54 protein-coding genes and 2 tRNA genes (1 of these 56 running past the window's edge) are annotated in these 57671 nt (G+C 66.8%); 37 read left to right on the top strand and 19 right to left on the bottom strand.

Annotation, left to right across the window (positions count from 1 at the left end):
* From gatB to WD184_09125, 7 genes are all read left to right on the top strand, one after another.
* Window positions 1-1201: the 3' portion of an Asp-tRNA(Asn)/Glu-tRNA(Gln) amidotransferase subunit GatB gene (gatB, locus tag WD184_09155; GenBank protein ID MEX0826899.1), read on the top strand. The gene continues 242 nt to the left of window position 1, outside the view; only the last 1201 of its 1443 coding nucleotides appear in the window; its start codon lies off the left edge, out of view; the stop codon is at window positions 1199-1201.
* Window positions 1198-1839: an HAD family phosphatase gene (locus WD184_09150; protein MEX0826898.1), complete on the top strand. Its 642-nt coding sequence runs from the start codon at window positions 1198-1200 to the stop codon at window positions 1837-1839. The genes gatB and WD184_09150 overlap by 4 nt, the downstream gene beginning before the upstream one ends.
* Window positions 1840-1950: 111 nt before the next feature.
* Window positions 1951-2931 carry an NAD-dependent epimerase/dehydratase family protein gene (locus tag WD184_09145; GenBank protein ID MEX0826897.1) on the top strand — a complete coding sequence of 327 codons (981 nt, stop codon included), beginning with the start codon at window positions 1951-1953 and terminating at the stop codon, window positions 2929-2931.
* A gap of 173 nt (window positions 2932-3104) precedes the next feature.
* On the top strand, window positions 3105-5615 hold the full coding sequence (gene pepN / locus WD184_09140; GenBank protein MEX0826896.1) for an aminopeptidase N: 2511 nt from the start codon (window positions 3105-3107) through the stop codon (window positions 5613-5615).
* Window positions 5616-5649: 34 nt separating this feature from the next.
* Window positions 5650-6888: a hypothetical protein gene (locus WD184_09135; GenBank protein ID MEX0826895.1), complete on the top strand. Its 1239-nt coding sequence runs from the start codon at window positions 5650-5652 to the stop codon at window positions 6886-6888.
* Window positions 6889-6897: 9 nt separating this feature from the next.
* A complete protein-coding gene (locus tag WD184_09130; GenBank protein ID MEX0826894.1) occupies window positions 6898-7875 on the top strand; it encodes a GDP-mannose 4,6-dehydratase in 978 nt (325 codons plus the stop codon).
* A gap of 3 nt (window positions 7876-7878) precedes the next feature.
* Window positions 7879-8862, top strand: a complete 984-nt coding sequence (locus WD184_09125; GenBank protein MEX0826893.1) for an MraY family glycosyltransferase — start codon at window positions 7879-7881, stop codon at window positions 8860-8862.
* Between the two features lie 43 nt (window positions 8863-8905).
* Here WD184_09125 and WD184_09120 read toward each other — a convergent pair whose 3' ends face one another.
* Window positions 8906-10441, bottom strand: a complete 1536-nt coding sequence (locus WD184_09120) for a DUF6677 family protein (protein ID MEX0826892.1) — start codon at window positions 10439-10441, stop codon at window positions 8906-8908.
* Between the two features lie 272 nt (window positions 10442-10713).
* On the opposite strand from WD184_09120, the gene WD184_09115 reads away from it, so the two are divergent.
* The 6 genes from WD184_09115 to WD184_09090 all read left to right on the top strand — a co-directional run bounded on the left by WD184_09115 (window position 10714) and on the right by WD184_09090 (window position 15433).
* Window positions 10714-10914: a hypothetical protein gene (locus tag WD184_09115; protein ID MEX0826891.1), complete on the top strand. Its 201-nt coding sequence runs from the start codon at window positions 10714-10716 to the stop codon at window positions 10912-10914.
* A gap of 3 nt (window positions 10915-10917) precedes the next feature.
* Window positions 10918-11616 (top strand): ABC transporter permease, encoded by a 699-nt coding sequence (locus tag WD184_09110; GenBank protein ID MEX0826890.1) that lies wholly within the window; start codon window positions 10918-10920, stop codon window positions 11614-11616.
* Between the two features lie 159 nt (window positions 11617-11775).
* Window positions 11776-13050: a DUF3179 domain-containing (seleno)protein gene (locus tag WD184_09105; GenBank protein ID MEX0826889.1), complete on the top strand. Its 1275-nt coding sequence runs from the start codon at window positions 11776-11778 to the stop codon at window positions 13048-13050.
* A gap of 16 nt (window positions 13051-13066) precedes the next feature.
* On the top strand, window positions 13067-14056 hold the full coding sequence (locus tag WD184_09100) for an ATP-binding cassette domain-containing protein (protein ID MEX0826888.1): 990 nt from the start codon (window positions 13067-13069) through the stop codon (window positions 14054-14056).
* Window positions 14053-14823 carry a substrate-binding domain-containing protein gene (locus WD184_09095; GenBank protein MEX0826887.1) on the top strand — a complete coding sequence of 257 codons (771 nt, stop codon included), beginning with the start codon at window positions 14053-14055 and terminating at the stop codon, window positions 14821-14823. The genes WD184_09100 and WD184_09095 overlap by 4 nt, the downstream gene beginning before the upstream one ends.
* A gap of 229 nt (window positions 14824-15052) precedes the next feature.
* On the top strand, window positions 15053-15433 hold the full coding sequence (locus WD184_09090) for a hypothetical protein (protein ID MEX0826886.1): 381 nt from the start codon (window positions 15053-15055) through the stop codon (window positions 15431-15433).
* Window positions 15434-15470: 37 nt separating this feature from the next.
* Here the strand turns inward: WD184_09090 and WD184_09085 are convergent, their stop codons facing one another.
* A complete protein-coding gene (locus WD184_09085) occupies window positions 15471-15926 on the bottom strand; it encodes a phosphatidylglycerophosphatase A (GenBank protein MEX0826885.1) in 456 nt (151 codons plus the stop codon).
* Window positions 15927-16016: 90 nt separating this feature from the next.
* Between WD184_09085 and WD184_09080 the strand changes: the two genes are divergently transcribed.
* From WD184_09080 to WD184_09025, 12 genes are all read left to right on the top strand, one after another.
* The gene (locus tag WD184_09080) at window positions 16017-17822 is read left to right on the top strand and encodes an ABC transporter ATP-binding protein (protein MEX0826884.1); all 1806 of its coding nucleotides are present in this window, start codon (window positions 16017-16019) and stop codon (window positions 17820-17822) included.
* Entirely contained in the window at window positions 17819-19588 is a 1770-nt protein-coding gene (locus WD184_09075) for an ABC transporter ATP-binding protein (GenBank protein ID MEX0826883.1), read from the top strand. Before WD184_09080 ends, WD184_09075 begins: the two co-directional genes overlap by 4 nt.
* Window positions 19589-19656: 68 nt before the next feature.
* The gene (locus WD184_09070; GenBank protein ID MEX0826882.1) at window positions 19657-21573 is read left to right on the top strand and encodes a S9 family peptidase; all 1917 of its coding nucleotides are present in this window, start codon (window positions 19657-19659) and stop codon (window positions 21571-21573) included.
* Between the two features lie 9 nt (window positions 21574-21582).
* Window positions 21583-22497, top strand: coding sequence for a branched-chain amino acid transaminase (locus WD184_09065; protein ID MEX0826881.1), 915 nt, complete (start codon window positions 21583-21585; stop codon window positions 22495-22497).
* 8 nt (window positions 22498-22505) lie between these two features.
* On the top strand, window positions 22506-22955 hold the full coding sequence (locus WD184_09060; GenBank protein MEX0826880.1) for a hypothetical protein: 450 nt from the start codon (window positions 22506-22508) through the stop codon (window positions 22953-22955).
* Entirely contained in the window at window positions 22952-23716 is a 765-nt protein-coding gene (locus WD184_09055) for a fumarylacetoacetate hydrolase family protein (GenBank protein MEX0826879.1), read from the top strand. The genes WD184_09060 and WD184_09055 overlap by 4 nt, the downstream gene beginning before the upstream one ends.
* Window positions 23713-25140, top strand: coding sequence for a glutamate--tRNA ligase (gene gltX, locus WD184_09050; GenBank protein MEX0826878.1), 1428 nt, complete (start codon window positions 23713-23715; stop codon window positions 25138-25140). The genes WD184_09055 and gltX overlap by 4 nt, the downstream gene beginning before the upstream one ends.
* Window positions 25141-25288: 148 nt before the next feature.
* Window positions 25289-25363, top strand: a tRNA-Gln gene (locus WD184_09045).
* A 21-nt stretch (window positions 25364-25384) separates the two neighbouring features.
* Window positions 25385-25460: transfer RNA gene (locus WD184_09040), tRNA-Glu, on the top strand.
* Between the two features lie 362 nt (window positions 25461-25822).
* Window positions 25823-26473, top strand: coding sequence for a hypothetical protein (locus WD184_09035; GenBank protein ID MEX0826877.1), 651 nt, complete (start codon window positions 25823-25825; stop codon window positions 26471-26473).
* Between the two features lie 44 nt (window positions 26474-26517).
* Window positions 26518-27033 carry a GNAT family N-acetyltransferase gene (locus WD184_09030; GenBank protein ID MEX0826876.1) on the top strand — a complete coding sequence of 172 codons (516 nt, stop codon included), beginning with the start codon at window positions 26518-26520 and terminating at the stop codon, window positions 27031-27033.
* Window positions 27034-27130: 97 nt separating this feature from the next.
* Window positions 27131-27358 carry a hypothetical protein gene (locus tag WD184_09025; GenBank protein MEX0826875.1) on the top strand — a complete coding sequence of 76 codons (228 nt, stop codon included), beginning with the start codon at window positions 27131-27133 and terminating at the stop codon, window positions 27356-27358.
* 74 nt (window positions 27359-27432) lie between these two features.
* Here WD184_09025 and WD184_09020 read toward each other — a convergent pair whose 3' ends face one another.
* The 7 genes from WD184_09020 to cofC all read right to left on the bottom strand — a co-directional run bounded on the left by WD184_09020 (window position 27433) and on the right by cofC (window position 32437).
* The gene (locus tag WD184_09020) at window positions 27433-28320 is read right to left on the bottom strand and encodes a fructose bisphosphate aldolase (protein MEX0826874.1); all 888 of its coding nucleotides are present in this window, start codon (window positions 28318-28320) and stop codon (window positions 27433-27435) included.
* A 116-nt stretch (window positions 28321-28436) separates the two neighbouring features.
* A complete protein-coding gene (locus WD184_09015; protein ID MEX0826873.1) occupies window positions 28437-29111 on the bottom strand; it encodes an alpha/beta fold hydrolase in 675 nt (224 codons plus the stop codon).
* Window positions 29112-29195: 84 nt separating this feature from the next.
* Window positions 29196-29414: a hypothetical protein gene (locus tag WD184_09010; protein ID MEX0826872.1), complete on the bottom strand. Its 219-nt coding sequence runs from the start codon at window positions 29412-29414 to the stop codon at window positions 29196-29198.
* A 6-nt stretch (window positions 29415-29420) separates the two neighbouring features.
* The gene (merB, locus tag WD184_09005) at window positions 29421-29864 is read right to left on the bottom strand and encodes an organomercurial lyase (protein MEX0826871.1); all 444 of its coding nucleotides are present in this window, start codon (window positions 29862-29864) and stop codon (window positions 29421-29423) included.
* A gap of 75 nt (window positions 29865-29939) precedes the next feature.
* Complete coding sequence (locus WD184_09000; GenBank protein ID MEX0826870.1) at window positions 29940-30665, bottom strand: SDR family NAD(P)-dependent oxidoreductase; 726 nt, start codon at window positions 30663-30665, stop codon at window positions 29940-29942.
* Window positions 30666-30717: 52 nt separating this feature from the next.
* Complete coding sequence (locus WD184_08995) at window positions 30718-31839, bottom strand: saccharopine dehydrogenase C-terminal domain-containing protein (GenBank protein ID MEX0826869.1); 1122 nt, start codon at window positions 31837-31839, stop codon at window positions 30718-30720.
* Window positions 31840-31843: 4 nt separating this feature from the next.
* A complete protein-coding gene (gene cofC, locus WD184_08990; protein MEX0826868.1) occupies window positions 31844-32437 on the bottom strand; it encodes a 2-phospho-L-lactate guanylyltransferase in 594 nt (197 codons plus the stop codon).
* A 118-nt stretch (window positions 32438-32555) separates the two neighbouring features.
* On the opposite strand from cofC, the gene pyk reads away from it, so the two are divergent.
* Both pyk and WD184_08980 read left to right on the top strand, forming a co-directional pair.
* Entirely contained in the window at window positions 32556-33995 is a 1440-nt protein-coding gene (gene pyk, locus WD184_08985) for a pyruvate kinase (protein MEX0826867.1), read from the top strand.
* A gap of 54 nt (window positions 33996-34049) precedes the next feature.
* Window positions 34050-34358, top strand: a complete 309-nt coding sequence (locus WD184_08980; GenBank protein MEX0826866.1) for a hypothetical protein — start codon at window positions 34050-34052, stop codon at window positions 34356-34358.
* 19 nt (window positions 34359-34377) lie between these two features.
* Here WD184_08980 and WD184_08975 read toward each other — a convergent pair whose 3' ends face one another.
* Window positions 34378-36432: a VanW family protein gene (locus WD184_08975; protein MEX0826865.1), complete on the bottom strand. Its 2055-nt coding sequence runs from the start codon at window positions 36430-36432 to the stop codon at window positions 34378-34380.
* A 158-nt stretch (window positions 36433-36590) separates the two neighbouring features.
* Between WD184_08975 and WD184_08970 the strand changes: the two genes are divergently transcribed.
* Window positions 36591-37376, top strand: coding sequence for a PD-(D/E)XK nuclease family protein (locus WD184_08970; GenBank protein ID MEX0826864.1), 786 nt, complete (start codon window positions 36591-36593; stop codon window positions 37374-37376).
* Window positions 37377-37419: 43 nt separating this feature from the next.
* Here WD184_08970 and WD184_08965 read toward each other — a convergent pair whose 3' ends face one another.
* Both WD184_08965 and WD184_08960 read right to left on the bottom strand, forming a co-directional pair.
* Window positions 37420-38118 (bottom strand): HD domain-containing phosphohydrolase, encoded by a 699-nt coding sequence (locus tag WD184_08965; protein MEX0826863.1) that lies wholly within the window; start codon window positions 38116-38118, stop codon window positions 37420-37422.
* Window positions 38119-38249: 131 nt separating this feature from the next.
* Window positions 38250-39227, bottom strand: a complete 978-nt coding sequence (locus tag WD184_08960) for a DNA recombination protein RmuC (protein ID MEX0826862.1) — start codon at window positions 39225-39227, stop codon at window positions 38250-38252.
* Between the two features lie 244 nt (window positions 39228-39471).
* On the opposite strand from WD184_08960, the gene WD184_08955 reads away from it, so the two are divergent.
* From WD184_08955 to WD184_08945, 3 genes are read left to right on the top strand one after another with little or no spacing between them, the layout of a single operon-like run.
* Complete coding sequence (locus tag WD184_08955) at window positions 39472-40917, top strand: GTPase domain-containing protein (protein ID MEX0826861.1); 1446 nt, start codon at window positions 39472-39474, stop codon at window positions 40915-40917.
* Entirely contained in the window at window positions 40914-42158 is a 1245-nt protein-coding gene (locus WD184_08950; protein MEX0826860.1) for a GTPase, read from the top strand. Before WD184_08955 ends, WD184_08950 begins: the two co-directional genes overlap by 4 nt.
* The gene (locus WD184_08945) at window positions 42155-43009 is read left to right on the top strand and encodes a hypothetical protein (GenBank protein ID MEX0826859.1); all 855 of its coding nucleotides are present in this window, start codon (window positions 42155-42157) and stop codon (window positions 43007-43009) included. Before WD184_08950 ends, WD184_08945 begins: the two co-directional genes overlap by 4 nt.
* A gap of 5 nt (window positions 43010-43014) precedes the next feature.
* On the opposite strand, the gene WD184_08940 is transcribed toward WD184_08945, so the two are convergent.
* A complete protein-coding gene (locus WD184_08940) occupies window positions 43015-43920 on the bottom strand; it encodes a diacylglycerol kinase family protein (GenBank protein MEX0826858.1) in 906 nt (301 codons plus the stop codon).
* A gap of 56 nt (window positions 43921-43976) precedes the next feature.
* On the opposite strand from WD184_08940, the gene WD184_08935 reads away from it, so the two are divergent.
* The 3 genes from WD184_08935 (at window position 43977) to pruA (ending at window position 48187) form a co-directional block, all read left to right on the top strand.
* Window positions 43977-44600: a phosphoribosyltransferase family protein gene (locus WD184_08935; protein ID MEX0826857.1), complete on the top strand. Its 624-nt coding sequence runs from the start codon at window positions 43977-43979 to the stop codon at window positions 44598-44600.
* Between the two features lie 620 nt (window positions 44601-45220).
* Window positions 45221-46522, top strand: coding sequence for an MFS transporter (locus WD184_08930; protein MEX0826856.1), 1302 nt, complete (start codon window positions 45221-45223; stop codon window positions 46520-46522).
* 111 nt (window positions 46523-46633) lie between these two features.
* Entirely contained in the window at window positions 46634-48187 is a 1554-nt protein-coding gene (gene pruA / locus WD184_08925; protein ID MEX0826855.1) for an L-glutamate gamma-semialdehyde dehydrogenase, read from the top strand.
* A gap of 187 nt (window positions 48188-48374) precedes the next feature.
* Here pruA and WD184_08920 read toward each other — a convergent pair whose 3' ends face one another.
* Window positions 48375-49412 (bottom strand): hypothetical protein, encoded by a 1038-nt coding sequence (locus WD184_08920; protein ID MEX0826854.1) that lies wholly within the window; start codon window positions 49410-49412, stop codon window positions 48375-48377.
* Window positions 49413-49536: 124 nt separating this feature from the next.
* On the opposite strand from WD184_08920, the gene WD184_08915 reads away from it, so the two are divergent.
* Window positions 49537-50439, top strand: coding sequence for an acyl-ACP desaturase (locus WD184_08915; GenBank protein ID MEX0826853.1), 903 nt, complete (start codon window positions 49537-49539; stop codon window positions 50437-50439).
* A gap of 13 nt (window positions 50440-50452) precedes the next feature.
* On the opposite strand, the gene WD184_08910 is transcribed toward WD184_08915, so the two are convergent.
* The 5 genes from WD184_08910 to WD184_08890 all read right to left on the bottom strand — a co-directional run bounded on the left by WD184_08910 (window position 50453) and on the right by WD184_08890 (window position 54947).
* Entirely contained in the window at window positions 50453-51124 is a 672-nt protein-coding gene (locus tag WD184_08910) for a hemolysin III family protein (GenBank protein ID MEX0826852.1), read from the bottom strand.
* A gap of 115 nt (window positions 51125-51239) precedes the next feature.
* Window positions 51240-52019 (bottom strand): nucleotidyl transferase AbiEii/AbiGii toxin family protein, encoded by a 780-nt coding sequence (locus WD184_08905; GenBank protein ID MEX0826851.1) that lies wholly within the window; start codon window positions 52017-52019, stop codon window positions 51240-51242.
* Window positions 52016-52834, bottom strand: a complete 819-nt coding sequence (locus WD184_08900) for a type IV toxin-antitoxin system AbiEi family antitoxin (protein ID MEX0826850.1) — start codon at window positions 52832-52834, stop codon at window positions 52016-52018. The genes WD184_08905 and WD184_08900 overlap by 4 nt, the downstream gene beginning before the upstream one ends.
* 210 nt (window positions 52835-53044) lie before the next feature.
* On the bottom strand, window positions 53045-54052 hold the full coding sequence (gene moaA / locus WD184_08895) for a GTP 3',8-cyclase MoaA (protein MEX0826849.1): 1008 nt from the start codon (window positions 54050-54052) through the stop codon (window positions 53045-53047).
* 100 nt (window positions 54053-54152) lie between these two features.
* The gene (locus WD184_08890; protein ID MEX0826848.1) at window positions 54153-54947 is read right to left on the bottom strand and encodes a lamin tail domain-containing protein; all 795 of its coding nucleotides are present in this window, start codon (window positions 54945-54947) and stop codon (window positions 54153-54155) included.
* Between the two features lie 221 nt (window positions 54948-55168).
* Here WD184_08890 and WD184_08885 point away from each other — a divergent pair, with 221 nt between their 5' ends.
* The gene (locus tag WD184_08885) at window positions 55169-56689 is read left to right on the top strand and encodes a FecR domain-containing protein (protein MEX0826847.1); all 1521 of its coding nucleotides are present in this window, start codon (window positions 55169-55171) and stop codon (window positions 56687-56689) included.
* A gap of 189 nt (window positions 56690-56878) precedes the next feature.
* A partial coding sequence (locus tag WD184_08880) for a FecR family protein (protein ID MEX0826846.1) occupies window positions 56879-57671 on the top strand: 793 nt, incomplete at its 3' end.

Here is a 57671-nt window from a genome sequence, read left to right as displayed (position 1 = left end):
CTTTTACGCCGACCTCCCCAAGAACTATCAGATCTCCCAGTTCGATCTCCCGCTCTGCGTCGGCGGCCATCTCGAAGTCGACCCCGGGTCGGGAGCGCGGCGAGTCGGGATCACCCGGGTGCACCTCGAGGAGGACACCGGCAAGAGCACCCACCTCGGCGGTGGGGGCCGAATCCACGACGCCGAGGGGGCGCTCATCGACTTCAACCGGTCGGGCATCCCGCTGATGGAGGTCGTTTCGGAGCCCGATATCAGAACGCCTGAGGAGGCCCGCGCCTATGCCCAGGAGTTGCGGGCGATCGTGCTCGCCCTCGGCATCTCCGACGCCCGGCTCGAGGAGGGAAGTTTTCGATTCGACGCGAACGTCTCGCTCAGGCCCGAGGGTGACGAGGCATTAGGGGTGAAGGTCGAGGTCAAGAACATGAACTCGATGCGGTCGCTGCAGCGTGCCCTCGCCTTCGAGATCGATCGGCAGACGGCGCTCCTCGACGACGGGGAGCCCATCGCCCAGGAGACCCGCCATTGGGACGAGGAGGCGGGCCGTACCCAGCCGGGGCGCAGCAAAGAGGAGTCGAGCGACTATCGCTACTTCCCCGAGCCTGATCTTGTCCCGCTCCAGACCAATCCGGATGTCGTCGAGCGCATTCGAAGCGGACTACCCGAGCTTCCGGCCCTGCGGAGGGCGCGCTACGTCACGCTGGGGATCGAGCCCACCGCGGCAGCGACTCTCGTCGCCGGCGACCTCGCCAACCTGTTCGACGCCACGGTTGCCGCCGGCGGCGACCCGCGGGCAGCCGCCAACTGGCTGACCGGCGAAGTCGCCGCTCACCTGAATCGCACCGGGGCCGCGCCGGCTGACATCTCGCTCGACGGGGCAAGCCTCGCCGAGTTAATCGGGATGGTCGGAGGTGGCGATCTCTCGGCGACTGCAGCGAAGGAGGTCCTGATCGGGGTGCTGGCGGGAGAAGGTTCGCCTCGGGAGATTGCGACGACCCGCGACTTGCTCCAGGTCTCGGACGAGTCGGCGCTCGGGCCCGAGGTCGACTCCGTTCTCGCCGCGCACCCCGACGAGGTGGGCAGGATTCGGGAGGGAGAGGAGCGGCTCGTCGGCTTCCTCGTCGGCCAGGTGATGAAGGCCACCGGCGGCAAAGCCGATCCCCGCCTCGTCGACCGGCTGATTCGGGAGCGGGTCGGGCTTTGAACCGCCCGGCGGCGGTCGTCTTCGACTGCGACGGGGTGCTCGTGGACTCCGAGCCGCATTCGGTGGCTGCCTGGATCGACGTTCTCACCACGCTCGACCACCCGGCGGGCGTTCCCGAGATCGAGGCCTGCACCGGGTTCGGGTTCGACCCGACGCATGACTTTCTCTCGGCGATCGCCCCGTTGCCGCCCAAGCCGGATGTGTGGCCGATGCTGTTGTCCGCCCTCGACAGGTCGTTCGACCGCGCCCTGAGCGTGTTCCCCGACGGGATCGCCACGCTGGAGGCGTGCGAGGCGGCGGGACTTCCAGTCGCGGTGGCGTCGGCCAGCCCTCGCGGTCGGCTCGATCTGACCCTCCGCGCGGCCGGGCTCGGGGGGCGCTTCGCCGTCTCGGTCTCGGGCGACGACGTGGCGCGTGGAAAGCCGGCGCCGGATTGCTACCTCGCCGCGGCCCGAAGGCTGGACGTGGAGCCTGCCGAGTGTGTGGCGATAGAAGACAGCGGCACCGGGGCGGAGGCCTCGATCGCCGCCGGCATGCGCACGATCGCCGTGGTCAGACCAATGTCGGATCGAGCCGCGCTGATAGCCTCAGGAGCGGAAGTGGTGGACCTCTTGACCCCCGACCTGCTGGGGCTGTAACAGGCCTCCCGCCTCCCGCAAGATCCTGCTTCCTGCTTCCTGCCCCCGGCCGCGCCCTCGGCGCGGCGCGCATTGCTCATCGCGCATTGCGTCTTTTCCTACTCTTCCCTCATGCACTACCTGGTAACGGATGCCTCCGGATTCCTCGGCGCGTACATCGCTGGATATCTCCTCGCCGGTGGTCATCAAGTGACGGCGCTGGTGCGCACCCGGGAGGAGGGCGTCGAGATGGTGGCGGCCGGGGTACGGCCTTTCCTCGGGTCGGTGGTCGACAAGGAAGTCTTGCGGCCGGCGGTTCGTAGCGTCGACGGCGTCTTCCACGTGGCCGGGCACCGGGTCGCCATCGGCGATCGTCGCCTGGCCGAGGCCGTCCATGTCCAGGGCACCCGCAACGTGCTCGAACTGGTCAAGGAGCTGAGAGTGCCCCGGGTGGTTCATACCAGCACGCTGTCGGTGTTCTCGAATACCCACGGCGAGCTGCCCGACGAGTCATACCGGTTCACCGGCAAGCATCTCACCCGGTACGACGCGCTTCGGTGGCGGGCTCACTATGAAGTGGCCGCCCCGATGATGGCCTCCGGCCTTCCGGGGGTCATCGTCATGCCAGGGGCTACTTATGGGGCGGGCGACGCCAGCGGGATGGCCGGTCTCCTCGCCAGGTACCTGCGAGGCCGGGTTCGACTCGTGTCAGACACCACGGCCTACTGCTGGGCACATGTCGAAGACGTTGCCCAGGCCCACGTCCTCGCCATGGAGTTCGGCCGCATCGGTGAGACGTACATCGTTGGGGGACAGCCCCACAGCGTGCGCGCGGTACTCTCGGCGGCGGGAGAGTTGGCGGGAAAGGCCCATCCGCCGCTGCCGTTGCCCCGGTGGGCGGTCCACCCACCGGCGGTCGTGCTGGGTGGTCTGGCGGCGGTGCTGCGATCATTGCGCTCCACCGTGGAGCGGCTGCGGGTGGCCGCTGGGGTCACCTACCTCGGCACCGACGCCAAGGCCCGCGCCGAGCTCGGATTCGATCCCCGCACCCTCGAAGAGGGCCTCCCCGAGACCGTCGAGTGGATCCTGCGCGATTCGTTCGAGACGGTGTGAGGAAGGCTCTCGGCCTTCCGCCTTCCGCCTTCCGCCTTCCGCCTTCCGCCCCCGGCAAGACACCGCCCGAGGTCGACGTCACCAAGTCTTTCTTGCGGGAAGCGGGTGGCGGGAGGCGGGCAGCGGTTGACCTCTCCAAATCGACTAGAAACTGTTCGGAAGGGAGATCGAGAATGACCGAACAGCGGGATCGTCTGACTCTCGACGAGGCGGTGACGCGATCCGAGCGGGTCTCGGATGTCGCCTACGTGCTCGACCTCGACCTCGAGGCGGGCGCCAAGACCTTCCGGGGGGATGTCACGATTTCGTTCAAGCACCGGGGTGGTGACACCTTCCTCGAGTGGCTGGGGGGAACGATCCAGCGGTTCGAGATCAACGGCGCCGCGGTCGAGCCCAACTGGGACGGCTTTCGCATCGACCTGCCCGCTGCGGCCCTCAAGGAGACGAACGAGGTTCGGGTGGCCTATGAGCGGGCGTACGACCACACCGGCGAAGGCTTCCACCAGTTCGTCGACCCGGAGGATGGGTCGGAGTACCTCTACACCCAGTTCGAGCCCTATTCGGCCCATCGCCTCATGCCGTGTTTCGACCAGCCCGACCTCAAGGCGACCTACTCGTTGACCGTCGACGCGCCGGGCGCATGGGCGGTGGTCACCGCCGGCGGGGAGGTCTCGCGTGAGGACACCGCCGACGGGCGGTCGCGCCGGGTGTTCGACACCACCGTGCCGTTCTCCACCTACCTGCTCTCGGTGGTCGCCGGGGCTTACGCCTCGGTCCACGACGAGCACAACGGCATCCCCCTCGGCCTCTATGCCCGCGAGTCGCTGATGCCGCATCTCGACTCGGGTCCGCTGTTCGAGCTGACCAAGCGGAGCATCGATTACTTCGGGGAGCTCTTCTCGGAGCCGTATCCATTCGGGAAGTACGACCAGGTGTTCGTGCCGGAGTTCAACTGGGGCGGGATGGAGAACGTCGCCAACGTCACCTACACCGACACGGTCATCTTCCGTGATCCCCCGACCGAGGATCAACTGTTGCGTCGGGCCGAGTACTTCACTCACGAGCTCGCCCACATGTGGTTCGGCGACCTGGTGACGATGAAGTGGTGGAACGACCTGTGGTTGAACGAGTCGTTCGCCTCGTATGCCGGATATCTTGCCCTGTCCGCCATGGGCGATTGGCCGGGGATCTGGCAGGACTTCAACTTCCGGATGAAGCTCTGGGCGTACCGGGAGGATCAGCAGCCCACCACCCATCCGATCGCCGACGAGGTTCCCTCGACCGACGAGGTGTTCCTGAACTTCGACGGCATCTCCTACGGCAAGGGTGCTTCGGTGCTCAAGCAGTTGGTGCACGCGATCGGAGAGGATGCGTTTCGCGACGGCCTTCGAACCTACTTCCGGCGCCACCGGTTCGGAAATGCGAACCTCGCCGACTTCCTGGCCGCTCTCCAGGAGGGAAGCGGCACCGACCTCGTCTCCTGGTCGGCCCGATGGCTGCGCACTGCCTCGCTGAACACGCTCGCCGCCTCCTACAAGACGGCCGAAGGCAAGGTGACCGACCTGGAGCTCCGCCAAACCGCTCTCGAAGACCATCCGGTTCTGCGATCCCACCACGTCGAGGTGGCCCTCATCGACCCATCCGGGAAGTTGTCGGTGGTGCCGGGTGTGATCGACGACCTATCCGCTCCGGTGGCCGGGGCCGAGGGTTTGCCCGCTCCCGCCTTCGTGTTCCCCAATCACGGCGACCATGGGTACGCCAAAGTGGCTCTCGACGAGGCCTCCATCGCCTATGCCCACGAGAACCTCGGTGGCCTCGGCGACCCGCTGCTCCGCCAGCTGGTGTGGGAGGCGTTGTGGGAGATGGTGCGCGATCGAACCCTCAAGTCGACGACCTACCTCGACCTGGTGGCCCGGCATCTACTCAGCGAACAGTCGCTCCCGATCATCCACATGGTCACGGCCACGGTGGGGGCGACCGTTACCAGGTACATCCCCGAGGACCGGATCGACGCCGAGGCGACCCGGTTCGTCGACGGCGCACTCGCCGCTATCAGCAAGGCTCCTCCCGGCGACCACCGGGTTCTCTGGGCGCGAGCTCTCATCGGCCTGGCCTTGTCGCCGGCGGACGCCAAGAAGGCCGCCGCCCTGGTGGACGACCCCCCGTCGGGGCTGACCGTGGACCAGGACATGCGGTGGAGCGTGGCAATCCGCTGGGCCGCGCTCGGTATCGACGGGGCGGACGAGCGGCTGGCTACGGAGCGCGAGCGCGACAAGTCGGACCGCGGCGACCGTGCCATGACGACTGCGGCGGTGGCCCGCCCCGACCCGATGGCCAAGAAGGAGGCCTGGGAACGCCTCCACGCCGATGGCTATCCCTCGCTGCGAGTCGCGATCGCTGCCGCCGGAGGCTTCTGGCAGCGCAGCCAGGCCGATCTGCTCGAGCCCTTCCTCGCCCCATTCTTCGAGGGGCTGACCGGGGTGTTCGAAGAGCGCGAAGCCGAAGCCGCCAAGGCCTACTTCCAATCGCTGTTCCCCCGTCATGTGGTCGAGGAGACGATCAGGGCGCGGGTAACCGGGGTCTTCGACGGCGGCGAGATCCGCCCGATGCTGCGGCGCCTGCTGATCGAGGCCGACGACGACGTGCGCCGGGCCATCGAGTGTCGGGAGTTGGCGTCGGCCTGAGATCCGTCGGTCCGGCTGTACAGTCGGGCGCCGAATGATCCCGGACTCGGTTCGCAGCGATCTAAAGCGATACGCCACCGACGGAACCCCGTACATCCTCGCGGGCACGATCGTGGCCTCGCTCGGCGCGTACGTGTTCCAGGTGGTGGGGGGACGGGCGCTGGGCGCCGCCGACTTCGACCCGATCACCGCGCTGCTGACGGTCCACTTTCTCGTCTTCACGGTGCTGCTCCTGCCCATCGAGCAGTTCGAGATTCGGCGGGTCACGCTCGACCGACGCGGGGGTGGCGCCGCGGTCGCCTGGGTCATTTTCGCCGGGGCCACGGGGGCGACGGCATTCACCTACTTCGCTCGCGATCAGTTCTTCGACGGCGAGGCGACCTACGCCCTGATCGGGCTGGTGACGGTCGCCGGCAACGCCCTCCTTGCCTTGGGCCGGGGGCACCTGGCCGGCATGCGGCGGTTCCGCGCGTATGGCCTCGTCAGCGGAGTGGTAGCGGCTTTCCGGGTAGTGCTGGCGTTGGTCTTCCTCAGGATCGCTTCGACCGGTTTGAGTGTGGGCTGGGCGTTGGCGTTGGCGCCCTTCATCGTCGTCCTGTGGCGCCCGTTCCGCAGCGGACGTCCCAAGGATCGGGTGCGCGACCCCGAAGCCGGCGGCCGCTTCCTCACCGGATTCGTGCTGGCCAGCGCGGCCTCGCAGGTCCTGCTGCTGCTCGCCCCGATGGCGGTCGGCATTCTCACCGACGAGCCCGGGGTGATGAGCGTCGTCTTTGTGACCTTCCAACTGTTCCGAGCACCGATCGTGATGACCCAGAACATGCTGGCCCGGTTGCTCCCTCCGCTCACCGGGCTGGCGCGGGTCGGCCGCGACGATGACCTGAGAAAGTGGGCGCTGCGTTTCGGACTCGCCGGACTCGCCCTGGCGCCGATCGCAGCCGTTGGCGGCGGACTCCTCGGACCGGCCGTGGTGAGGGCTCTGTTCGGCCCCGAATTCGAGCCCGCCTGGGAAGTGGCGGCCCTCGCCGCCGCCGGGATGATCATCGCCGCCGCCTCGCTGTTCGCCGGTCAGGTGCTGGTCGCCCGGGGGCGGACGATGCTTCTCGCCGTCGCCTGGGTCCTCGGCTTCGCCGTCGCGATCGCTGCGTTGATCCCGTCGATTGGAGACCCGGGGCTGCGGGTTTCGGTGGCTTTTGTCGCCGGCGAGACCGGCGCGCTGATCGCGATCTGCGCTGCCGCCGTCGGCCGCCGCCAAGCCGCTGTGGGCAATAGTTAGGGTTCGATCATGCGAACGATCCTGGTGACGGGTGGCGCGGGGTTCATCGGGTCCCACCTCGCCGAGGCGGTGGTAGCGGCCGGCGACCGGGTGGTGGCGGTGGACGATCTCTCCACCGGCTCCTTCCGCAATGTCGCCCATCTCTCCGCAGGCCCGTCGTTCGAGCTGGTGGTGGCCGGCGTCGAGGACGACCAGACCCTCGAGGGACTCGTACGCCAGGCCGACGTCGTCTACCACCTGGCAGCAGCCGTCGGGGTGAAGCTCATCGTCGACGACCCCGTCCACACCATCGAGACCAACATTCGGGGAACCGAGGTGGTCCTGCGGCTGGCCAACAAGTGGCGGCGGCCGGTGGTCATCGCATCGACCTCCGAGGTATACGGCAAGTCGGAGCGGGTGCCATACGCCGAGGACCACGACATGGTGCTCGGACCCACCACCAATTCGCGTTGGGCCTACGCCGCTTCGAAGGCGATTGATGAGTTCCTCGCGGTGGCCTATCACCGGCGTGACGGCCTTCCCGTCGTGATTGCCCGGCTGTTCAACACCGTGGGCCCGCGCCAGACCGGTCGCTACGGAATGGTGATCCCCACATTCGTGCGTCAGGCCCTGCGGGGTGAGGCGATCACGGTCTACGGGGACGGAAGCCAGAGCCGGGCATTCACCTACGTCGGAGATGCGGTGAGGGCGCTCCTCGATCTGCCGACCCGGACCGAAGCATTCGGCGAGGTCTTCAACATCGGCGGGGGCCGCGAGATCACGATCATGGACCTGGCGAAACTGGTGCGGGAGCGGACCGGTTCGGCCTCCGAGATAGTCACCATCCCATACGACGAGGCTTACGCCCCCGGCTTCGAGGATATGCAGCGCCGGGTGCCCGACATCTCGAAGCTTCGCCGGATCACCGGATTCGAGCCGCAGGTGGACCTCGAGGAGATCATCGACCGGGTCGCCGAGCACGGTCGCCAGAACCCCGAATTCATCTAGGCGATGGCTGCCGCACTCGTCGCGTTCGCGGTGGCATTGATGGTGTGCGCGGTGTTCGTCCGAGTCCCCTCGATCAGTCGGTTCGTCACTCGGGCTGCAACGCAACCCCGGTGGCGGACGGACTCGGTACCTCTCGCCGGTGGGATCGCCATGGGAGCCGGCTTCGGTATCGCGGTGCTGGTCTGGGGGCGAGATGAGCCGGGAGCGGGCGCCGTGGCGGCGGCCGCCTTCGTGGGCCTCGCCGTGGGCCTCTGGGACGACCTTCGCTCGCTGACGCCCATCGCAAAGCTCGTCGGCCAGGCAGCTGCAGGCCTGGCCCTGGTCGGTTTCGGCGCCACGATGGACATCCCGGGCGGTGACTTCGTCGCCGCGGCTGCCACGGTGCTGTGGGTCGTGGTCGCGATGAACGCGATCAACCTCGTCGACAACATGGATGCCGCTGCCGGCGGGATGGCTCTCGTCGCCGTGGGAGCCCTGTGGATCTGGTGGGCTGCCGCTACCGGCCCGGTGGGTCTCGCCGCGGCGCTGGGCGGGGCGATCGCCGGGTTCCTCGCCCTCAACCTGCCCCCGGCCCGGGTGTTCATGGGCGATGCGGGCTCGCACTTTCTCGGGGCGGCGATCGCCGGCCTGGCGGTCCTCGACGCGGGACGGGCCGGCGGAGCCGGGCCGGCGGGCCTGCTCGCGGTGATCGCGGTGCCGGTCACCCTGCTGGCGGTTCCGCTCTTCGATACGGCCTTCGTCACTGTCGATCGCCTGCGCCACGGCAGGCCGGTTTCCGTAGGGGGCTCCGACCACACCGCCCACCGCCTCGTCCGGGGCGGGCTCGGAGTGCGGGTGGCGGTGGCGATCCTCTGGTCGGCCAGCCTGCTCGCCGCCGCAGTGGGTTCGCTGGCCGCCATCGACGGCCCCTGGCTCGTCGCAGGCCTCGGGGCGCTAGGCGCATTGGCCTCGATCGCCTGGTGGCGCCTCTCCCGCATCGAGATTTAGGCGGACCCTCTCTGGCAGTGGCCGGGGCCGGAGCAGGAGCCGGCTAACCGCATACATCCTCGAGGGGCTGCAGATTGAGCACCTCGATCGCCTCGAGTGGGGGCAGGGAGAGGGCGGTCGCCACCGTTTCGGTGATGAAGTCGCGGTCGGGGATCGGGAACCCGTCTTCGGTGAAGTCGGCGATGTACGAGGTGGGCGTCCCGTCGAACTCCGGCGCGTTGGGCATGAAGCGGATCGAGACGATCTCCTCGGTGTTCACCTTCGAGAGCAGGTCGAGGAAATCAGGGATCGAAGCGATGCCGATGTCAGTGCGCACGCTCGCCTCGATGGCCGGGACGATATCGGGGAGTCCCCGCAAGAGCTCGACGGGGTCGGCCCCTTCGGCCATCGCCTCGAGGACGCACCGTTGGCGGTTCATGCGGTTGAAGTCATCCGACTGCTGCCGGGACCGCGCGTAGAACAACGCGTCGTGACCGTTGAGGTGGTGGTCTCCTGCCGCCAGCGTCTTCTCCTCAGTGGTCCCGTCCTCGTTCGGGTATGCCGGATCGAACAGGGCAGTGGGCACCGTGATGTCGATGCCCCCGATTGCATCGACGATGTCGACGAACCCGTTGAGATCGACGATGGCGAAGTAGTGGATGTCGATCCCGAGCAGGTGGCCGAGGAGGGTCTTGGCCGAGGTGCCGCCCGAGTTTGGCCCGGTGAACAGCTCGGGATGCTCCAAACCGAATGCGTAGATGTCCCAAGCGAGCGCCGGGAAGCATCCCGGGCAGTTGCTCCAGGGAACCGTCGATCCAGTCGTCGACGATGAGCCCGTCCCCGCCCCGCCGGTGTAGGAGGCGATGGGGTGATCCTCAGGCACCGGGATCCGCCGCAGATTCCGCGGGATCCCGAACATGGCGGTCCAGCCGGTCTCCGGGTCGATCGACACGATGATCATCGTGTCGGTGCGAATGCCCGTGCGGCCCACTCCGGCGTCGCCGCCCATCAGCAGGAGATTCACCCGGCCCTCCGCCGGGAAGGCGGTCGATGGGACACTGGTGGTCGTCGTGCTCCCGGAGCCGTCGGGGGCTGCCGTCGTGGTCACCTGGCCGGGGTCGGAGACGAAGTCGTGGGTCATCACGTCGTAGAGCAGCAGGTTGCGGTGCCCGACCCATCCGTGGGGCACGGCGGTGATCACCAGGATGGCGAGGAGTCCCAGCACCACGGCCGCGGCCGTTCCCTGCTCGCGGCCCATGGAAGCGTCAGGGTCACGGGCGACGAGAAACGCATCCACCACGGCCACCGCCCGGAACACGAGAAGCAGCGCGTTTACGAAGAGCAGGACACCAAGCAGATCGGGGTTGCTGAAGAAGGGCCGCGACAGCGTCACTGCCAGGCCAATACCGCTGACATAGAAGATCATCACGAACAGGAACACGGCGGGGATCACGAACACGGCGGTGATCGCGAGGAACAACTTGCCCCGTCGTGCCCGCCCGGCGTAGATCTGGCCCGCTCCCGGGATCAACGCGGACAGAAGAGCAGCGACGAAGGGCTTCGGTTGGCGGGCGCGGGAGAAGGGCCGCGGAGGAGGCATGAGGGCAGAGAATACGACGAGTCCGGAAACAGTTTCTCGCTCCGGAGGGGGGAGTACCGAGGGAGCGAAGCGACCAAAGGGAGGGGGTCGTGCGGCGGCCCCTCCGTCTCGCTTCGCTCGCCACTCCCCCCTCCCGCCGTTCGGAACCCCCAGCGCGCGAGACCGCCGCACGGCCCCTCCGTCTCGCTTCGCTCGCCACCTCCCCCTGCGGGGGAGGAAACGCGTGGTCGCCAATCGCCAATCGCAGGCCGGCCCCGGCCTATCCTCAACCCATGTTCCAAGTCCCCTCCAGCGCGGGCGAGATCGTCGACACGGTGAAGGCCAACCCGGTGCTGCTCGGGATGCTCATCGTGGTCGGGCTGCTGACTGCGTTCCTCTTCTTCTGGGGAATCTTCAAGCAGACGATCAAACTGGCGATCTTTGCGGGCGCCCTCAGCGTGGGCGTCTGGTACTGGTACTTCAACATCCGCTAGCCCGTGGAGTTCATCTGGGAGGTCCTCGGCGACGCGCTCGATCTTCTGGGAGCGTTCGGATCCGAGCTACGCGAAGTAATCGGCCTCACCCTGCTCGTTGCGGGTATCGCCACCGCCATCGGATTGGCAATCGGAGTCCCGCTGGGCATTGCCCTCGCTGCAGGGCGTTTCAGGGGCCGCGGGCTGCTCACGGTCCTGGTCAATACCGGGATGGGGATGCCACCTGTTCTGGCAGGCCTCTTGCTTCTGCTTCTGCTGTGGAACCATGGGCCGCTGGGAGCGTGGGGGCTGCTCTTCACGCCGGCGGCGATGATCGCCGCCCAGGCGCTCCTGGCGATACCGATCGCGGCGGGAGTCACCTCCGGGGCGGTGCGCGCACTCGCCCCTGAGTCGTTCGAGCAGGTCCGGGCGCTTCGCCTCGGGCCACTGACCAGGGGGGCGGTGCTGGGCCGGGAAGCCTGGCCCGGGCTGATGGCGGCGGCTGCCGCCGCATTCGGCCGGGTGGTGTCCGAGGTGGGGGCAGTGCTGGTGGTGGGGGGCAACATCGAGGGTGAGACCCGCGTGCTCACCACTGCGATCGTCCAGGAGTCTCGCCAGGCCGACTTCGGGGCCGCCCTCGCCCTCGGCATCGTCCTTCTGCTGATCGCCCTCAGCGTCAACGGCGTTCTCACGTGGTTCCAGTTGCGGGATCCGTCCCGATGATTCCATCAGCGAGGGGAACGCCCCCCGGTCCGGGCAGCGTTGTTGGCTTTGATGATCCCTTTGCGTCTTGGCGCGTCACTGGCGGTGGGCGCGGTCGTGCTAGCGGCGTGCGCCGGCGCGCCGACGGCGAACTCCTCGCCTACCACCACCCCGACCTCCGTGACGATCCCGCTTGGGCAGGGGTTTCCGCCGCCTCCGCCGGTGGTGGATGGGCCACTCGACCCGGAGGTGCAGGCTGCGCTCGACCGGGCGTGGGCCGCGTTGCCCGAGCCCGACCCTGCCGATCTGGCGGCTCTCGGTTCTTCAGCCGATCTTCGCCTCGCCTGGCTGCTCACCGACTTCATGCGCTTTGCCTTTGCCGACCCGGAGGCGGGAGCGGCGCGGCGCGCCCTCGAGGAATTGACCGGCCTGGGCCTCGCCGGCGGAGTGGGCTGGGTGGAGGCAGTCGATCACCTCATCGCGTGGGACATCCCGGCGCCACCGAACTACGTGGCGTACAAGGCGGCGGTGTTCACGGGCCACGACGAGCGTTGGGCGGGGTTCTTCACCGAGGACTCGGACATCGACTATCGGCTCTTGTCGTGGGGTGGCGTCTTCATCGACGACCGCCCGCCCGGGGACTCGTCCTCGTGTCTCGGCTGCATCCCCGCCCTCGACGATCCCCGGGTGACCGACGCCGCCGGCGGCGATTGGTATCCGGACGACCGGTTCGTATTTGGCGTTGTGATCGGGGGAGAGGCGCGTGCCTATCCGCGCAACATCATGGAGGTCCACGAGATGGTGAACGACACCGTCGGCGGCCGCCGCTTTGCCCTCCCTTACTGCACGCTGTGCGGGTCGGCGGTGCTCTATTTCACGGACGATCTGCCCGACCCGTGGGAGACACCGACTCTTCGCACCAGCGGCTTGCTGTCCCGTTCGAACAAGGTGATGTACGACGTGGTGACGGGGTCGGTGTTCGATACCTTCACCGGAAGGGCGGTGGCCGGCCCGCTTTGGAAGGCGCGGATCGAACTCACCCAGGGCATCCTGGTGACCACCACCTGGGGCGAGTGGAAGTCCGCTCATCCGGACACCACCATCGTTGCTTCCGATGCGGGCAGCGCTCGCGGGTATGCACTCGACCCGCTCGGAGGGCGCGACGACCTTGGCCCGATCTTTCCGATTGGAGATCGCGACCCGCGCCTGCCGGTACAGGAGCAGGTACTCGGATTGACCCTCCCCGATGGGACGGCGGTCGCCTTCCCGGTGGCCCTTGCGCTGGTCCGGCTGGCGGGCGCAGAGCCGGTCGAATTGGCCGGGGTCGGCTTGTCCGTCGAGGCAGGTGGGCTCGTCGCCCACTTCGAGGGCACCCCCATCGCCGCGGCCCAATCGTTCTGGTTCGCGTGGAGTCAGTTCCATCCCGACACGTTGATTTGGGACGGCACCGGCTGAGGGGGCGCGGGGGCTCATGACGGGTCTCTCGATCAGATCGCTCCGTCATGAATCGGGCGCCTTCATTCTGGAGGTGGAGTCCCTCGACGTGCCGGCAGGGAGCACGCTCGCCCTCTTCGGGCCGAATGGAGCCGGGAAGACCACTCTGCTGCGGCTCTTGGCCGGCACCCTTCCTGGAGGCCCCGACCTGGCCGTGGCGTACCTGCCGCAGCGGCCGTACGCCTTTCGCGGTTCTGCGCGCCGCAACCTCGGGTTGGGGCTCGATGAAGCAGGTCAGGCCCGCGCCGTCGACCTGGCGGCTCGGCTCGGGGTGGCAGAACATCTCGACGGTCCGGCCCGGGCGCTGTCCGGTGGGGAACGTCAGCGGTTGCGGCTCGCCGGGGTGTTGGCCCGGCCTGAGTCGATCGTGCTCCTCGACGAGCCGCTGGCGGCCATAGATGCCCGCGAGCGCGAGTCTGTTGGTCGGGTGGTGTCGGGAGCACTGACTGGCCGAACCGCGGTGATCGTGACGCACGACCGCGACGATGCAGTGATGCTTGCCGACTCGATGGCGGTGATCGTCGACGGGCGAATCCGGCAGGTCGGGTCGATCCGCGAGGTTCTCGGCCTCCCGGTCGACGATGTGGTGGCGCGGGTGCTCGGAGTCGCCAATGCTCATCCCGGCCGGGTGGTGGCAGCCGACCCACCACTGGTGATGGTCGATGTCGGCGGCGCCGAGATCTGGGGGATCGGTGAGGTCGATGGAGATGCAGTAGTCCTGTTCGGGGCAGAGACGGTGACGGTGTTCTCGGGAGCGGATGGTGCGGCCGGGTCGGCTCGCAACCGTTGGGTGGGGCGGGTCGCCGAGGTGCGCAGACTCGGACGTCTGGTGGAGATCGTCGTCGACGCCGGATTCCCGGTGATGGCGTTGTTGACCCCGGGGTCGGCCGACGCCATGGGCATCGAGGCCGGCGCCCAGGTAACGCTGACGGTCAAGGCCACCGCGGTCAGGGTGGTGGGCCGGTGACCCGCAGATTCCTCGCCCTGGTGTTGATCCTGGCGGCCTGCGGTGGGGACAGTCGAGTGATCCTCGCCGTAGGCACCACCCTGGCGGACTCGGGGATCATTGCCCACATCGTCGCCGCCTACGAGGAGACCCGTGGAGTGGAGATCTCGATCGTCGACGACTCGACCCAGCGGGTGCTGCACCTCGGCGGGCAAGGCGCCGCCGAGGTGCTGATCACTCACGATCCGGCGGCCGAGGCCGAGTTCGTCGCCGCCGGACAGGCCGAGTCATGGGCGCGGTTCGCCGTAAGCGACTTTGTCCTCATCGGCGCGCCGGCCCTGGCCACCGCCTTGACCGGATCGACTCCGGCCGAGGCATTCATCCGCATCGCCGGCGAGGGCTGGCCATTCGTGACTCGCGGCGATGGGTCCGGCACGGAGGCAGCCGAGCGAGCCATCTGGGCCGAAGCAGCCATCGAGCCGGCGGGGGGCTGGTATTCGGCGACGGGCCTCGGGATGGGCCCGACCCTCCAGGTGGCCGACCAGCGCGAAGCGTTCACCCTCGCCGAACGAGGCAGCTATCTAGCTGCGTCGGGCGTGCTCAGTCTTTCCCCGGTGGAGCTGGCGGCGAGCGATCTGCTGCGCAACCCCTACGGCGTGATCGTGGTCGCCGGTGCAACCGAAGAAGCTCGCGACTTCGTGGCGTGGCTGTTGTCGCCGGAAGGCCGAGATGCGCTCCGGAGAGCGAATGACGAGATCTTCGGCGAGCAGGTATTCCGGGTCCCCTGAGTTTTCTGGCGGGCGGGCGAGAGCGTCAGTCAAGGCTTCGCTAGGTTGACGTGGAGGGCCGCCCGTTTCGTCATGAAGGCCCCGAGGTATGCCGGCCGGGACGGCGTCGATTGACGAAGGAGAGTTGGTGATGGCTCAGAAGAAGCCTGCGAAGAAGGTCGAGAAGCGGTCCGTCGATGGCGCCGGCGGCGGGAAGTCTCAGCGGTTTTCGCCCGAAGAACAGGCCGCGATGAGGGATCGCGCTCAGGAGTTGAAGGGGGCCAAGGGGACCGGACGAGCCGACGGCGAAAGCGACTTGCTCGCCAAGATCGCCGAGATGCCACCAACGGATCGCACCATGGCCAAGCGACTCCATGCCCTCATCAAATCCAGCGCGCCCACCCTTGCACCGAGGACCTGGTACGGCATGCCTGCATACGCCCGCGACGGCGACGTGGTGTGCTTCTTCCAGGGCGCGTCGAAGTTCAAGTCGAGATACGCCACCCTCGGCTTCAGCGACAAGGCGAACCTCGACGCGGGCGCGATGTGGCCGACCTCCTACGCGTTGAAGAAGCTGGGTGCCGCCGAGGAAGCGAAGATCCGGGCACTGGTCAAGCGGGCGGCGAGTTGATTGGCCGGTGTCACTCCGGCGTGTTGCGCACTTGGGTCTAGAGCAGCGACGCCAGGACCGAACCCGCCCCCAGACCGTATAGCCCCGCCACCACATCGTCGGCCGTGACGCCGATCGACCCGGGGAGCCGTTCCGCGGTGCGCACCCCGGGGAGCACCTTGAAGATGTCGGCGAGCCGGGCGACGACCAGGGCCACCACCCACGGAATGCCTCCGAGCCCCACCAGGGCAAGCATCGTCCCCGCCGTCTCGTCGATGCAGACCCAGCCGGGGTCGTCCCCATCGCGGGTGAACGGCACCGCCGCCCAGAGCGAGAGCCCGGTCAGCGCCGCGGCGATGGCGAGGGTCATCCACCAGGGTGCGTCGAGCGCGAGCAGGCCCAAACCGATGGCGGCGGCGAAGGCGGCTCCGAATGTCCCCGCGCCCGAATCGGAACCCCACAGCCGACGGGGGATGAAGCCGAGGCCGAGGGTGGAGGCGATGATGCGACGCACGACGCGAGGCTACCGGCTGGTGCGACCCGACCCCACCCCCCGAGCGGAGCCGAAGAAGGCCGTCGCAGGGACCATCTAATCTGACCACTTGTGACTTCTGAGGCAAGGCCGCCCACCGCGCGGGACGTCCTGGGCGGTGGGCTCAAAATCGTATTTCGCTTCATCAAGGCTCGGCCCTGGGCGTTCGCGTCTGCGGTGACGGGCGCGGCGATGTTCGCCGCATCGATCATCGCCTCTTCGGCAGTGATCGGTTGGATCACCGACACCGCCATCCTCCCCGTGCTGCGCGATGGGGAATCGACCTCGGGCAAGGTGCTCCCGGTGGTGCTCGCCGTTCTCGGCGTTGCGATCTGGAAGGCCGGCGCCATCGTGATGCGGCGCACGTCGGCCGGGTGGCTGCAGCTCCGCAACCAGCAGGACCTGCGACGGCGTTTGCTGGCGCACCAGTTGGAGCTGGAGCTGTCCTGGTTCCGGAAGCAGTCGGTCGGCGACCTCCTGTCGGTGGCTGACAACGACACCCAGCGCGCCACCAGTGTCCTCGCCCCGTTGCCTTACGCCACTGGGGTCTCGCTTCTCGTAATCGGGACCGTCGTACTGCTGGCCCTCATCGACGTGTGGCTAGGGGTGGTGGCCCTTCTCGGCATGGCTCTGGTCGTCTCGATCGAGGTCCGCGCTGCCATCACCCTGTACCCATCGTGGGAGGGCATCCAGAGCCAGTTCGGTGAAGTCAGCCGAACCGCCCATGAGAGCTTTGACGGGGCGCTGACGGTCAAGGCGCTGGGAAGGGAGGACTACGAGACCGAGCGGATGCGGGTGGCCTCCGACGACTTGCGGGACATGCTGATCACCCTCGGCGTCAAGTGGGAGACGTTCCGCACGATCATCGTCGTATTGATCCCGATGATCGGCCTCGTGGTGCTGCTGGTGGGTGCGGTTCGAGTGCAGGATGGGGCGATCACCCCCGGCGACATCGTGACCGCTCTCTACCTGCTGTCCCTTCTCGCATTCCCGATCCAGTTGATCGCGTTCGTGCTTTTCGACCTGGCGGCGGCCATCCCCGGGTGGCGGCGGGTCGAGGCTGTGCTCGAGGCCGATGAGCGGGTCGTCTACGGCGACCTCGACGCGCGCCTCGACTCCGGGGCGGCCCCCATCGACTCGCAGGCGGTCAGCTTCCAGTACGACCCGGGAGCGATGATCCTCAGCGACGTCGTGGTCGACATCCCCGCGGGGCGGACCGTGGCGGTGGTCGGCCCCACCGGTTCCGGCAAGACCACTTTGACCCTTCTGCTTGCCCGCCTCTGGGACCCGGGAACCGGGCGCATCCACCTCGACACGCGAGACCTGCGCGACTTCGCCCGATCCGAGCTCGCCCTCGAGGTCGCCTTTGTCGCCCAGACCGCATTTCTCTTCGACGACACCGCCGAGGGCAACATCACCATGGGGATGGACATCCCCCGCGACCGGGTGGAAGAAGCCGCCCGGCTGGCAGGAGCCCATGACTTCATCCTGGAGCTCCCCGATGGCTACGCCTCCCGGCTGGGTGAACGGGGCGCATCGCTCTCCGGGGGCCAGCGCCAACGGATCGCCATCGCCCGGGCGTTGGTTCGTCGCCCCCGGTTGCTGATCCTCGACGACGCCACCTCGGCGGTCGACCCTTCGGTCGAGGCGGAGATCCTGCGAGGGCTGCGAGAGGCAGAGTTGCCATCGACCATCGTCATCGTCGCCTATCGCCCGTCGTCGATCCGGCTGGCCGATGAGGTGGTGTTCGTGGACGACGGCCGGGTGATCGCCCAGGGCTCGCACCAGATGCTCCTCGCCGAGCAGCCCGGATACGCCCGTCTCGTCGAGGCGTACGAGCACGAGGCGGCGGCCCGCACCAGGGAGGGCGGGGCATGACGGCTTCCGTGCAGTCGATGTCCACCTACTCGGCGATGCGCCGCGCGGTGGCCGAGGTGCCGATCGTCGCTCGACGCCTCTGGGTGGTGCTCTTGCTCAACCTCGGCGGTACCGCGGTGCAGATTCTCATCCCGGTGATCATTCAGCAGACGCTCGACAACCACATCTCGGGCGACCAGGTGGATGTGGGCGGGGTGGCGAGGTCGGTCGCCATCGGTCTCACCCTGGGGGTCGTCGGCGCGGTGATGACGCGGTTCGGGCTGATCCGGCTGGTCCGCCAGGCATCGATGGGTCTCAGCGAGTTGAGGGTGAAGGTCTTTTCGCACTTGATGCGACGGTCCGTCCTCCACGTGGAGTCTGATCGACGCGGGGCGCTGGTGTCACGGGTCACCTCCGACGTATCGACCCTGCAGGATTTCATGGAGTGGGGCGGGGTGATGTTCCTCGTCAATGGCACCCAGGTGGCGGCGGCGCTCACCGTGATGGCCCTCTACGAATGGCGCCTGGCGGCCGTGGTGGCGGCAGGCACGGTGGTCTATGCGGCCAGCCTGCTCTGGTTCCAGCGGATCCTTCGCCGCCGGTACGACCGGGTGAGGGAGCGGGTCGCCGACAGCCTCGCCGTGATGGGCGAAGCGGTGAACGCCCTGCCGGAGGTACGCGCTCATGGCGCTGAAGTGGTGACCATGCGCCGGGTGGATGAGGTGCTCGAGGCTCGGTTCCGCGCCGAGTTCAAGGCCGCCCATTTCGGCAACGTGCTGTTTGCCACGGCCGAGCTGTTTGCCGCCGCGCTCACCGCCACGGTCGTGGCGATGGGCTTGCTCTTGGGACCGGCGAACGGGGTGTCGGCGGGCGTGCTCCTGGCCTTCTTGTTCCTCGTCAATCTGCTCATCGGGCCGATCCAGACGCTCGTCGAGATCCTCGACTTTGCCCAGAGCGCCGCCTCCGGTCTGCGGCGCATCGTCGAGACACTCGACGCACCGGTTGAGATTCCCGAAGCCGAGCATCCCGTAGATCTCCCAGCGGGTTCGTTGGGCGTGTCGTTTCGGGACGTGGGGTTCTCCTATCGAGAGGGCCCGGAGATCCTGTCCGACGTGACGGTGGAGATCGCCCCCGGAAGCCGTATCGCCGTCGTCGGCCAAACCGGCTCGGGCAAGACGACGTTCGCCAAGCTGCTCACCAGGCTGCTCGATCCCGATCGAGGGGTGGTCGCCATCGGGGGTGTCGATCTCAAGCAGGCGAGAAACGCCAGCCTTCGGTCGCGGGTCGCCTTCGTCCCCCAGGAGGGCTTCCTGTTCACCGGCACCATCGCCGACAACGTCCGTTACGGCGATCCCGCCGCGTCCGACGACGCCGTCATGGCCGCGTTGCGCGAGCTGGAGCTCGACGACTGGGTCGCATCCTTCCCCGCGGGGATAGTCACCAAGGTGGGCGAGCGCGGGTCGAGCCTGTCGGCGGGCGAGCGCCAGCTGGTGGCCCTGGCGCGAGCGTGGATCTCCAATCCCGACGTGCTCGTCCTCGACGAGGCCACTTCGGCGGTCGATCCGGCGCTGGATGTCAGGCTGCGGCGAGCCATCGGGCGGCTCACCTTGGGCCGAACTTCGATCACGATCGCCCACCGACTCGCCACCGCCGAAGGCGCCGAACATGTTCTGGTCTTCGATCGCGGCCGCCTGGTGGAACGGGGCACCCACCGCGAGCTCATGGCGGCAGACGGCGTCTACGCCGGCCTCTACGCCGACTGGGCCGCAGGCACGACGACAGTCTGAGAACCCAAGAGTCAAGACTCTTGATTCTTGGCTCTTGGCTCTTGCCTCTTGATTAGCCTGCGCTGTCGATGACCGACCTGCTGTCCTTCGCCACGCTGTCCGACCCTCAGATCTATGCCGACGGGAAGCGCGTCGCCTTCGTGGTGTCGCGGATGAACTTCGAGGACGACCGATACGACCGTGAGATCTGGCTGTGGGATGGGCAGGCGGCGCGACGCTTCACCCACGGGCCGGGCGATGTCCGGCCGCGGTGGTCACCGGATGGATCCCACCTCGCCTTTCTCAGGACCTCCGCGAAGGAGGGCGACAAGGCGCAGGTGGCCGTGATGGCCGCGGCTGGGGGCGAGGCGACCGTGCGCACTTCGTTCGCTCTCGGGGCGGCCGAGGCCGAGTGGTCACCCGACGGGTCGATGCTGGCGGTGGCGGGCATCGAGTGGCGATCGGGGTGGGCCGAACTCGACGACGACGGCCGCAAGCGCCGGCCCCGGCGGATCGGCGGCGCCGGTTACCGGTTCGACACCCAGGGCTGGCTTCACGACCGCCGGCGCAACATCTACCTGGTGGATCCATTCGCGGGCGAGCCCCGGGCCCTGACGGAGACCGACTTCCTCGACGGCGGCCTGGTATGGCGTCCGGACGGGTCGGCGATCGCATTCATGAGCCCTCGCCACCAGCGGGCGTTCATCGACACCGGCTCGCAAGCATGGGAAGTCGATGTCGCCGGCGGCGACCCCCGGCCCCTGGTCGACGTCGGGAACTGGACCTCGGTCCACTACCGGCCCGACGGTGCGGTCCACCTGATCGGGATGCCCGACCTGTGGAGCTACCCGGGCGTGGCGGCGCTGTATCGGGTGGAGGGCGACGGGCTCGTCGAACTCGCCGAAGGCCTCGACCGGTCGTTCGCGCCGCCGGCGCCGGCGGTGGCACCTGGGGGACCGCAGTGGCTGGCCGACGGCTCGTGCCGCATCGTCGTAGAAGATCGTGCGGTCAATCGGGTGATCGAAGTCAGGCCCGATGGCTCGTGGACAGACGTTGCCGGAGGCGAGCGGGCGATCACCGGGATGACCACTCGCCCCGACGGCTCGGCGATGGTGCTCATCTCCACTTCGGCGACCGACCCGGGCGAGCTCCGCTGGTTCGAGGACGGCGAAGAGCGGACGGTCACCTCGATCAACGACGAGTTTCGTGACGGGCTGATCGCCCCTGAGCACATCGTCGTGGAACACGACGGTGGAGAGCTCGATGGGTGGGTGTTTCTCCCGGAGGGTGATGGTCCCGTTCCCGTACTCCTCAACATCCACGGCGGCCCCGCCACCCAGTACGGGTGGGGCTTCTTCGACGAGTTTCAGGAGTACGCCGCGGCGGGGTTTGCGGTGGTGGCGTGCAATCCGCGTGGCTCCAGCGGCCGGGGCACCGAGTTCGTGCGCACACCGGTGGGGCGCTGGGGTGAGGACCGCCCGCCGGACCTCGAGGACGTGCTGGCGGTGCTCGATGCCGCGGTCGCTCGGTTCGACCGGCTCGATCCCGAGCGAATGGGGGTGATGGGCGGCTCGTACGGCGGGTTTCTCACCGCCCGCATCGTGGCGGTCGACGACCGATTCCGCAGTGCGGTGCCCGAGCGGGGTCTCTACTCGTTCACTTCGTTCGCCGGCACATCAGACATCGGCTTCCGGTTTCCCCGGATGTACCTGGGTCAATGGAAGTACGACGACTGGACCGCGCTGTGGGAGGCGAGCCCGCTCTCGCGGGCACATCAGATCACCACTCCGTGCCTCGTGATCCATTCCGAGAACGACTTTCGCTGTCCCATCGAGCAGGGCGAGCAGCTGTTCGCCGTCCTGGTCGACAACGGAGTGGAGGCCGAGATGCTGCGATTCCCCGAGAGCAGTCACGAGCTCTCGCGTTCGGGCAAACCCAAGTACCGGCGGGAGCGGTTCGATGCGATCATCGACTGGCACCGTCGATACCTCGATGTGTCAACATAAGGGGACTACATGGAACCCACCCGCTTCATCTGGTTCGACGGCGAACTCGTTCCGTGGGAGCAAGCGACCGTCCATGTGCTCGCCCACGGACTCCATTACGGGACCGGGGTGTTCGAGGGGATTCGCGTCTATCACACGTCGGAAGGAGCGGCCGCTTTTCGTCTCGGCGACCACATGCGCCGCATGGTCCACTCGGCCAAGGCGTTCCGGATTCCGTTGCCCTACACCGTCGAGGATCTTTCGAAGGCGGCCCTCGAGCTCGTCAGGGCGAACGAGATGCACGTCTGTTATCTGCGCCCGATCGTGTTCCTCGGTGCCGGTTCGCTGGGCCTCAACCCCACCGGAGCCATCAGCCACACTTCGATCGCCGCGTGGGAGTGGGGCGCTTATCTCGGCAAGAGCGCGCTCGAGGACGGGGCGCGGGTGCGGGTGTCGTCCTGGCGCCGCATCGGCCACGAGGCGCTCATCCCCAACGCCAAGGGGACCGGCCAATACATCAACAGCGTGCTCGCCAAACAGGAGGCCGTCACCGCCGGCTACGACGAGGCGCTCATGCTCAACTACGCGGGCTACGTCGCCGAGGGGAGCGGGCAGAACGTCTTCCTGGTGAGGGACCGCACGGTGTCGACGCCGCCGAGCACGGCCGGGGCGCTCGAGGGGATCACCAGGGACACGGTGATGAAGCTCCTCGCCGACGACGGATACGAGGTGATCGAGGCCCAGGTGACCCGCTCTGACCTGTACTACGCCGACGAGGCGTTCTTCACCGGCACGGCCGCCGAGGTGACCCCGATCCGCGAGATCGACGATCGGCCGGTCGGCGAGGGCCGCCCCGGCCCGATCACGAGGCGCGCTCAGCAATTGTTCAAGGAGGCGGTCACCGGCGAACTCGAGCCGTACCGTCACTGGCTCGAGTACGCGTAGGAGTTCTGGTGGGTCAGCAACCGAACATCCCGATAACTGTCGCCGACCTGCCCCGGGCCACCGCCAAGCCGGCGGCAGCCCGTCGGTGGCGGCCCGATCGGCCTGGAGACCTCGTATCGCCGGAACAAGTTCCCTGGGGTGGGCCGTTTGGGACGCCCGGGCCCGACACCGGGTACGCCCTCAGGCTGCTTCGCCGCCGCGCCATCGAGGTCCCAGCAGGTCTGCAGGATGACGTCGAAGCGGCCTTGATGGCCATCATCAGCGCCCGGTCGTCTGCACTCGGCCGCGCACCTGTAGGCCCCGACATCGATCTAGCCATCGGCCTGCTCGACCTGCCCGCCGGTGCCGAAGCAGTCTCCGGTATCGCTCATGACCACTCGCGCCTCCGGCGCCTGGTGGAGGCGATTCCCCGCGACGTGCTGATGGGCCCGATGGGGGGGAGTGGCGGCGAGTCGTGAAGATCGTGCGGGTGCGCATCCAGGGTGACGAGATCGTCTACGGGGTGGCCGAGGCTGAGGGGATCACCGTCTACCGGGGGACTCCGTTCGTGGCCTGGGAACCCACCGAGACGATCATCCCGTTCGAGGAGGCGCATCTTCTTGCGCCGGTGTTCCCTACCAAGGTGGTGTGCGTCGGGCGGAACTATGCCGAGCATGCCGCCGAGTTGGGCAATCAGGTGCCGGATGATCCGGTCATCTTCATCAAGCCCTCCACCTCGGTCATCGGCCCGGGTGCTCCCATCGTCCTCCCCAGCGAGGCGTTGGATGTTCACCACGAGGCCGAGCTGGCGGTGGTGGTCGGCAAGGTCAGCCGGCACGTGGCCGCCGAGGACGCCGCCGCTCACATTCTCGGGTACACCGCCGGCAACGACGTGAGTGCCCGCGACCTGCAGAAGAAGGATGGTCAATGGGCCCGGGCCAAGGGGTTCGACTCGTTCTGCCCGCTCGGCCCCGCCATCGAGACCGAGCTCGACCCCGCTGGTCTGCGGATCACCTGCGAGGTCAACGGCGAATTACGCCAGGAGGGTTCGACCTACGACATGGTGTTCGGAGTCGCCGAGATCTTCGCGTTCATCTCCCGGGTGATGACGCTGCTGCCAGGCGACGTGATTCTGACCGGCACGCCTGCTGGCGTCGGCCCGATCGTGCCCGGTGACCGGGTCGAGGTCACAATCGAGCGAATTGGCACGCTCGCCAATCCGGTGGTGGCGGGCTCGTGACGGTCCGGGTTCGGTTCGCCCCGTCTCCGACCGGCCATCTCCACATCGGAGGAGTCCGCACCGCGCTCTACAACTGGCTGTTTGCGCGTAACCGCGGTGGGGCCTTCATCCTGCGCTCCGACGACACCGACACCGAGCGCAGCGAGGCGGAGTACCACGAGGACATCCTCAGCGGGCTCCGCTGGATGGGCCTCGATTGGGACGAGGGTCTCGAGGTTGGCGGCCTCCATGGCACCTACCGGCAGAGCGAGCGGTTCGACCGTTATCGCCAGGCCGCCGAGCAGATGGTCGCCGCGGGCCACGCCTATTACGACCTTGCCACGGCGGAGCAACTGGAGGAGTCGAGGAAGGCCGCCCAGTCCGAGAATCGTTCACCGGCCTATCGCGGCGAATACCGCGGTGACGGAGTGATGCCGGGCAAGCCGATCCGGTTCGCCATGCCTCGGCCTGGCGCAACCGAATTCGAGGATCTGGTGCGGGGCTCGGTGCGGTTCGACCACGACGACGTCGACGACTTCATCATCCTTCGGTCCGATGGAACGCCCACCTACCACCTGGCGTCGACCGTCGACGACGTCGACTTCGGCATCACCCACGTAGTGCGCGGCGAAGACATTCTCTCTTCGACCCCGAAACACATCGCTCTCACTACAGCATTGGGTGCGCCTGCGGCGACCTATGCCCACCTCGCCCTCATCAACGGGCCCGATGGCAAGAAACTGTCCAAGCGGCACGGGCACACTTCGTTGCGGGCTTACCGCGAGATGGGCTATCTGCCGGAGGCGATGAGCAACTACCTGGCGATCCTCGGGTGGTCCCCCGGGCCCGACGAGGAGATCGTGTCCCTGAACACGATGGTCGAGCGTTTCGACCTCGCCGACGTCTCGAGCAACCCGGCCGTGTTCGACCTCGCCAAGCTCGAGTGGATGAACGGCGTCTACATCCGGGCGATGGCCGTACCCGACTTCGTCGGGCGCTCGCTGCCGCTGATCGAGGGCGGCCTGGGGCGCACCCTCGATGCGGGTGAGCGCACCCTGTTCGAGGCGGTGGCTCCGCTCATTCAGGAGCGGGCCAAGCTGCTGACAGAGGTTCCCGAGCAGACCCGCTTCCTGTTCACGGATCCGATCGAATATGACCCCGGTTCGTGGGACAAGGTCATGACCAAGCCGGAGGCGGTGGTCGCGGTCGAGGGAGCCCTGGCGCGCCTCGGCGCACTCGCGGACTGGTCGACCAGCGCCATCGAGGAGGCCCTTCGCGGCATGCTCGACGAGCACGGCCTCTCTGCCGGCAAGGGCCTCCAACCGATCCGGGTCGCCGTCACCGGCTCCTCGGTCAGCCCACCCCTGTTCGAGTCCCTTGAAGCCCTCGGCCGCGAGCGTTCCCTGGCACGCCTAAAGGAAGCCGCGGGCCGCCTCCGAGGTTGATGCCAGGAAGGCTTGCTCGCGAGCACCGGTTGAATCAGACGGCGGACTGACGCGCAATTGCCAATTGCCTATTGCCAATTGCTCTTCGGCCCGACGCGAAAGCCGCAGGTTTCCCGACACGTCTGACGCGTTACCATTCCGCCCGCCTTCGGGGGTGGTGTAATTGGCAACACAGCAGGTTCTGGTCCTGTCGTTGGGGGTTCGAGTCCTCCCCCCCGAGCCAGGCGGTTCATGTGGACCGCATGGCCCCGTCGTCTAGCGGCCTAGGACGCCGGCCTCTCAAGCCGGTAGCGGGGGTTCGAATCCCCTCGGGGCTACCAACTACATACCCGGCCGGACTTCGGCGGCTTCGCCGCCGAACAGACGCTGGTCCGGCCTCCTCCGCCAGATGGGGCCCCAATCCCATGGCGGCCGTGGTCGCGGTGTTCGATCCCTACTCGGGATCTAACACCGTCTCGGTTCGGGTTGTTTTATGTCCGCCTGGCGGCTGGCGTTCGGAGACTGCGCGTGGGGGCAGTCGAGGTGTCGGCGGGTTGCGCGGAGAACGTCGAATCCCCTCGGGACCCATGTCGAAACATCGCCGCCAGTGTCGCGTTCAGCCTCGTGGTGTACGGATGAGGTCACGCTGGCTGACAGGGATGCCGGTCACCCGAGCAGGAGTCGGCTCCGATAGCCTGACCATGTGGAGTCAGAAGTCGCTCGCCAAGTCGTTGCAGACCTTCGCTATCTGCGCTCGACGTGGACTCTTCGGGAGGTTGACGACGACTTCCTCCGCCGTGACAGCACCGTACTGAGACGCCTCATGATCGATGATGGGGGGCTGCTGAATCGGTATCGCTCCGAGCTCGGGCTCCGGGGGCCCGTCATGGTGACTTCACCCGATCTGGACAGGTTCCTTGATGGCCTTGCCATGAAGGCGGTGCAGTTTGCTGTCGCTGGCGGGGCGACACACGGCGGCGCGGAGGTGGGGCCCGTTCTCCGGTACGCCGGGGTCATGCCCGCGGAACTGATCCGCCGCCGCCATGCTTCACATCGCGGACCACCCGAGGTGACCTGGGCCCTCACTCGATACCTGCGCGAGCCATGCGCTGTCGTTGATGGCAGTCGAATCTCGCGCCAGCACCTGATTCAGTACATTTCGAACAAGATGGGCGGTGTCCATTGGGATCCTCACAGGACCGACACCAAGGCCAGGGAAGCAGCTTTCGTTGCCCTCGACTCGCTGACCACTAGGGCAAGCCTGGTTGGGAAAAATCCTGTCTACTTCGAGCTGCTCGCCGTCGGCCAGTGCCTCGTCAAGTCTCCTCAGGTCACGACTCTCCTCGACGAGTGAACACCACCTCGGGTGACATTCCCGCACGCTGGCGGAGGGTGGTAATGAACACCACCTCGTTTCTCTACGCTGCAGCAATGGCCCACACGATTCGCCCCGCCTCACCAGGTGATGAGCCATTCCTGATCGAGATGCTGTATGAGGCGCTGTATGTGCCGTCTGGCATGCAGCCATTCCCGAGAGATGTCTTGGATCAACCGGACTTGGCCCCCTATCACCGTGACTTCGGGCTTCGTACTGGTGATCGGGGAGTTATCGCCGAGGATGCCTCGGGCACAGCCATCGGTGCGGCCTGGGTTCGACTGTTCGACAATTCCGCGCCGGGCTACGGCTTCATTGACGACTCCACCCCAGAACTCTCGATCGCGGTCATTCCCGATCACCGTAACCAGGGCGTTGGGAGCGATCTACTTGTACGGCTTCTGGACGGGTTAGAACGGTGCAGTCTCTCGGTCGATGAGAGGAACCCCGCGGTCCGTCTCTACGAGCGCTTCGGATTCCGGGGGATCTCGCGAGATGGGCGCTCCGTGAAGATGCTTCTGTCCGGGGAGTTCAGATAGTCGCCGACTTCTGATGACATTTCCGCACGCTGGCTGAGTGCGCCGACTTCACCCATGAGCCGAGTAGGCGTACCTTGAAGTACGGAAAGGAAGCCGCGTGATACCCACCGTCTTGCTGCTGGCATTGGTCGGAGGGATCGCGCTCCCACGACGCTTGGTGTTGGTCGGCGTCGGAGTCACTCTCGCGTGGGCCGCAATCGTTCTCGCTCAGGGTTCGGTTGACTCGTTCGCAGGCGTTCTCAGCTCTCTTGCGCTGGCAGCCGCCAACGCGCTCGTGGTCCTGGTTGTTGTAGCAATCGTGCGTGATGCCTCGGTCAGCTACTGACTCACGACACCCTCTCGGGTGACATTCCCGCACCCTGGCCGAGGGGACGGTCCTGGCCTGGGGGCAGGGGTCGCCTACGTGATCGAGGCCTCGTAGATCGACTCCACGGACGCTTCGAGGGCAGCGTCGAACTCACTGTCGGACTGGTCGAAGCGGAGGCCCTCGGTGAATGCTCGTGAGAAGCTCGCCACGACGCCACTGTTGCTCGCAAGACGTGCATTGGCTTCGTCCCGTGAAAACCCTCCCGACAAGGCTGCCACCCGGAGGACTCGCGGGTGCTCTACGAGACTCCGATAGAGGTCGGCCTCCTCGGGCAGCGTGAGTTTGAGGATCACCGACTGGCTGGACGAGAGCTCGTCGAGACGCGACAGCAGAGCGTGCTTCAGCAGGAGTTCTACCTCCGACTTCTGTGGGCTGTCTATGTCGACTTCCGGTTCGAGGATGGGGATCAGGCCGGCATCGAGTATGCGACAACCGATCTCGACTTGCTGGTCGACGACCGCATTTACCCCCCCGGGGTCGGCAAGCCTGACCAGCGAACGCATCTTGGTACCAAACACGCCCTTCTCCGTGGCACGCTCGAGGAGCGACCCGAGGTCCGGTATCGGGTTCATCCGGCGGCTGCCGTCGGCCATATCCGCGAGGCCTCGATCGACTTTGAGGAACGGAACGACACCCTTGACCGACCAGAGGTACTCCGCCGACGCGCGGCCAGCGATCTCGCTGTCCATTGTCCTCTCGAACAGGATCACCCCGATGATCCGATCACCTGTGAAGCTCCGACTCGTGATGATGCGAGTTCGCATCTCGTGGATGAGATCGAACATGTCATCCTCGGTGGGGAAGCCGGCCTCAGCTATCCCGTAGTGTTCCAGCGCGCCGGGTGTGCTCCCGCCGCTCTGATCAAGCGCGGCGATGAAGCCCTTCCCGACTCGCAGCCTCTCCAACTGCTCTTCGTTCATCCTGCGTGATTCTGGTCGACACCACGGGTCAAGGTCCTGTGTCGCCGCAAAGGACCCCGATCTCGGATGACCTTTACGTACGGTGGCCGACGGGGCCGACTTTTGCTCCGAGGGCACTACGCGGTGAGAAAGTCGTAGACGGCTGATGCGAACTCGTCAGGCTTGGTGCTGTGCACATGGTGGCCGGCCTCGATCGTTACAAGTCGTGCGTCCGGGATCCGACTCACCATGTCCGCCAACTCTCCCTGATCGATGAAGCTGTCGCTGCCGCCTCCGACGACGAGTGTGGGGGCGGTGATGTTGGGGAGGTCGGTCCACCATCCAGGGTCTGGGTTGTTGAGTTGGTGGATGATCGGGCCGAGTACCGCCCAGTCGAACAGCACTGGTTCGGGAGCCTCGGGAGGTGGCGCCGAAACCTGCTCTCGACCTGAGGGGGGCGGGGTGTCTTCGAGCACCAGGCGGTCAAGTCGGCTCGGCCATCGTTCGGCGAACAGAATTGCGACCGTGGCTCCCATGGAGTGTCCGATCAGGTGGAACCGGGAGAGTCGGAGGGCATCGGCGAAGTCCCGAACGTCATCTCGCATCAACTCAAGCGAGTAACTGGCAGGTCGGCTACTGCCGCCGTGCCCCCGCAAGTCCAGGGCGATCATCCGGTACGTGTCCCCAAGCCGCTCGATGATTGGCTGCCAGTCACTGGACGACCTGCGCATGGCATGCAGAAGGAGAATCACTTCCTTGCCGCCGCCGGTGTCGACATAGGAGAAGGGACCCGCCCGGAGCTCAACTTCCATCGGCTCAATCCTGACAGATGCCGCCCCCGATTGGGGCACAGCCTCTGATGACATTTACGTACGCTCGCCGAGGGGAGGGTTTACTCACCCTGGCCTGCGAATGCGCCAGAACTCGGAGTCGAGGCCCAATTCGTCGAGGATGCGCTGGCCTTGTTCCGGCGTGCGGGGATGCCAGTTCGGGGAGATCCGGTCACTCCACCAGGCATGGGCGAGTTCGTTCAATGTGGAGACCGGGATGGTGGCTCCTGGAGTTCGTCCTCCCAGCCATCGGCCGATGTGTTCTTCCGACCGGAAGAGGTTCATCGTGCTTCAGGTGAATGCGATCTCGTCCCACCACGACGAGGCAGGGACAAGGCAGTGGAACCACAACGTATCGTTGTCGGGACGCCCGGCCTTCACTTCGATTTCGATCGGGTCGCCACAATCAGGACAAGACGCCTCAATGTGACCGTCTGCGTGGAGCGCGGCGAGGACTCCGAACGCATCCCAGGCGCAGTTGGCATACCACCATCGACCGTCTGCATGTACTCGGTAGGCGGTGGGTACCGCCGAGAATGGGTTGGCCATGCGGATCTCGTCCGCCTTGTCCTGGAGTACCAACGCATGGTCGGCATGAAGCCGCCGCCAGCCGGCTACAACCTCCTCTGGCGTCCGGTTCAACTTTTCGGCGACATCGCTCACCGTCGGAGCTCTGCCGAGCTCGACGAACAATCCGTAGGTGGTGTTCCGAAGGGAGCGGTCATCCTCGTTCATCTCACGATGTTGGCACAGCCGGAAGGCACACGAACGCGGAACCAATCGCCGCGCGGCCGAGCGAGCGAGGCCCTCTTACGTCTTCCCGTAGACCGGGACCATCGCGCCGTTGATCACACCGGAGGTGGGCGATACGAGGAACTCGATGACGGCGGCGATCTCCTCGGGGGTGGGCCAGTCGACGTAGTTGGCAAATGGCACCACCTCGCGAAAGGCGGGCGTGTCGATGAGTGAGGGGAGCACCACGTTGGCGGTCACCTCCGAGTCGCTCACCTCTTCGGCGATGGTGCGCACCAGGGCGATGACCCCGGCCTTGGCCACGTTGTACATGGCCTGACCGGCGGGTGGATCTACTGCCGATCGACTTCCGATCATCAGGATCCGTCCCCAATCGGCATCGCGCAGGTACGGGAGGGTGGCGCGGACTGCGTTGAATGAGGTGCGGAGGTTCAGGTCGATCATTCGATCGAAGCGGACGTCGTCGGTCTCCTCTACGTCGCGGCCTCCGGCCCAACCGCCCACCAGACAGGCGAGCACGTTGATCTGGCCGAAGGTCGACGCCACCTCTTTGATGAAGCTGTTGACGCTCTCAGAGTCGGTGCAGTCGACTCGCTTCAACAGCAGCCGGTCCTCCGGCATCCGTAGAAACTCCTCGACCTCGTTGGCTTCCTGCGGGACGAGATAGGTGATGGCCAGCCGATGACCCGAGGCGGCGAGCCGATGCGCCACCTGTCGGCCCAACCCTCCGGTCCCCCCGGTGATTACGGCAACGGCGTCCTGAGTGGTTTGAGTCTCCTTCACCGGGTTCATGGTAAAGCAAGTCGCTACCCGCTACCCGCTTCCCGCTACCGGCTCAAGGCCAGGAGTCCACCCGCACTCCTACCGGCTCCAGTTCCCGGATCATCGCCTCGGCCGGGACTGCCCCGTCCATGGTCACCGCCCCGCGGGTGTCGACCTCGCCGGTGAGGAGTAGGTGAGCGAGGGCGGTGGCGGGGAACGCGGTGGTGCGGGCAAGGGCGGAGAAGGTTCCGTCGTGTCGGTCGTCGACCTGGTACCCCACGGTACGGCGCTTGCCGTCCCGGGTGGCGGTGGCCCAGACCCGCACCAGGACCACATCGTCGGCGCCGCTGGGAAGGTGTCGACGGAGCGCCTCGAGCAGCACGGTGCGCGGGGCGATCCCGGAGTCTGGCTGGGGTTCCTCGGAGAACAGACCTACTTCACGCATCGCCCGTAGCGGGTTGGCGTGGCCGGGGAAGCGGAGGGTCTTGTAGTCGAGTTCAGTCACCTGTCCCTCCCACATGCGGGGGAGAGACGACGAACCACCGGCGGTGTGAAACGCTTCGAGCGGCCCCCAGCCCGGCCAGGCGACATCCTCGGTCTCGGTTAGGGGTTCGACGGTGGCGTACTTGCCGCCGGCGAGGATCTCGCAGGGCTCGTCGTACTCGTTGACCAGACCGGCGGGATTGAATGCCAGCTGGTAGCCGAGGGCGCCGGTGGGGACCGCGGGGAGCGCCCCCACCCGAAGCCGGACCTCGTCGATCGGGCCGTCACCGAGCGCCTCGACCGCGCCCACGGCGAGCACGTTGGCCATTCCGGGGGCAAGGCCGCAGTCGGGGACCACGCCGACTCCGGCCCGGCGAGCGGCGGCGTCAAGCGTCAGCTGGCGGCCGACGATGGTTGGGTTCCCTCCGAAGTCGAGGTAGTGCGTTTCCGAATCGATCGCGGTTCGGGCGACTTCGAAGCCGAGGGCATACGGAACCGCGGACACCACGAGCTCGACCCCTTCGAGGAAGGCCCTCAGCGCCGTAGGATCGGTCGCATCGAGGATCGATCCGGTGGCTCCGGACACCGTGGCGGCTTGATCGACTGCGGTTCGGTCGACGTCGGCGATCACAACCGAGTGGCCGCGGCGGACCATGTCCCACGCCGCGGCCCGGCCGACGATTCCTGCACCCAAGACTGCGATCTGGCTCATGCGCTCAGGATAGGAAGCGGCGCAGCCATTCCCCGGAGGGGAGCCGCGCGACCGAGTGGAGGTCCGACAGGGTGTCGATCTCGAGGGCGGTGCCGGGGCGGATCACCACCTCGACCTCGCAGTCGGCCGCCACCGCCAGGTGCCGGTGGAACGATGCCGGCCCGTAGCGGAAGTCGAAGTGCCCCGTGGCCCCCAACAAGTTGGTGCCACCATCCCGGGACGGGGCGAGGACGACTCCGCCCCGCGCCAGCAAGTGACCGACGTGGGCAATGTCCTCTGCCGAGAGAAGTGGAAGGTCGCCGTGGACGACGAGCCACGGGCCGCCTCCGGCCTGGGCGGCTCCGTGGGCGGCCGCAGCATCGAGACTTTCACCCGAGGTCTCGACCAGCACGTCCGCCCCGAACGCAGCCGCCCAGGCGCGCATGCCCTCAGAACCGGTGACGACGAGGGGAGTCAGCCCTCCGTCCCGACACGCGATGATCACGTGCTCGGCAACTGCCTGGGTGAGCGACGACCGATTCTCCGGTGAAAGGTCGAGCCGCCCTTTCGCGTCGCGAAAGTCTTTGAGAGGAACGATGGCAAGCGGCCGGTGGGGCATGGCGGGGAGGGTAGATATCGGACGAAGCGTTACTACCAGCCCGGATTCCCGAAGGCGTGGCCGGCCGGAGGCCGCCCGGAGGCGGAAGGCGGAAGGCGGTGCGGCCTAGATTGGTCCGATGGCCCGCAAGACCAAGATCATCGCCACGCTGGGGCCGGCCAGTTCGTCACCCGAGGTGATCTCACGAATGGTGGCGGCGGGCATGGATGTCGCTCGTCTCAACTTCTCCCACGGCACCCACGAAACCCACGCGTCCCTGTTCGCCGCGGTGCGGGCAGCCGCCAAGGAGCAGGGTCGCACGGTGGCGGTGCTGCAGGACATCCAGGGTCCCCGGGTGCGGGTGGGCACGTTTCCCGGGGGCTCGATCGAGTTGCGGGCCGGGGACCGGGTTCGGCTCGAAGACGGCGTCGGCGAGTGCACCAAAGGAACGATCCTGGTGCAGCATCTCGCAGCCGTCTCTCCTCAGGAGGGCCAGCGGGTGCTGCTCGCCGATGGCATGGTCGTGCTCAACGTGCGCGATGTCGACAAGACCGGGGTCGTCGCCGAGGTGATCGAGGGCGGCACCCTCTCGGACCACAAAGGGGTGGCGTTCCCCGGGGCGGGGGCCGGCCTGCCCGTGATCACCGAAAAAGACGAGCTGGACCTGGCGTTCGGCCGTGAACTGGGGGTCGACCTCCTCGCAGCCTCGTTCGTGACATCGGGTGCCGATATCCGGCAGGTGAAGGCCCTCGCCGGCGACACGCCGGTCATCGCCAAGATCGAGAGGGCCGCGGCCTATGCCAACCTCGACGAGATCGTGATTGCGGCCGACGGAGCGATGGTGGCCCGCGGCGACCTCGGGGTGGAGATCGGCTTCGAACCGTTGCCGCGGATTCAGAAGGAAATCATCGCCCGTACCAATGCCGTGGGGGGTGTATCGATCACCGCCACCGAAATGCTCGAGTCGATGACCTCGTCACCGCGCCCCACTCGCGCCGAGGTCACCGACGTCGCCAACGCGGTGCTCGACGGCACCGACGCGGTGATGCTTTCCGCCGAGACCGCCATCGGTAAATACCCCGTGCGGACGATCGAGGTGATGTCGGCGATCTGCCGCGAAGCCGAGGCGAGCCCGGGCTATCCGGCGGCGCCTGCCTTTGAGCTCGTCGGTGACAACCCCGTGCCGGCGGCGATCGCCGGTGCGGTCGCCGATACTGCGGCCAGCCTCCACCTCGACACCGTGGTGGCATTTACCGAAAGCGGGGACACAGCCCGGCTGGTCGCCCGCTACCGGCCGAACGCCCGGATCGTCGCCTTCACTTCGATTCCCACGGTGTGTAACCGGCTGGCGATCGTGTGGGGGGTGACCCCGCTGCTTTTCGGGCGGTTCGACACCACCGATGAGATGATCGCCGAGGCCGAGAGGATCCTCCTCGAGAAGGGCCTCGCCGTGGAAGGAGACCGCATCGCGATGGCGGCGGGCATTCCTCCCAACCAGCAAGCGGCCACGAACCTGCTCAAATTGCACGTAATCGGCAGTGAGTCGTCGGGCGTGCCGAGCGGTTCCCGGCCCACCTGATCGGGGGGGCGACGGGACCGCTTACGATCGACCAGCAATACGAAGGGGAGTCAAATGGGCCAGACCATCAAGGTGCTCGGTACGACGGTCCTCGACGGCGTCGCCATCATCGACACCGACCGGAGTATCACGGGTCAGGATGGGTCCAGCTACGCCTCTGCCGGTGACACCTCCGACGATTTCCCCGGACAGCTCGCTGCCCGCCTCTTCGAGGGGGTCGAGGGCGTGAACCATGTCTTCATAGCCTCGAACCAGGTGGTGGTGGGACGCGACGGCGGGTGGGATGGCGGCACCCTGTCGGCCGCGAGCGAAGTGGTGACCGAGTTCTTCGTGTTCTACGACGAGGCAGACCCCGCCTCCTGAGGCCCGGGTTCCCGATCCGTTACGGATCGGGTTCGTCGGGCGCCTCGTAGACGCGGAGGGTGACCACGACTTCACTGCCCGGGTCGAGCCAGGTTTCCGCCGGCACGCTCTGACTATGAACGGTGTTGTCGCGCTCAGGGTCGTCGGTCGGCACCGTGTTGTTGGCCACGCGCATCACGAGGCCCACGGCCTGCAACGCGTTGTTGGCCTGGTTGCGTGTGAGGTTTCGTAGGTCGGGCACCTGCTGGGGGCATTCGACCGATGCGTCGTACTGGATGTGATCGGGCGGCAACTCACATGGGTGGACCGCGATGATGATGGGGAAGGGGCGGTAGGTCCATGTCCACCTTTGCACCTTGGGTTCGCGGCCATCGGGGTAGGTGATGGTGCGGGTCACGGTCGCGGTGAATCCGGGGCTGCCGTCGTCGCGTTCTTCTTGCGAACCCGGAGGAACCGAGGTATCGGGCTCGAAGTACTCCACTGGATCGGTGAAGTTGGATCGTTCGGACACCTCCTCGGTGACAGTGATTCCCCCGTTGTCGCCGAAGAACTTCACGCTGACGCTGTCGCCGGTGTGTTCGGTCTTGATGTAGACCGCGGCTTCTGTGTTGTTGCGGAACTTCACGTCGGGGGTGGGGTAGCCGAGCGTCGCCTCCCGGACCATCGGGTACCGGGTGATGAAGAGGCTGTGGGGCGTGTGCTCCACGTCGTCGAGACCCGACCAGAACACCGCGTTGTAGATCGTGGTGGCGAACTGGCTGACGCCCCCGCCGACGTTGGCGGGGTGGTCGCAGCAGTACACGATGGGGCCGATGATCGCCCCGGCCACCCGGTATCCGTCGTCGAGGGTGCGCTGTCCAACGTGCTCGTTGAGCGAGAACACTTCCCCCGGCATCACGATTGCACCGTTCACTTCGTCGGCGATCCGATGGATGTTGACGATGCGGTTCTGGTTCTTGAAGTCGCCGCCAGCGGTGAAGAAGGTGGTGGCGGTGTAGAGGAGGTTGCGGATGCCGAGGGCTTCGGCATCGGCGGTCGTGAAGGACGGGGGAGTGCCCTCCCTGACCGGCAGGGGAGCCGTCCTGGTCACCGACGTGGCGGCGCGCATGATCGCGTCGGGAAGGGCGGGGTCGTCGACTTCCACCGCGTTGCTCCCCGGGAGGATCATCGGAATGTCGTCGGGGCGAATCACCACCTGGGCGTCGACCGGATCGGTCTCGACCTGGTCTCGGATGGGGTTGAGGTACTGCACCAGCGGCCCGATCTGGAAGAAGAGCTCGATCTCCGGGTCGTCTGCCGTGCCAACCAGGCGCGTCGCGATGGACGACGCGAGGACCTCGCGGGGGAAGGTGAGCGAGGTCTGCGGCACGATCTTGGCGAGGGTGACGGGCTGCGCGACCATGAGTTGGGCTCGTGACACGAGCAGGTCGATCTCGTCATTGGTGAGCACCGGGACACGAAACTCGGTTTGCGCCACTACCGCGTTGCGGCCGCCGAAGATCTCCGCCTCGATGAGGTCGGCGGTCGCTTCGAAGTTCAACCCGGTGCCCGACTTCGGGTAGACGGCGCTCACCTGGCCTGCCTCGACCACGATGCCACCCTCGGTGGACGGATCGGTGATGGCCTGCGCTTCCCAGGAGCGAAGGACGGCCATCAGGGCTTCCCGGTTATAGGTGGCAGGTACGTCGACGGCGCTGGTGGAGGAGCCGACAAGATTGCCGAGCCACCATTGCATGTCGCGAATCAGGCCACCGTCTCTCCCAACCTTCATCGCCTCCTCGACCACAGCCGCCTCGTCGATGTCGTAGCCGACGTCGGCGGGAACCAGGGTGAAAGTGGTGTTCTGCACCCGCACCGCGATCGGCTCGGCGCCGAGCGCGGCCTCGATACCGAGGATCGCCTGGCGGGCTTCGGACTCGGTAAGGCCGCCGACGGCGACGTCGCCGATCGTCACGCGGCCGAGAATCTCGCCCCCATCGCTGACCCGGTCCATGGCAAAGACGACACCGAGCCACATCCAGAGGATGACAAGCACGGCGGCAATGATCAGCGTGATCCGTAGGGGTGGTCGCATGGTTCCGATGCCGCGGGGGAATGCCGATTGTACCCGGGGTCGAAAACAGTCAACCCGAACCCGATGCGTGATCCAGGCGGTGTCTTCGGGACAGGATGGGTCGTGCTTGCTTCGCCCACCCCGGGGAAGGCAGTCCGAGGTGGATACCATCCGCAGCAGTGGCTCTCGACCCTCCCATTCGTTTCCCGGAGGTGCCTCCCGGCGAGGACCTCGTGATCTCGGCGACGACCTACGTGAGTTTCGAACGCTGTCCCGAACAGGCCGCCGGGAGGATGCGAGGGGTGTACGGCCCGGAGTCGAGGGTGTCGTTCGTCGGCGGGTTGGCCCACCGCATCTTCGCCCGGCACTTGAGCGGCGGCCCGATCGCGGCGGATGCGTTCGAGTCTGCCTGCCGCGAGGAGATCGGCGGCGGGATGAACCCCAAGCTGAGTGCGCTCGGGCTGAAGCCGAGTGCCCTCGCCGGGGTGATCGAAGAGGTCGGTCAGCTCTACGACCGCTTCAAGGCGATGGGCACCGAGGGTTTCGAGGGGGCGGAAGTGGATCTCGAAGCCACTCCTGCCGCAGGAGTCCTCCTACGGGGGAGGATCGATGCGGTGTTCGATGAAGGTGTCGCCGGTGTCCGTCTAGTGGACTGGAAGACGGGCGGCCTCGGTGACCCCGGCGTTCAGCTGGCGTTCTACGCCCTGCTGTGGGCGCTTGACCGGGGAGAGATCCCGGGCAAGGTCGAGGCCATCTCGGTAGGGAGCGGCGAGCGGGTCGACGAGGTGCCCACCCGGGCGGGGATCGAGGAGACGGCAGCCAGGACGGCGAATATGGTCGCGGTCCTGCGGGAGGCTTTCACCGACGGGCGCAGCCTCGACCGGGTGGCAGGCCCGTGGTGCCGCTGGTGTCCCCTGCTCGACGAATGCGCCGAGGGCCAGGCGACCACGAAGCTGTTGGAGTGAGTCAAGGGTCAAGAATCAAGAGCCAAGAGCCAAGAGCCAAGAATCAAGAGTCAAGGAGTGTGCTGACCGAATCTTGATTCTTGACTCTTGATTCTTGGATCTTGTCGAAGGGGTCGGCAGGCAGGGGGGCACTCGCTCCGGGAAGGGTGATCGTCGCCCCATCGAGCCTCGCTTCCAGCAGCTTTGACAAGCCCCGGGCCGCGTCCGGATCGAACTGGCTTCCGGCGCAGCGATTGATCTCTTCGACCGCCAGCGATGGGGGCAGCGCTGGCGCGTAGGGGCGATCGGAGGTGATCGCGTCGTAGGCATCGGCAACCTGCACGATGCGCACCGGCATCGGTATCGAGGTCAGGTCCACCCGATGCGGGTAACCCTCGCCGTCGAACCGCTCGTGGTGATACAGCACCGCCGCCGCCACATCCCGATGGGTGAGGTCGACGACGAGGCGGTGGCCCTCCTGCGGGTGATTGCGCACCACCTTCCATTCGGTGGAGTCGAGGCCGGCCGGTTTCCACAGGATGGCCTCAGGGATGCCGAGTTTGCCGACATCGTGGAGAAGGCCGCCGAGGTAGGCGCGGTCCACCTCGTCGGTGGTGCCGCCCAATTCGGCGGCGATGGCGGCCGCCATGTGGCCTGCGCGCAGTCCGTGGTCGGCGAGGGAACGATCGCGCAGCCGCATCACCTCCAACAGCTTCTGAGTCGCTGCCGATTCGGCGGTGTTGATGGTCGTCCCGGGAATCACAAGGCGCGATCTCCTGGGGTCTGGGACCCTGCAAGGTGGTCGGTGAGTTGTGACAGTTGGCGCCCCGTTGGTCGGCGGCGTCAGGTTACGACCGCGAGTCCCTGGAACCGTGGCTTTCCAGAAACGGCCGTTCAGGCGACCCGGTCCGCATCGAACACCGGGACCCGCTCGGGGTGGGGCAGGGCGACGATTGGCGCAGGCGACTTGACCGCCTGGCGTCCGAGGTGGTCGGCCATGCGGTTAATTGCCGGAAGAACCCGTGTGGCCGCATTCCCGACCGCCTGGTTGTACGCCTCCACTGCCCCACCGAGGGCTCGCCCCAGCTTGGTGAGGTGCTCGGCATGCTTGTCGAGGCGTCCGAGTAGTTCCCGGGTGTCTTCGAGAACCTCTCGCGTCGCCGCCTCCTGATTCACCGTGAGCGCGTGGTGCTTGAGGAGTTCGAGAACCAGCCCAAGGGTTCGGGGTGATGCCGGATGAACGCCCAGCGCGAGTGCCTCGGAACCGAGGTCGGGTACGGCGTCGAGTGCGGCCTCCCACGCGCCTTCGACCGGCAGGTACATGACCACCGGTGCAAAGGTGGTGCGAAGCCGCGACGGATAGTCGCGGCCCGACAGCTCCCTCACATGGCGGCGAACGGCGGTGGCATGGGCCTTCAGGTGGCCGGCGCGAGCGTCGTCGTCGCAATCGACGGCGCGTCGCAGGTCATCGAGGGGGGCCTTTGCGTCGATGACGATGGACCCGCCGTCGCCGAGATGGATGAGGGCATCGGGTCGGCCCCCGGGGAGTACCACCTGCGTGTCGAAGTCGAGGCCGTGCGCCAGGCCCGCCTTCTCGAGCAGCCGGCGGAGGGTGACCTCACCCCAGGTGCCGCGCCTGCCCGAGTCGTGGGTGAGCAGGTCGATGGCCGACCGGACCGTGGACGAGTCGCGGGCGCTGTTCTCGAACCCCATCTCCACCCGGCCCATCAGGCGACCGATATCGGAGTGGAGCGCCCGGATTTCTTCGGGGCTGACGGTCTCAGGCATCGGGGCGCGTCGCACCACGATGGCGAGGGCCAGCAAGATTCCGACGACCGCCACTGCGGCCACAACGGTCAGCGCCACGGTCACTCGATTCCTCCTGTTTGGGGCATGACCGCAACATATGTGTTGGGTGTGACAAGAACGCGATGCGCCTCGCTTTGCTTGGCCGCGATTGGCGATTGGCGATTGGGAAGAGGCCTCGCTTTGCTCGGCCGCGATGCGCAATGCGCGACGCGTCGGCAGGCTCCCGCGGATGGCGGATGGCGGTTGGCGGATGGCGGTTGGCGGAAGGCCGCAGGCCGTCCGGCTCTTTCCATGCCACAATCGCCGCATGCCCGACCACGCTCTGTCACCGGACCGGCTCGAGGGGATCGGCGAAGCCCTCGGCCAGGCCGACCTCTCGATTCTCGGTGAGCGGGCCGAACGACTTCGTCTCGACACCGGCCGGATGGTCACCGAATACCTCGTCCCCCGCCTGCGTGATCCCGACGGCGCCGTGGTGGTGGCGGTGGTGGGGGTGTCGGGCAGTGGCAAGTCGACCATCGTCAACTCGATCGCCCGCCGCCGTATCAGCGCCGAGGGCACTCGTCGCCCCACGACCACCGAGCCGGTGGCGTGGACCGGGTCGCGCCTTCCCCCAACGCTCGACGCGCTGCGGCGGCGACTGCCCGGCCGCCTCGTCGACACCCTGCGACCGCCACCCGAAGGCATCGTGCTGGTCGACACCCCGCCCCCTGGCGTGCTCGACGACGAGGGCGACTCGATCGCCGGGCAGATCCTCTCCGTCGCCGACGCCTGTCTATTGGTGGCCGGTTCGAGCCGATATGCAGACGCAGCCGGGATCGAGCTCGCCGACCGTGCCCGCGATCGGGGCATTCCCACCGTTTTCGTGCTGAACCGGGTGCCGGCAGGCACCGAACTGAGCTCGGTTCTGGTGGCCGACTACGCCGACAAGCTCGCCGGGCGTGGCCTGCTCGTGCGTCCGGACGCCGAACTCATCGTCACGATCACCGAGGGCCCGGTGTCGCCGGACGGCGGAGGACTTCCCGGTGAGTGGATTGCCGGGATCCGCAAGGAGTTGGAGGCACTCGTTGACCCATCGGCGCGATCAGCCTTGGTTCGGCAAGGTCTGGCGTCCGCCGAGAGTCGGCTGACCGTCTCGTTGTCACGACTGCGCGAGATGCTGATCTCGGCCGAGACCAGGCGCATCTCGCTGATCGACCCCGCCCGGATCGCGTATGGCCGCGCCGCCGCGGAAATGGTGCGCGACCTGCGGAGCGGCGCCTTTGCCGAGACGGGAACCGACCGCGAGGCGTTCGTGGCCGCGCTCTCGTCCGGGGCTGCCCGCCGTGCCGGCCGCGCCGCACGGACAGTGGCCGAGCGGTGGGAGGCTCTCGCATCCGATCGGCTCGACGCGGAGATGTTCGGGCACAGCCCGGAGATTCCCGCTGCGGCCCGAGAACGGCTCGAATGGTGGACGGCCGACCTGCCGAGCCTTGCCCAGGAGGTTTCGGGGCGGTCGGTCCGCCGCCGGAAGCGGGACCGATTGGTGGACACCATCCGCCGAGCCGCGGTCGATCCCCGTTTCAGGCCCGACCGCAAGGCGGCGCGCCTCCTCGATCGTCACCAGGGCATCGTCGTCGCCGCCCGCCGGCGTCTCGAAGAGGAGTTGAAGGGCATCATCTACGCCGACTCGATGCGGTTCCTCGAACGCGCCGGGGCGGGATCGCCCGATGGGCTGCTCGCCAAGATGACCGTCGCCGGGGGAGGCGAATGACCGACGTCGTGTCGATCGTCGACGGACTCGACCTTGTAGTCGGCTTGGCCCGAGATCACCTCCACCCTGACGACCTGCGGGCGGCGCGGACGTCGGCCCTTTCGGCCCGGAGCCGGGTGGGTCACCTCGGATCGACCTTGGTGCTTGCGCTGCTCGGGGGGACGGGGGCCGGCAAGTCGAGCCTGTTGAATGCGCTCGCCGGTCGGCGGGTGGCATCGGCGAGCGCGGTGCGCCCGCACACAACCGAGCCGCTGGCGTGGATTCCCCGTGACGCCGAGTCTTCGCTGCGCCTGCTACTCGACCGCCTCGAAATCGGCAATCGGGTCGCCCAGGATCGCTTTGCGGACCTCGCGGTCCTCGACATGATCGATGTCGACTCGATGATTCTCGCCCACCGTCGCCGGGTCGAAGAACTGCTCCCCGCGGTCGACGTGGGTGTCTGGGTCTTCGATCCGATCAAGTACGCCGACGCCGTGGTGCACAAGGACTTCATCGCTCCCAACGCCGGCGCCGCCGACCGGTTGATCTTCGTGCTCAATCAGATCGACACGGTGGCCGTCGATGAACGCGAGATGGTGCGGGCCCACCTGATCGAACTGCTGATCAACGACGGGATTTCTCATCCGGTCGTGTTCGAAGTCGCCGCCGCGCCGCCATCGGGCGAACCGATGGGCATCGAGGCGTTGGTCGAGCACCTCGGTGATCGACTCGACGAGAAGCAGGTTCATTTGGGACGAATCGTCGAGGACATTCGCCGGGCCACCCGGGCGTTGGCGGGTGCAACCGGTGTCACCAAGGGGGGTTCCCTCGACTTCGAGAAGCGCTGGGAGGGCTTCCGTGCCACCGCCGTCACCCAACTCGCCCTCCACGGGCCGACGGTGGCGGTCTATGAGGAGGCGCGACGGTCACTCGATCAGCTGATCCTCCGTCTCTCGGCAGATGCCGGCGGTCCGTTTGGTACACGGATCAGGCAGAGCTTCAGCCCTGCCCGACTCGATGCCGAGCTCCGAGGGGCAATCGAGACGATGGAAAGGGTCGTACCCCGAGAGCCCGGTGCGGCGGTGGTGCCGGAGCGGCAGGCGGCGGCGGCCGACATCCTCGACGTGGAATTCCAGGCCCGGATTGGGGCGCCGCTACGAGAGATCATCTGGGAGCGTGCTTCACTCTCGGCAGTGTTGGCCGGTCTCACGGTCGACGCATCCATGGCCGAATCCGAGATCCTGGCGGTGGCACCCGAATGACCGACTGGCTCGATTGGCCCTCCTACCGGCGCCTCGGGTCGCTGTTGCGGGCGCCGGAGGGAGGAGCGGCCGAGATCGGATCTCACGCCGCCACCGATCTCGCCGACTTCGTCGAGGCCCTCAACCGGTACGCCCCGGAGTGCTATCCCGCTGCCATCGAGGCGATCGCCGACGAGATCGTCGAACGGCAACCGGCGCTGGCGCCCCTCGTCGCGCTGGCGAACGCGGTCCTCCTGGCCATCGAGGATGGCCCGGCGGTGGTCGCCGCCGAGGCGCGTGGCTTCCAGAAGCGTCTCGCGGCATCGCTGGAGATTCTGTCGACCGTCGGGGCGGCGCTGATACCCGAAGGGGGGTCGGTGCTCACTTACGGAGGCTCCTCCTCGGTTCGGGCCGCGCTTGGAGTCGCTCGGGACAAGGGGATCAGGGTGGTCTGCTCAGCTTCTTCCGGCAGCGGTGAGGGCCACCTGATGGCCGCAGACCTGAACAGCACCGGCCTCACGGTCGAGGTCGTCGACGACTCGATGGTCCTCGAAGCCCTCTATGCCGTCGACCTGGTGCTCGTCGGTGCCAATGCTCTCGGCCCCGACGCCGCCGTGACCGTGGCCGGAACTGGCGCGCTGGCGAAGGAGGCATCAAACCGCGGGGTACATGCGGTCGTCCTCGCCAGCGCGGACAAGGCCTTGCCCACTCCCTTGTTCGACCGGGCCTCCGCCGCCGCCCTCGTCTCACCGATGCTCGAAGTGGTTCGGCTCGTGTCGTTCGATTCGATCGTGACGGAACTGGGCGTGCTCGACGCGGACGGAGTCAGGCGACTGGCCGACGCCAAGGTGGTTGCCGCCCGACTGGCGTGACCCGATCAGGCGACGACGAGCAGGCGCGACGGTTCCGGGGTCACCTCGAGCCGGGTGACTTTCCCGATCAGCTCGCCGTCGGCCTCCATCCACTCGGCCGGTTCGGCGTCGACGGTCATGCCTGAGAAGTTGGTCCACACCCGGACCCCGCGGACCCTGTCGACGGGTCGACGGCGGGCCGCTCGAACCACCAGGCTGAGCAGCCGGCCAGCGGTCACCCGGCGGATGCTCACCGCCACCGGCGGCGGCTCGCCCAGGCTGAGGTCGGTTCGACCCAGGTAGGTGAAGTCGTCGTGCACCTGGACGATCGCTGACACCGCATCAGTCGAACGCCCATCGACCGTCACCCGCAGCGTGGGGAGGCGGCGCCGGTAACCGCTGAGCACCGTGCGCACGGTGCTTCGCATGTAGTGGAGGGTGCCGGCACCCACCTTCTTGATCGGCTGCCGTTCGGATTCGCGGATCACCGCGGCATCGAAACCGATGCCGGCGGCGAAGGTGGCGAACCGGGTCGCCGGTCCGTCAGGCCCGATCGTGTCGAGCCGGACCGTCGGCAGGTGACGCGATCCTGTCGATCGGGCGATGGCCTCCGCCGCCAGCCGCGGCTTCGCCGGGAGCCCGAGAATTCGTCGAAGAACATTGGTGGTCCCGGCCGGCACCACCCCCAGCGCAGTGTTCGAGTCGATCAGTCCGTTGGCGACCTGATGGGCGACACCGTCGCCACCCATGGCGACGACGACGTCGTAACCCTCAGCCGCAGCCTCGGCGGCGGCGGCACGCGCCTCGTCGGCCCCGTCGGGCCAGATGGTGGTCACGATGAAGCCGGCCTGAAGGATCAACACCACCTCCCGGTGGAGTGAGGCGGTGAATCCCGAGGCGGCGGGGTTGGCGACCAGGACGAGGCGTCGCATCCGGCGAGCGTACCCCTCTGGCCGGGTGTCTACAGGAGGCCGGTACCCTCGGTCGGGTGAAGCGATACCGCAATCGGATCGAGGCCGGACTGATCCTCGCCGAGCTGCTGTCACACCACGCAGGCGAACGGCCGATCGTGCTGGGTGTCCCCCGCGGGGGTCTGCCGGTGGCTCGGCCCATCGCCGAGGCGCTAGGCGGCGAACTGGGGGTGGTCGTGGCCGGCAAGGTGGGCGCGCCCGGCAACCCGGAGTTCGCCATCGGGGCGGTCGCTCCCGATGGGGTGACCCTCATCGACGAGATAACCGTGAAACGCTTGGGCATCTCCGCGGCCCAACTGACCGCCGCGGTCGAGAAGGCCATGGCGAAGCTCCGGCAGCGAGAGGAGGCTTTCGGGGCCACCGACCTCGAGGTCGAGGGGCGTACCGTGATAGTGGTCGACGACGGAGTGGCCACCGGCGCCACCCTCCAGGCTGCTCTCCGCTATCTGCGCCGCCTCCGCCCTTCGGTTCTGGTGTGCGCCATCCCGGTAGGCCCGCCGTCCACGGTCGCCCGGCTCGGCGTCGAAGTCGACGAGATCGTCTGCCCTCGCCAACCCGAGCGATTCATGGCAGTGGGCGAGTGGTACGAGGAATTCGCCCAGGTGACCGACGACGAGGTAGAGGCGATCCTGGCGGGGTAGGCAGTCCCCAGTCTCCAGTCGCCAGTCTCCAGTCTCCAGCGAGAGCGTCCTCCTCCGCCGTCCTTCGGCGGGGGAGGTGGCATCGCCGTCCTCGGCGGTGACGGAGGGGGCAGCGGACCCTGCGAGCACTCCGGCGACTTTCTCAAGAACGGGTCCAGTCCTTCTCGAAGGGTCAGCTGCCCCCCTCCCCCTTCGGGTACTCCCCCCGGAAGCCGGGGTGAGACGCCGAGCGAGCGAGGCCTCATGTTTCGAGAGCGCGAAAATCGGGGAACCCCTTTCTGTCACACCCTCGTCATACGTTTAGAGACATGAAGAATCAGACCAGGCTCCTGCTCAGCGAACAGACACCGGTCGAGGCGTGGCTAGCTCGACTCGGCTTGAAGGCCATCGAGGTAGGCGCGTGCCCTGTCGCCGATTGCCCTTCCTGCCACCACGACCACGCCCAAGACCAAGCCGCCTGACGCTTCGGCTTGCGACGGCAAGGCGAGCGCCGCGCGTAAGGCCTGCTCCCTGATTCCTGCGTCCTGCTCCCTGCTTCCTGATGGCGGATGGCCCTCTTGCTGAAGGCGGAAGGCCCTCCTGCTGGTGACTGGAGACTGAAGGCTGTCTACCGTCGCCGGGTGCAACCCGCCTGGCGACCCGGACGACTGAGTGTCGCGTCGTGGACGGTCTACGACCTGGCGAACACCATCTTTGCCCTCGGGGTCGGCTCGCTGTTCTTCGCCGAATGGCTCACCGAGAACCAGGGCCGTCTCCCGCAGCTCCCGAGTTGGCTGAGTCGGGGGGATCCCGCCGACCTGGCTCTCACCCTGGCAGTCGACGCGGCGATGATCGTGGTCATCATCCTCGGTCCGTGGATCGGTGCTCGGAGCGACCACCGGGGCAGACGGATCCGATACCTGATCCCGATGACCGTGCTCGCGGTGATCCCCACGTTCTTTCTCGCGTCGGTCGACGTGGTCGGTTCGCTGGTCTTGTTCTCGATCGCCCTGGTCGGGGTCAACCTCGGCTCGGTCGTCTACGACGCGCTGCTTCCCGACGTATCGACTGCGGAGAACGTGGGTCGGGTCTCCGGCGCGGGGATTGCGATCGGATACCTGGGTTCGTTCATCGCGGTCGGGGTGGGCGCTCTGTTGCTCGACTCCGAGGGCCATGCCGCGGTGTTCAAGGTCCTCGCCGTGCTCTTTGCGCTCTTCGCCATCCCCACCTTCCTGTGGGTGCGCGAGCGGCCCCGGCCCCGACGAACAGGGGCGCCCCCTTCTCTCCGATCGAGTGCCCGACGGCTGGTTGCCTCGTGGCGTCTCGCCCGCACCTACGAAGGGGTCACCCGATTTCTGGTCGGCAGGTTCCTCTACACCGATGCGATCAACACCCTGATCGGCGGCTACCTGACGATCTACGCGAGGGAGGAACTGGACTTCACCTCCGGTGAACTGCAGGCGTTGCTGACGGTGGCGATCACCATGGCGATCGTCGGAGGGTACGGCGGGGGCCGCCTGGTGGACCGGCTAGGGCCTCGACGGATACTTCACGGTGTGCTCTACGCGTGGATGGTCGCCATGGTCATCGGAGTGGTGGCGGGCGCCGCCGGCAGCAAGGCACTCGCGTGGCCCCTGGGCGCGCTGGGCGGGCTCGCACTCGGGGCCACTTGGGCAGCCGATCGGGTGTACATGCAGCGGATCTCGCCGCCGAGCCACCTGGGGGAGTTCTACGGCTTGTACGCCACCGTTGGCCGATTCGCCACCCTCCTCGGCCCGCTCACCTGGGGCATCATCGTCACCGTGGCCGGCCTGCCGAGAGAAGTCGCCCTCGCCACCCTCATCCTCTTCCTCATCGCTGGACGAGTAGTCCTGCAAGGAGTAGACGACCACATCCGCGATTGGAGCGACCAGTCAATGGAGCCGATCGTGGATAGTCGATAGCCAGAGAGGTCCATGGCCAGAGTTGGCGTTGCGCGTCGCGCATTGCGTATCGCGGGCCGAGCGGAGCGAGGCCATTTGCGGGCCGAGCGCAGCGAGGCCGATACTGACCCCATGTTCCCGCCCTATTTCCCCGAGGCGTACTCCGACTTCTCCGACCCGGCAAAGAGGGCGGCGTATGAGCTCGCCCTGGCCGGGGTGGCGGCACGATTCGGGGCGTCGTACCCCCTGACCATCGGCGGCGAGGCGGTCGAAACGGGATCGACGATCACCAGCGTGAACCCGGCGCGCCCCGATGAGGTGGTCGGCACCGTCGCCGCCGCCGGGATCGACGAGGCGGGGCAGGCGCTTGGCGCAGCATGGGATGCGTTCCCCGGCTGGGCGTCGTGGTCCGCGGCGGATCGTGCTCGCTGCGGGGTGGCGCTCGCGGAGATCATGCGCCGCCATAAGTACGAGTTGGCCGCCATCGAGACCTTCGAGGCGGGCAAGAACTGGCTCGAGGCCGAGGCTGACGTCGCCGAGGCGATCGACTTCGTCGACTACTACGCCCGGCAGGCGGTGCGTCTCGCCGAGCCGCTGCCGGTGGTGCAGGTGCCTGGCGAGGAGAACGAGTCACACCTGATCCCGATGGGGGCGGGGGTGGCGATCCCGCCGTGGAACTTCCCCTTGGCGATCCTGGTGGGCATGGCAATAGGTCCGGTCCTCGCGGGCAACACCCTCGTGCTCAAGCCGGCGTCGAACACTCCGATCATCGGCGCCCGGTGGATGGAGATGGTCACCGAGGCGGGAATCCCGCCCGGGGTCATCAACTATGTGCCCGGCTCAGGCGGCGAGTTGGGCGACTTCCTCGTCGACCACCCGAAGACGCGATTCATCAACTTCACGGGATCGAAGGAGATTGGGCTACGGATCGCCGAGCGCTCCGCCAAGGTGCACCCGGGCCAGAAGTGGCTCAAGCGGGCCTACATGGAGATGGGCGGCAAGGACGCGATGGTCGTCGACGAGACGGCCGACCTGAAGGCCGCCGCCGCCGATGCGGTCCGGTCGGCCTTTGGGTTCCAGGGCCAGAAGTGCTCGGCGGCTTCTCGGCTGATCCTCGTCGACGCCATCCACGACGAGGTGCTCGACCTCGTGGTGGAAGGTGCAGCGGTGCTGGAGGTCGGGCCCCCGATGGAGAACCTCCCTGTGGGGCCTGTCATCTCCGCCGCCCAGCACAAGGCGATCCTCGGGGAGATCTCCAAGGGCATCAAGGAAGCGGAGGTCGTCGCCGGCGGGGCGGCGATCGACCGGGACGGCGGTTGGTACATCCAGCCGACGGTGTTCGCCGGCGTCGCCCCCGACGCCCGGCTCGCCCAGCACGAGATCTTCGGCCCGGTGCTCTCAGTGATCCGGGCAAGTGACTTTGACGAGGCCCTCGAGATCGCCAACGGCACCGAATTCGGCCTGACCGGCGGCCTCTACTCGAAGGACCGCACCCGGATCGAACGCGCCCGGCGTGAGTTCCATGTGGGCAACCTGTACATCAACCGGAAGATCACCGGCGCCCTGGTGGGGGTGCAGCCCTTCGGGGGATTCAACATGTCAGGCTCCAACGCCAAGGCGGGCGGGCCCGACTACCTCCGCCTGTTCATGGAGATGAAGTCGGCCACCGAGCGGTTGGTGACGTAAGAGCCAGGCCCTCCGCCTTCCGCCTTCCGCCTCCAGCAAGAGGGGGTCCAGGCTTCTTGTGGGGGGTTTGGTCTGGGCGCCCCCCTCCCCAAGGAACCCAGAGGGTTCCCGTACTCCCCCCTCCGGGGGTAGAGACACGATGGCCGCTCGTACGCGTCTGGCTGGTGGCTGTTGGCTGTCGGCCCTCCTACGGGCAGGTGGCGAAGGCCCCGGTGTCGATGATGACCGGCCCGCTGCTCGGTCGATACTCGTAGGTGGCCTCGTCGGTGGAGTTGGTGTCCTCGATGGTCACGTCGGCATCGGCATCGGTGCCGACGGGTCCCCCGATGAACACCCAGTAGTGGTTGTTGACCGAACAGCCGTTCAAGATCTTGATGATGAGGTTGTAGTTGTCCGCATCGAAGAAATAGAAGATGCCGGTGTCATCCTGACTCGTGATCAATCTCACCGGGTCGGTCGCTCCGCCCGTAGCGAATTTCACCTCGACTCGGAATCGGTCCCCGTTCAGGCACACGAGACCGCCGGCAGGCTCACAGATGCCGGGCTGGGCCGGGGGGAAATCGGCGACGGCCCATGCCCCGTCTGCTCCGATCTCGAAATTCTCGCCGCCCAGCACGTTGACGATCAGGCCGGGGCCGAGGTCCGTTACTTCGTCGGGCTCGGCCGGGATCAGCAGGGGCCGCGAGTAGAAGCCCGATTGGAATCCTGCATCGAGCACCTGGAATGCGGGGATGAACGGCGCGTCGGGGAGATCGCCCAGCTCGACGACGATGGTGCGTCCGGTGCGGATCACGATCTCGTCCTCGCCGAAGACGACTTCGGCGCCTTCACAACCGTCGGGCTTGATGTCAACGTGGCCGTTGGCGTACTGCGTCAGAAAGTCGGGGCTCCAAATGGTGAACCCGAGGCAGTCTCCCGGGAACTCGTCGGTGGCGCTGAATATCGCCTTGAGCGGGCTGCCGGTGACGAGGGCCATCGTCACCCCAAGGTCAGGGGCAGAATTGCTGGCGAAGTCCGCCATCTCCAGCGGATAGGGAACTACCGCGACGACTGCAACCGGGCCGCTGTCCGCGGTGGTGGTGGTCGCAGCGGCGGTGGTCGTCGGGGCGCCAGTGGTGGTCGTCTGGGTGCCGGCGGTCGTCCCCGGGGCTCCGGTCGTGGTGCTCGCCCCGCTGCCGCCGCAGGCCGCCAGGGCCAGTGCCAGTACTGCCGCTCTCGCTCGCATCTCCCCCCCGTCCGAGTGGGGGCGAAACCTAGTCCCACCGCCATGGGAGTGCGGTGATCAGCCGTGCCGGCACTAATGTCTTTACGGACGCCTGACCCCGTCCGGGGCGCCGAAGGGGCACACCATGATCGACCAGCAGCAGTCCGAACTGATCGCGTCCGTCGAACCCACGGTCGAGCGCCTCATGGCCGAGCACAAGGAACGCCGCGAGCACTGGTACGCCCACGAGTACGTCCCCTGGGAGAAGGGCCGCAACTTCGTCGCCGAGCCGTGGCAGGAGGCCGACGCTTCTCTCTCGCCCGAGGTTCGTACTTCCCTGGTTCTCAATCTGCTGACCGAAGACAACCTGCCCTATTACCACGCGGAGATCGCCTCCCACATGCCGGAGGGATCCGCCATGGGTCGCTGGACCCACATGTGGACATCCGAGGAGGCCCAGCATTCCATCGCCCTCCGCTCCTACCTTCTGACCTCGCGCAATTGCGACCCGAAACTGCTCGAGGACGACCGCCTGCTCACGATGGAGGCCGGGCACAGCACCGGCTTCCCAGACCCGGCGGCGATCTTCGTGTACACCTCGGCCCAAGAGTTGGCCACCCGGGTGAGCCATCGCAATGCCGGAAAGCTCGCCGACGACGAGGTGGCCTACGGGATCATGGCGCGGATCGCCACCGACGAGAACCACCACTTCCTGTTCTACCGCGGGGTGACCGAGGCTCTACTCGAGGCCGATCCGGAGACCATGCTCGATGCCATGTATCGGGTGTTCACCAACTTCGCGATGCCAGGCATCGTGATCCCCGGGTTCGTGCGGCGGGCCGTAGAAATGGCACGGGCGGGGGTCTACAACCTTCGGATCCACCACGATCGAGTGCTGGTCCCGCTGATCCGTGACTGGGGGATCGAGAACCTCACCGGGCTGTCAGCCCGGGCACGTGAGCTGCAGGAGAAGGTCATCGAGTTCCCGGCGACCGTGCTTCGCAAGGCGGAGATCTTCGAGCGCCGCATGGGGATGGTTGCGACCTAAGGCGGCTCACCCCCTAGACCCCGTAGTTCGACACCCAGCGGGCGATGGCGATGAAGTGCACCGCGGCCGCCGCCACCACCAGCACATGGAACGCCTCGTGGTACGAGAAGACCCTTGGCCACAGCCGGGGTCGTCCCGTCACCAGGAACACCATCCCCACTGTGTAGAGCACGCCGCCCAGACCGATCATCAACAGCGCGGTCCACGGGAGCCGGCTCGACAGCGGTCCGAGGAGAAACACCGCCAGCCAGCCCTGAGTCGTCGACAACGCCACTGAAACCCAATGCCGCGGCGGCTTGGCGATGAACATGTAGAGCGCCCCGATGGCCACGAGGCCCCACTGGAGCCCCAGAATCGTCCATCGGGCCCAGTCCTCGAGGACGATCACCGCGATCGGTGTGAAGGTTCCCGCCACCAACACATAGATCATCGTGTGGTCGAGTTTCTGCATGCGCTTCTTCCACACATGGTCCCAGGGGATCGAGTGGTACAGCGAACTCGTGACGAACAGCGCGACCAGGCTGATCCCGAACGCCAGCAACGACAATTTCCGGGCCACGCCGTCAGGCGCATTGCTGGTGAGGGCGAGGGCTCCGATCAGCGCGGCGAGCGCCGCGGTCCCGTGAAGGAGGCCCCGAACCGGATGAGTCATTTTGCCGATTCGGGCGCGTTCGGACGGATCCACGACATGACGGTAACCGCTTTGGTGACTTTCTCGGCTCATGATCCTTGACTCTTCCACTCGCCGATGTAGGACATCTCCATGGGTGTTGTCGTCGTTTCGCTTCGAAGACTCTCGACTACTCGACCAGAGCAAGGATGTCGGCCACAATGAGTTCAGCTGCAGCGTCGATGTCGTAGCCCGCGGGCCAGGCCCTCACCAGCGGGCGGATGTCCTCGCGGAAGGCTGCTCGTTTCACCTTCTCGCGCAGGTTCAGCTCGGCACGACGTCTGGTGTACCCGTGGGGCCGGTAGGGGCCGAAGGCCTCGACGATCGATGACGCCGGCACGCCGAGCCGGGTCAGGGCTAGCCAGAGATCGAACAGGTCGCGCCCCTTCGAGCGCTGGAACAGAGCTCGAATCTTCGTGGCAATGACCTCATCGAGCATGAACGTGAGCACCTCGGCACCGCCGGTGAACCAGGAGGAGTCCACCTGGAACGGGATCTTGACGGGCGGGCGCGCCGGCGAGCGCTCGAAGGTGTTGACCTCGATCTTGATCCTCATTGGACCTGTCCCGGTTTCATAGTGCGCGCGCAGGAACATCTTGGGGTGCTCGGTGAGCCTCGTTCTCACCTCCATGCCGAGCCGCTTCCCGATCTGAGTAACGGCCCCAGTGAGCTCTCGGATCCCGCCGCTAGTGCTGCGGACGTAGTCGAGGTCCTCGCTGTAGCGCAGCGGCTCGGGGGCGTGGAGCTTGTGCATGCAGGTGCCACCTCGGAACACCAGTTCGTTGCCGAGGTAGTCGTCGTTGGCTATCTCGACGATGAGACGGGAGAGCAGCAGGTCTTGCTCGATCTGCTCGACGGTGGGCCACGGCACCGTGGTGCCCCATGCCGTGATCGCCGCTCGGGGGATCACGACGACTCTTCGTCCGGGTACTCGGCGATGATGACGTTCCAGCGCCGATCAAGCGTCCCAGATCGCCCATAGCCCGGATCGAGGGCCGTGGGTGTAGTCCGCGTGGACGCCAGGGGCAACAGCGGCTCAGTGTCCGCGGCCACGTTGACCTGCGCAGCCATGTAGTCGAGGAGCCACCCAGTTCGCTGAACAACGGAGGCCGGGTAGTCGCCGGCGACCTCGGCAAGACGAGGAACATCGACAACCTTCTCGGCCAGCATCTCTCCGATGATGGTGGCAACGTTGAACAAGGCTCCGCTCGCCTGGGGGAAGGACACGAGATCGAGAATGGTGGTTTCTCGAGTGGAGACACGCATCGTGCCGGTCGGGGTGTTGACGGCATCCACGGGACGATCCGAGGTGCGAACGGAGGTGATGAACTCGATACGGACCCGCCCGAACACCCGATCACGCAGCCGCGTTGGCGTCATCACCTGAAATACCTGAGGATGCTGATGGGCGAACCCGTACACCTCAGCCGCCGACAGCAAACAGACGTAGTAGTCGTGGCCGAGGTGACGCATCATCGGATCGACGAAATGGGCTGCCGGAACAGCACCCCAAGAGCGGAACTCGGGCGGGATGGCAACATACAATCCCTTCGTCGGGCTGAACAGGTGTCCTCGTCGGCGCGACTGGGCCAGCGAAGGCGCCACATGGGGTTTCGGGATGCTGAGCAGCTTGGCGGCCTCGCTTGTGGTCACCCAATGCCGACCACGGGCCAACAACCAGTCGGCTAGGTCGCGCGATCCAGGCGGCGTTCCCATGTCAGTCATGTACCGATACTAACCAGAACCTTTAGATTCGGTACATGACCGACGGACATTTCGCCCGGTGTCAGGCATCGGCATCTGGGGCAAGATCGATGGGCTCACTCACTTTGACTTGGTCTGCAGCGACACCATCCTGGGGCTTCCCGCTGAATCCTCGCGGAACGCCGGCCACCGCCTGACGCGTTCGCCCTGGTCCGAGCCATAGAGCCGCTCCTACCCGCCGATGTAGGACATCTCGACTTTCTGCCAGCCGCTGGTCGACTCAGACCTGATCTCCGAATAGCGGTCGCTGCGGGCCGTCCATACGCCGGCGATCGCGCTGTGTAGATCCTCGTCGGAAGCCCCTCCCCGCATCAGCGCCCGTAGGTCGTGGCCGCCGGTGGCGAACAGGCAGGTGAACAGGGACCCTTCCGCCGAGAGCCGGGCCCTGGTACAGGATCCGCAGAACGGTTGGGTGACGGAGGCGATCACCCCGAACTCGCCCGAACCGTCGAGGTAGCGGAAGCGGTTGGCGACCTCTCCCGGGTAGTTGGAAGCGATCGGCTCGAAGGGGGCATCGGCGGCGATCGCCTGTTGGACCTCGGCGCTGGGTACCACGTCGTCCATGCGCCAGCCGTTCGTGTGGCCGACATCCATGTATTCGATGAACCGGACGATCCGTCCCGTCCCCCGGAAATGCCGGGCGATGTCGACGACCTCGTGATCATTGACACCTCGCTTGACCACCACGTTCACCTTCACCGGACCCAGGCCATGCGCCTCGGCGGCGTCCATGCCGGCGAGGACCCTTGCCACGGGAAACCCGACGTCGTTCATCGCCATGAAAGTGGCGTCCTCGAGCGAGTCCAGGCTCACGGTCACCCGGTCGAGTCCGGCGGCCGCCAGGGCCTCCGCCTTGCGCTCCAGCAACGAGCCGTTGGTGGTGAGCGTGAGATCCTCGACGCCGGGCACTTCGGCGAGCATGCCCACCAGCGTCTCGATGTCACGGCGTAGCAGCGGCTCGCCGCCGGTGAGCCGCACCTTGCGGACCCCCAACCCTGTGAACACCCGGGTGACCCGAACGATCTCCTCGAAGGAGAGCAGCAGGTCGCGGGCGAGGAACTCGTAGTCGCGGCCGAACACTTCCTTCGGCATGCAATAGGTGCATCGGAAGTTGCACCGATCCGTCACCGAGATCCGTAGATCCCGGAGCGGCCGTCCCAGAGTGTCGATGGGCTCCATCCCGAGGGACGGTAGTTGGAGTAGCAAGTAGCGAGAATCAAGCAGCAAGAAAGGGTCACACTTCTCTTCTTGCTACTTGCTACTTGCTACTTGATTCTTGCTACCCCTCGTATCGCCAACGGTCGTCTACGTTTCCGTAGGCGTCCAGCAGCATTGCCATGTCGCCGTCGTTGTTCCAGACGGGGCCATTGGCGCACCAGTAGAGCTCGCCGCTCCCGTCCTGTCCGCAGCCCGAGCGGATGATCACCCGGTCGCCCGTGCCGAGCACGAACCCGTCGGGGAAGCGGAAGCGGTGGGTGGACGACTCGTCGCGGATCCACCATCCCCCGAGGTCGGCTTCGGGCCCTTCATTGGAGACCACGGCGAATTCGCCGTTCTGGTTCTCGTCGTCGGGTCCGGGCGCGTCGAAGGACACCTCTGAGATGTGAACCTCGAGCGTGGCCGCGGGTCCGCATGCGGTCGGCGACCACAGCCCCAGCCGATCCTCGAAGGCGGCTTGCTCGGCAGCGGCGAAGTCGGGGTGCTCCGTTGCCAGGGCGATCGCCGCCCCCGCCTCCACCAACGCCAGGTTGATGTGTCGCCCGCCCGAATGAAGGTGGGCGAGGGTCCGTCCGAATTGGTCCGCACCGTCCTCGACGAGCGTGATCTCGTCCTCGAGCAGGTTCTGGAGGGCCGTGCGGGCTTCGTCGGCCCAACACTCGTCGACCTCCGGCGCGTTGATTCCCAGCAGTCGGACCTCCGTCGTCGCGCCGTCGACGACCACTCTCACCGAGTCGCCATCGAGCACCGCGGCAACTCTTGCGGAACGTCCCTCCGGTGTGGTCGGATCGGCGTCGACTGTTGGCGCACTGCATGCCGCGACGACGATCAGGACCGCTACCAGCGTCTTGAGCATCGTCCGACGCTAATAAACCTCTCCGATCGCTAAAGGAATCGCGCGGCGCTTGCCGATAGCGCACCCAGTCGGCGACAATGCCGGAGTAGACGAAGGAGCCACCCATAGGTCGTCAGGCCACCCACGGAATCCGCAATCTCCACCTTCTGGGGATCGCGTTCATCCTCGTCCTGGCTGCCTGCGGGGGATCGAGCGGCGATCCCGACGTGCAGGTGGCCACGTTGCGCGTCTTTGCCGGCAGCGTCGAGGTGGGGACCGACGGCCAGTTCGCGGCCGGTTCCGACGGACAGACGATTTCTGAAGGCGACACGGTGCGCACGGGTGCCGATGGGCGTGCCGCGATCGAGTACTTCGACGGGTCGGTGACCCGGCTCGACCACAACACCAATTTCACGATCGTGACTCTGCAGATACTGGACAACGACCAGGGGTCGACGGTCATCGAAGGCGACCAGGAATCCGGCAACACCTACAACCGGGTCACCGAACTGACCGATTCCGAGAGCCGCTTCGCGGTCGAAACCCCGACGGCGGTGGCCTCGGTGCAGGGAACGATCTACGCCGTCATCTTCAATGCCGACGGGTCGATCACCATCGCGGTGCTCGAGGGTTCAGTGGTGGTCACTTCAGGTGACGACGAGATCGAGGTGCCGGCGGGCTTCATGGTGACGATCGCCGCCGACGGCACCATCGGCGAGTTGGAGCCGATTCCCGACGAATTCTTGGGCAGTGATTGGATCCTGTTCAACCAATGTGACCTCGATGGACTGTCTGGTTGTGAGGAACCGCCCACCACAACCACCACGACTGTTCCTGCGACGACCACCACCGCGGCTACCACCACCACGGTGGCACCGACCACGACCACGACTACGAACCCGCCACCCCCACCGACCACGACTTCGACGACCGCGGCGACCACCACCACGACGATGGCCCCCACGACCACCACCACGACGATGCCGCCGATCTCCTACATCGTGATAGCGCCCGCGGAATTCACCATCGAAGCCGGCGAGTCCCGGAAGTACACCGCGGGGGCCTTCGATGCCGGGGACAACTTCCTGGGATTCGTGGATGCCGACTATGTCGCGTATCCGTTCTTCGGGGAGGGTCAGGGCGAGATCTTCGTTGCAAGTGGCGTTCCGCTGGCGGCGGCCTTCGGCGAAATCCAGCTCGGAGAGCCTTGCGACGGCGACTTCTGCGGCCCCACCACCGCCGGCATGTACGAGATCGTCGGCACCTACGAGGGCCACCAAGACTCGGCGTTCCTCGAGGTCGTGCCTGGCCCTGCGGAGGACATCGAGTTGTATCCGGAAGCAGTCAACGATCTTCCTTATTGCGAATCGCAATTCTTCAACGGCTTCATTGTCGATGACTACGGGAACGTGGTCGATACCAATCAGGACGTGACCTTCGCCGATGTCGACGAGGGAACCGATGACAACATCCTCTACGACGAGACCGGGCCGACCTTCGGGGCCAACGGGGGCGAGTTCGCGACAGAGATCTTCGGGAATATCGTCGGTCCCGTGCAATTGCAGGTGACCAGCGAGGACCTGGTGTCGAACATCGTCCCGTTCGATGTCGTGGAGGGGGGCTGCAACCTCGACGGGGCGGTCCCGCTGCGGCTGCCCGGTGGTGGTCCCGGCGGACCGGGCGTCGGCATCGTGCTCCTCGCGATCGCCGGCCTGGTGGCGGTGGGTTGGGCTTCGCGTCGCCGCCACGGGCTCGCCACCTGATTTCGAGATTTCGCGTTACTAATCCCTAGGAACCTGCCATAATCGCTCCTTCAAGGAGGGGCGGCGTTGCGCGGGGAAAGCACTCGTCTGGTTCGGCTTGTTCGATTCGCCAGTACGGCGCTGCTCGCCGTATTGCTCCTCTCCGCGTGCTTTGGCGGTGGGGGTGGGGACTCGGCGCCTACGGCAACCTTGAGGGTCTTCTCGGGCACCGTCGAAGTGAGCGTTGATGACACCACCTTCTCTGCGGGGTCTGAGGGCCAGATTCTCACCGAGGGTTCGACTGTGCGGACGGCTGCCGACGGCCGCGCCGCCATCGAATGGTTCGACGGTTCGGTGACCCGCCTCGACCACGACACCACTTTCAAGATCGTGACGATGGCGATCCTTGACAATGACGAGCAGTCGAAGGTGATCGAGGCCGAGCAGACCTCGGGCAACACCTACAACCGCGTCACCGAACTCACCGACGCGGCCAGCCGGTTCGACATCGAGACCCCGACCGCCACCGCGTCGGTTCAGGGAACGGTCTATGCAGTGATCCTCAACCCTGACGGGTCCACCACGGTCGCTGTGATCGAAGGCTCGGTAGGCGTGGGCGATACCGAAGTACCCGAAGGCTTCATGGTGACCATCGACGAGGATGGGAATGTCAGCGATCCCGTGCCGATTCCGGATGACCTGATCGATGACGAATGGATCGTCTACAACTGTGAACTCGACCAGGGTCCGCATTGCCCGGATGACGCGTCGACCACCACCACCACGGTGTTGGGCCCCGAGGAGCCGACGACAACTACGACTGTCGCCGCGACCACGACCACCGTGGCCGTGACGACCACTACCTCGGGCGGCGGGTCCGTCACAACCGCGGCTCCAACCACCACGACAACCATCTCAGGCCCGGACGAGCCGCCTACGACGACGACCACGGTGGCCCCAACGACGACCACGGTGGCCCCAACGACGACCACGGTGGCCCCAA

Source organism: Acidimicrobiia bacterium, from assembly GCA_040878325.1.
Lineage (GTDB): Bacteria > Actinomycetota > Acidimicrobiia > Spongiisociales > UBA11373 > JAUYIV01.
This window is presented reverse-complemented; position numbering and strand designations above follow the sequence as displayed.

Coding starts and splice junctions, on each gene's coding strand:
- WD184_08920 (MEX0826854.1), bottom strand. CDS start 49,412: ATGCGAGCGAGAGCGGCAGTACTGGCACTGGCCCTGGCGGCCTGCGGC.
- WD184_09090 (MEX0826886.1), top strand. CDS start 15,053: ATGAGGGATCGCGCTCAGGAGTTGAAGGGGGCCAAGGGGACCGGACGA.
- WD184_09120 (MEX0826892.1), bottom strand. CDS start 10,441: ATGCCTCCTCCGCGGCCCTTCTCCCGCGCCCGCCAACCGAAGCCCTTC.
- pyk (MEX0826867.1), top strand. CDS start 32,556: ATGGCCCGCAAGACCAAGATCATCGCCACGCTGGGGCCGGCCAGTTCG.
- WD184_09100 (MEX0826888.1), top strand. CDS start 13,067: ATGACGGGTCTCTCGATCAGATCGCTCCGTCATGAATCGGGCGCCTTC.
- WD184_09010 (MEX0826872.1), bottom strand. CDS start 29,414: ATGAACCTCTTCCGGTCGGAAGAACACATCGGCCGATGGCTGGGAGGA.
- WD184_08915 (MEX0826853.1), top strand. CDS start 49,537: ATGATCGACCAGCAGCAGTCCGAACTGATCGCGTCCGTCGAACCCACG.
- WD184_08950 (MEX0826860.1), top strand. CDS start 40,914: ATGACCGACGTCGTGTCGATCGTCGACGGACTCGACCTTGTAGTCGGC.
- WD184_08940 (MEX0826858.1), bottom strand. CDS start 43,920: ATGCGACGCCTCGTCCTGGTCGCCAACCCCGCCGCCTCGGGATTCACC.
- WD184_08955 (MEX0826861.1), top strand. CDS start 39,472: ATGCCCGACCACGCTCTGTCACCGGACCGGCTCGAGGGGATCGGCGAA.
- WD184_09130 (MEX0826894.1), top strand. CDS start 6,898: ATGCGAACGATCCTGGTGACGGGTGGCGCGGGGTTCATCGGGTCCCAC.
- WD184_09145 (MEX0826897.1), top strand. CDS start 1,951: ATGCACTACCTGGTAACGGATGCCTCCGGATTCCTCGGCGCGTACATC.
- WD184_09070 (MEX0826882.1), top strand. CDS start 19,657: ATGACCGACCTGCTGTCCTTCGCCACGCTGTCCGACCCTCAGATCTAT.
- merB (MEX0826871.1), bottom strand. CDS start 29,864: ATGAACGAGGATGACCGCTCCCTTCGGAACACCACCTACGGATTGTTC.
- WD184_09135 (MEX0826895.1), top strand. CDS start 5,650: ATGATCCCGGACTCGGTTCGCAGCGATCTAAAGCGATACGCCACCGAC.
- WD184_09125 (MEX0826893.1), top strand. CDS start 7,879: ATGGCTGCCGCACTCGTCGCGTTCGCGGTGGCATTGATGGTGTGCGCG.
- WD184_09015 (MEX0826873.1), bottom strand. CDS start 29,111: ATGGAAGTTGAGCTCCGGGCGGGTCCCTTCTCCTATGTCGACACCGGC.
- WD184_09030 (MEX0826876.1), top strand. CDS start 26,518: ATGAACACCACCTCGTTTCTCTACGCTGCAGCAATGGCCCACACGATT.
- WD184_09065 (MEX0826881.1), top strand. CDS start 21,583: ATGGAACCCACCCGCTTCATCTGGTTCGACGGCGAACTCGTTCCGTGG.
- WD184_09075 (MEX0826883.1), top strand. CDS start 17,819: ATGACGGCTTCCGTGCAGTCGATGTCCACCTACTCGGCGATGCGCCGC.
- pepN (MEX0826896.1), top strand. CDS start 3,105: ATGACCGAACAGCGGGATCGTCTGACTCTCGACGAGGCGGTGACGCGA.
- cofC (MEX0826868.1), bottom strand. CDS start 32,437: ATGCCCCACCGGCCGCTTGCCATCGTTCCTCTCAAAGACTTTCGCGAC.
- WD184_09020 (MEX0826874.1), bottom strand. CDS start 28,320: ATGAACGAAGAGCAGTTGGAGAGGCTGCGAGTCGGGAAGGGCTTCATC.
- WD184_08900 (MEX0826850.1), bottom strand. CDS start 52,834: ATGACTGACATGGGAACGCCGCCTGGATCGCGCGACCTAGCCGACTGG.
- WD184_09115 (MEX0826891.1), top strand. CDS start 10,714: ATGTTCCAAGTCCCCTCCAGCGCGGGCGAGATCGTCGACACGGTGAAG.
- WD184_08890 (MEX0826848.1), bottom strand. CDS start 54,947: ATGCTCAAGACGCTGGTAGCGGTCCTGATCGTCGTCGCGGCATGCAGT.
- WD184_08945 (MEX0826859.1), top strand. CDS start 42,155: ATGACCGACTGGCTCGATTGGCCCTCCTACCGGCGCCTCGGGTCGCTG.
- WD184_08975 (MEX0826865.1), bottom strand. CDS start 36,432: ATGCGACCACCCCTACGGATCACGCTGATCATTGCCGCCGTGCTTGTC.
- WD184_08980 (MEX0826866.1), top strand. CDS start 34,050: ATGGGCCAGACCATCAAGGTGCTCGGTACGACGGTCCTCGACGGCGTC.
- moaA (MEX0826849.1), bottom strand. CDS start 54,052: ATGGAGCCCATCGACACTCTGGGACGGCCGCTCCGGGATCTACGGATC.
- WD184_08995 (MEX0826869.1), bottom strand. CDS start 31,839: ATGAGCCAGATCGCAGTCTTGGGTGCAGGAATCGTCGGCCGGGCCGCG.
- pruA (MEX0826855.1), top strand. CDS start 46,634: ATGTTCCCGCCCTATTTCCCCGAGGCGTACTCCGACTTCTCCGACCCG.